Here is a 56,994-nt window from a genome sequence, read left to right as displayed (position 1 = left end):
CGCCGTCGACGACGGAGGGGGCGGGCCAGAAGGCCTTCGGGGCGACGATCCGGATGTCCATGCCGAGCAGCGCGCCGGTGATCAGATAGGAGTTGCCCATGTTGAAGCGGGCGTCGCCGAGATAGGCCAGGGTGATGTCGGTGAGCGGCTTGGCGGTGTGCTCGGTCATGGTGAGCACGTCGGCGAGCATCTGGGTGGGGTGCCAGTCGTCCGTCAGTCCGTTGAAGACGGGCACCCCGGCGAACGCGGCCAGCTCCTCGACCTTGGCCTGGCTGTCGCCGCGGTACTCGATGCCGTCGTACATCCGGCCCAGCACCCGCGCGGTGTCCCGCACCGACTCCTTGTGCCCCATCTGCGAGCCCGACGGGTCGAGATACGTCGTCGAGGCGCCCTGGTCGGCGGCGGCGACCTCGAACGCGCAGCGGGTGCGCGTCGAGGTCTTCTCGAAGATCAGCGCGATGTTCTTGCCGGTCAGATACCGCGTCTCGGTCCCGGCCTTCTTGGCCGCCTTCAGCTCGGCGGCCAGGGCGAGCAGCGCGCGCAGCTCGGCGCCGGTGAAGTCCAGCTCCTTGAGGAAGTGGCGCCCGGCGAGGGCGGTGGGGACGGTCGCCATGGGGGCGCTCCAGAGATGCGGTGACAAGGACGGACTGGAAGTCTATACGATGCCCAGAATTCTTATACGTCACTGTGTTCGACGGCACGCCCTTCCTCACCTGCCGCTTCCCGGGCCGCCCTACACCGGTCCGCGTTCGACCGGGCAGCTCATGCAGCGCGGTCCGCCGCGGCCCCGGCCCAGTTCGCTGCCGGGGATCTCGACCACCTCGATGCCCTGTTTGCGCAGGTAGGTGTTGGTGGTCGCGTTGCGTTCGTAGGCGACGACGACGCCGGGTTCGACGGCGAGGACGTTGCAGCCGTCGTCCCACTGCTCGCGTTCGGCCGCGTGCACGTCCTGGGTCGCGGTGAGCACGCGGATCTCGCTGAGGCCGAGGGCGGCGGCGATCGCGCGGTGCATGTGCTCGGGCGGGTGGTCGGTGACCTTGAGTTCTTTCTCTCCGACGCCGGGTTCGATGGTGTAGGAGCGGAGCATGCCGAGCCCGGCGTACTGGGTGAAGGTGTCGCCGTCGACCATCGTCATCACGGTGTCGAGGTGCATGAAGGCACGCCGCTTCGGCATGTCCAGGGCGACGATGGTCCGCGCCGAGCCCGCCGCGAACAGCTTGTGCGCGAGCATCTCGACGGCCTGGGGGGTGGTGCGCTCGCTCATGCCGATGAGGACGGCGCCGTTGCCGATGACCAGGACGTCGCCGCCCTCGATGGTGGACGGGTAGTCGGCCTGGCCCTCGGACCAGAGGTGGAAGGTCTCGTCGCGGAAGAGCGGGTGGTGCCGGTAGATCGCCTCGAAGTGCACGGTCTCGCGCTGCCGGGCGGGCCAGCGCATCGCGTTGATGGAGACGCCGTCGTAGATCCAGGCGGAGGTGTCGCGGGTGAAGAGGTGGTTGGGCAGCGGGCCGAGGAGGAAGTCGTCGAGGTCCATGACATGGAAGCGCACGGAGGTGGGTTCCGGGTGGGCGTCCAGGAACTCGCGCTTGGTCATGCCGCCGATGAGGAGTTCGGCGAGGTCGGGGGCGGGGAGGTTCTCGAAGGCGGCGCGGAGGTGGTCGGTGGCGAGGACGCCGTACTCCTTCTCGTCGAAGACCCGGTCCAGGACGAGGGTGCGGGCCGCCGGGATCGCCAGGGCCTCGACGAGCAGGTCACCGAAGAGGTGGACGGCGACGCCGCGGTCGCGCAGGACGTCCGCGAAGCCGTCGTGCTCGGCGCGCGCCCGGCGCACCCAGAGGACGTCGTCGAAGAGGAGCGCGTCCTTGTTGCTGGGGGTGAGCCTTTTCAGCTCCAGATCGGGCCGGTGGAGGATGACGCGGCTGAGCCGCCCGGCCTCGGAGTCGACGTGGAATCCCATACCCCCATCCTGGCGAACGTCGACCGTATTCACCCGTCGCTTGACCGTTCAGGCCGTTTCTTGATCGCTTTTTGGGCCCCCGGTCACACATGACCCTCTCCCCCTCACCCCCACCCCCCACTTCTCGTCCCCTTGACGATTAACACGTGCGCCGCTTATCGTCTCCATGACGAGAAAGACGGAGGAGGTCGTACCCACATGGCCGACATCACCCGGCGCCTGGGCTGGCGCCATCTGCGGGGCGCGCCGACGGCGCACATCCGGCACCACCGCGCGGGCCGACTGGTGCACGACGGACCGGGGCTGAGCTTCTGGTACCGGTCGCTGACCGCCGCCCTGTCCGAGGTGCCGGTCGACGACCGGGAGTTGGCGATGACCTTCCACGCCCGCACCTCCGACTTCCAGGACGTGGCGGTGCAGGCCACGGTCACCTACCGGATCAGCGACCCGGCGCTCGCCGCCGACCGCCTCGACTTCTCCGTCGACCCAGACACCGGGGTGTGGCGGAGCGCGCCGCTGGAGCAGCTGGGCACCCTGCTGACGGAGACGGCCCAGCAGCACGCGCTGGACGTCCTCAGCCGGACGGCGCTGTCGGCGGCGCTGACCGACGGGGTGACGGCGGTGCGCGAGCGGGTCGCGGCGGGGCTGGCCGCCGAGCCCCGGCTGCCGGCCACCGGCATCGAGGTGGTCGCCGTGCGGGTGGTGGCGCTGCGCCCGGAGCCGGAGGTGGAGCGGGCGCTGCGCACCCCGGCGCGGGAACAGATCCAGCAGGAGGCCGACCGGGCGACCTACGAACGGCGTGCGGTGGCCGTCGAACGGGAGCGCACGATCGCCGAGAACGAACTCGCCAGCCGGATCGAACTCGCCCGCCGCGAGGAGCAGTTGGTCGACCAGCGCGGCACCAACGCGCGCCGGGAGGCCGAGGAGTCGGCGGCCGCGGACGCGGTGCGGGCCGGTGCGGAGGCGGCCCGGACGGTGAAGCTCGCCGAGGCCGAGGCGGGGGCGGCCCGGATGACCGGCGAGGCACGGGCGCAGGCACAGGCCGCCTGGCTGCGGGTGCACGCGGACGTCGACGTGGCGACGCTGCACGCCCTCACCGGGACGCGGCTCGCGGAGAACCTGCCGCACATCGAGAACCTCACGGTCTCTCCCGACGTGCTGACCGGGCTGCTCTCCAGGCTGGGCACCGGGGACCGGGGGTGAGCCTCACGCCGAGGGCGGTGCTCGTCCACCGGACCACGGAGTACGAGGAGTTGGTGGCCCACCACGGCACGCACGGGCAGGCCGCCTTCTTCCTCTCCCGCCGGGGCCGGGACATCGCGGAGGTCGCCGAGCGCCACCACCGCACCCGGCGCGCACTGGCCGAGGTGACCTCGGCGATACCCATGACGTGGCGTCAAACACGCGTCGAGCGGGCCGACTTGGACCGTTTCCTGTTCGCGCCGGAGGACGTGGTGGTGGTCGTCGGGCAGGACGGTCTGGTGGCGAACGTCGCCAAGTACCTCGCCGGGCAGCCGGTGTTGGGCGTCGACGCGGACCCCGGGCGCAATCCCGGCGTCCTGGTGCGGCACCGTCCGTCGGAGGCGGCGCGCCGGTTGCCGAGCGCGTTCACGGGCGCGGCGGACGAACTCACCATGGTGGAGGCGGTGGCCGACGACACCCAGCGGCTGCTCGCCCTCAACGAGATCTACCTGGGCTCGGCCGGTCACCAGACCGCCCGGTACCGCCTGGGCCTGGAGGGCGACGGGGGTGTCGTCGAGGCCCAGGCTTCGTCCGGGGTGCTGGTGGGAACGGGCACCGGCGCCTCCGGGTGGATCGGCTCGGTCCGGCGGGAGCACGGCGTCGCCCTGCCCCTGCCGGACCGGGCCGAGGCCAGGTTGCTCTGGTTCGTCCGCGAGGCCTGGCCGTCCCCGGCGACCGGCACGTCTCTCGTCGCCGGGGAACTGGCCGCGGGCGCCCGCCTGTCGATCACCGTCGAGTCCGAACGCCTCATCGCCTTCGGAGACGGCATGGAGAGCGACGCGCTGGAACTGACGTGGGGCCAGACGGTCCGGCTGGGCGTCAGCGGGCAACGGCTACGCCTCCTGGACTGACCCCGAGCCCGGCGCCCGGCGCCCCGCACCCGGCACCAGCGGGCCGAGCGGCTTGCCGCCCCCCCCTGCCCTCGCCGGGTGCGCGAAAGCCCCCAGGAATTCACCGGGTGATCCTGGGGGCTGGGGACTGGGGACTGGGGGACGACTCGGTGGTCGGCGGCGTCCGTCCTGGTGAGGGGTCAGGCCAGTTGGGACTGCACCTCGCTGGAGATCAGCTCCAGGTGGTCCAGGTCGTCGAGGTCGAGGATCTGGAAATAGATCCGGCTGGCGCCCGCCTCGGCGTAGCGGCCGATCTTGTCGACGACCTCGGCAGGGGAGCCCGCGAGGCCGTTGGCGCGCAGTTCGTCGACCTCGCGGCCGATGGCGGCGGCGCGGCGGGCGATCTCCGCCTCGTCCCGGCCGACGGCGGCGACCAGAACGGCGGAGTAGACGAGGTCGTCGGCGCCGCGCCCGGCCTCCTCGGCGGCGGCCCGCACCCGGCCGAACTGGCTCGCCGTGTCCTCGACGGAGGCGAACGGGATGTTGAACTCGTCGGCGTACCGGGCCGCGATCCTCGGGGTGCGGGTGGTGCCGAGGCCGCCGACCAGGACCGGGATCTTCGTCTGCGCGGGCTTGGGCAGCGCGGGCGAGTCGGTGAGGTCGTAGAACTTTCCGTGGAAGTCGAAGGTCTCGCCGGCCTTCGTCGCCCACAGCCCGGTGACGATGTCGAGCTGCTCCTCCAGACGGGCGAGCTTCTCCTTCGGGAAGGGGATGCCGTACGCGGTGTGCTCGGCCTCGTACCAGCCGGCGCCCAGACCGAGTTCGACGCGCCCGCCGGACATCTGGTCGACCTGCGCGACCTGGATGGCGAGCACGCCGGGCAGCCGGAAGGTCCCGGCGGTCATCAAGGTGCCGAGCCGAATCCGCCGCGTCTCCCGCGCCAGCCCGGCCAACGTGATCCACGCGTCCGTGGGTCCCGGCAGCCCGTCCCCACCCATATGGAGGTAATGGTCCGACCGGAAGAACGCGTCGAACCCGAGTTCCTCGGTCGCCTTGGCCACGCTCAGCAGCGTGTCATAGGAAGCCCCCTGCTGAGGCTCAGTAAAAATACGAAGATCCATCCCCCCATCCTGCCCGCTACACCCCCCTAGGCCCACCCGACCACGCAACCCACGGCCGGACAACGCCGCAAAAGGCCCGCGGGCCTGCATCAATATGCGGCTCCACCACGCAGGCGCGACCAACTGGCCCGAGCCCACGTCCAACGGCCCGGCAACGCCGCAAAAGGGGCGCGGGGCTGTATCAATATGCGGCTCCGCCGCGCGGGCGCGACCAACTGGCCCGAGCGTGTCAGGCACGCCGCCAGCAACGCCGCAAAAGGGGCGCGGGGAACTGCGCGACAAGCCACGACGGCGCCGCACCCGACCACGAACCGGTCTCCCCAGGGCCACGGGCCTGCATCAATATGCGGCTCCGACGCCCAGGCGCGACCAACTGACCCGAGCGTGTCAGGCACGCCCCCGGCAACGCCGCTAAGGGGCGCGGGGAACTGCGCGACAAGCCACGACGGCGCCGCACCCGCCCAACGACCTAAAAAAGGGGCGCGGGGAACTGCGCACACCCCGACGGACACCTCACCCCGCCTCGCGTTCCGGCAACAACGCCTCCCGATCCGCCAGCTTGCGCAGCATCTCCCGCACACGATCCCGAGACTCATCCGCAGCGTCGATGACCTCCATACACTGCCAATAAACCCCCTCCTCACTCGCCGAACAGGCAAGCCCGACCAGCGCGATACTCACCTCGCCCAATAACCCGCCGAGATGCCGCAGCGTCAGCGCCACCTCCCCCAGCTCGGTCAGCTCGACCGCCCGCGGCTCCTCCGCACAGAGCCGCGGAACATCGAGAACCGCCCGCCCCCGCCCCGCCAGCTCCGTCAACCCCAGCGCCTCGCCCCGCAGTTCGGCCGGACCCGTCACCGCGAGGCGGCTGCCTATCGCCTGCGCCAGGGCCTGCGCCTGCCACACCTCCCTCAGCATGTCCGGCGTGCCGCCGGTCCCCGCGAGGGCACGTCTGCTCGTCACGATGAGCCGCACCGCGTCCATGGGCCGTCCCTGCCTGTCCCTCTCGACGTGCTTGCGCACGCCCGCCCGCACTCACTAGTTCACTACCCAGAGTGAGGGCAGGTAAAGAAAAGCGCCAGAGTAAGACCGAAATCTACGGGTAACTTATCGATTTCAGGCGGGATTTCGACTACGAAGAGTGAAAGTGGAGTGGGTAACTCTTCGCAACTCCCTTCACCGGCCGCCGATTTCAGGGCGCCGGGAACCGCTTCTCGTTCCGGTCGATCTTCGCGTCCAGGGCCGTGAGCGGGTCGACGCCGAGCACCTCGCAGAGCTGGAGCAGATAGGCGAGGACGTCGGCGACCTCGTCCCGCACCCGGTGGGCGGTGTCCGGGTCGTCCATCACCCGCGCCGACTGCTCGGGCGTCAACCACTGGAAGATCTCGACGAGTTCGGACGCCTCGACGCTGAGCGCGGCCACCAGGTTCTTGGGGGTGTGGAACGGCTGCCAGTCGCGGGCGGCGGCGAAATCGGCCAACCGGCGCTGGAGGGACGACACATCGAGTGGGGCGCGCGGGGTGCTCGGTGCGTGCGGGGCGGGCGATGCGGGCGGGGTTTCGGGGCGTGGTTCGGTCACGGCACCAGGTCTACCACCGGGTCGAGGTGGACCACGCTCACCCCCTCCACCCCGGCCGCCCAGGTCGCGTCGTGCACCGTGCCGACGACCCGGACATGTCCGCGACAGCTCATCCGGGCGGCCAGCAGCAGGAGTTCGCGGCGTTGGCGCGGGTCGAGGCAGCGGTCGAGGCCGTCGGCCAGGACGGTGAGCGTCTGCATCGCGTCGGGCACCTCGCCTGCCGCGTCGACCTCCAGCACGCCGGGCCCGGTGAGCAGGACCAACGCGAGGGCGAGGTACCGGAGTTCGCCGGAGCCGAGGCGGGCGAGGTCGGTGCGGTGGCCGTCGCCCCGGTCGAGAACGGCGCGGACGGTGCCGTCGGTGAGGGCGCGCGCGTAGAGGTCGGCGACGGGACCGGCGCACCCGGCGCGCAGGGCGGCGACGAGTTGTCCGTGCCGTTGGGCGCACTCGGCGCGGGTGCGCCACAGGACGTCGGCGAGGTTGTCGCAGCCGCCGAGCAGCCGCCCCGAGCCGGTGGGGACGGGCTCCCGCATCCGGCCGGGGCGCGGATCGCAGGCGAACACCGACCGCAGGGCGACGACGAGTTGCTCGGCGGCGGCGAGCACGCGCCGTTCGGCATCGGTGCGTCCCGCCATCCGCAACGGCAGCAGGGTGGCGGCCAGCCGGTCGCCGGGGAACGGGACCCGCGTCACCGGTGAGGCGCCGCCGGTGTACCAGGTGGCCCGCACGGTCGGGCGGGACGGATCGAGCAGGGCGGTCTCCAGCAGGACCACCCCGCCGGACGTCAACCGCTCGCCGACGATGCGGAGTTCGGGTTCGGCCTGAACGGCGACGTCGAGCCGGACGGGGCCCTCGGGGCCGTCGGCCGTGCAGCCGATGCGGAAGCCGCGGCGGCGCTGGGCGTCGGGCCGGGCGCGCTGCGGGACGCAGCCGAGGGGGTCGGGGAAGACCTGCCCGATCTCGGTGCCGTGGCCGAGCCGGGCCAGGGCCGCGTAGGCGCGCAGGGCGCGGGTCTTGCCGCTGCCGCTGGCCCCGGCGAGCACGGTGACCGCCCCGAGGGGCACGCTCACCTGCCGCAGTCCGGCGAACGCGGCGAGCCGCAGCTCGGTGACGCAGGGCCGGGCCGCGCCCGCAACGTCCGCCTCGATCCCCGGCGAGCCCCCCTGCGACGGCACCCGCGCGCTCTGCGGCTCGAACGTCGCGAACGGCCCCGTCGGCGCCGTCGGCGCGGCCGGAACCGTCGTCGAGGTCGGCGCGGTCTCCTGCTCGGGCGGCACTGGTGACACGGTCATGTCCGGACCGTAGGACCCCGCCGGGCTGGTGAACCGTTCCGTCCGGGGCACCTTCCTACGATCGGGGGACCGGGAGGGGCCCCGGCGGCCGCGAGGGGCGCGGAGGTCAGTACTCCGCGGCCTCGGGGCCGTTGCCCAGGTCCTCCATCCGGTCCGTGACCTCGGTGCCGGACGGCGTCAGCAGGAAGACGTTCCGGTCGACCCGGTGCATCCCGCTGGCCAGGCCGAAGACGACGCCGGTGCTGAAGTCCAGGACCCGCTTGGCGATGTCGGTGTCCGCGCCGCTGAGGTCGAGCAGGACGGGCACCCCCGCCATCAGGGTCTCGGCGACCTCGCGCGCGTCCGCGAAGACGTTGATCCTCAGCACGACGAACCGACGGCGCACCTCCGTGTCGTCGTCCGGGAGGGACCGATGGCCCACCGCGGACGGCCAGGCGTCCCGGCCCCGCAACGGAACGACCTGGGCGAGCCCTTCCCACTGTTCATCGGTGACGTCGTGACTGTTCACCGGCTGCCCCCGACCTGACTCGCACTCATTTCCTGCACCAGGCAATTCTTACGCCAAATAACCCGTTCGGCCCAACAGCGACACGGTGCACCGCCCGACACCGCCCTTATCTCGCCACTTTGACCACAACTGACCATTTTTGAACCGATTCCGTTCGGAACGGGGCTTCTTACTGGGCTCACACCGGACTCTTCACGTCCGCCCGCGCCGCACTCACCGGGCCCCGCTACGGTCCCATGTCGTGCACTTGGCAGAAACTCAGCAGGTGACACCCGGGCGGCGGACGCAGTCGGCGGTGTCCGCCACACCGGAACCTCCCGCTCAGTGGCACCGGGTCCTCACCCTCCTCGCCACGATCAGTCTCTTCATCGGCACTCGTTCGGTGTGGACGCAGGCGGCCAGCCACCGGTTCCTCGTCGCGGCGGTCATCTCGATCTGTTACGCGTCGATCCTGGTGTGCGGGGCGCTCGCCCTGATCGTCCACCGCGCCCGTTCGCTGGCCCGCGTGGACCTGGTCGTCCTGGTCACCGCCGTCACCCTCACCCTGTGCGCCTGGGTGATGAACCACAACGGCTCCGACGAGGCCCTCCTCACCACCCAGGCCGCGCGTGAACTGGTCGCGGGCCACGCCGTGTACGGGAATCCCTGGCCCTGGCTCTTCGACCACGGCGCGGCCCTCACCCCGACGGTGACCGGCGGCTACGACTTCACCTACGGCTATCCGCCGCTGGCCCCGCTGCTGACCGCGCCGCTGCTGTGGCTGGGGCACGGCGGCGCCCCGGCGACGGCGTTGAGCACCGGCGCGCTGGTCGTCGGCACGGTGCTGCTGTGGCGGCTGCTGCCGACGCCGTGGCGGTCGGCGGCGACCATGGCCTGCCTCGGTTTCGGCTTCCTGCCGACGTACGGCCGGCTCGGTTACCCGGCGATCACCGCGCTGGCCCTGCTGATCCCGGTGGTGGTCGGCTGGCCCCGGATCGGGCGGGGCGGGCGGCTCGGCACGTCGGGGCTCGCGCGGGCGGCGTGCCTCGGTGCGGCGTGCGCGGCGCAGCAACTCCCGTGGTTCCTGGCGCCGTTCCTGCTCGCCGGGGTGTACGCGGTGCGCCGGGGTGAGCTGGGCGGGCGGGCCGCGGCGCAGGTGGTCCTGCGGATCACCGGGGTCGCCGTCACCGTCTGGCTGCTGATCAACACGTACTTCATCGTGAGCGAGCCCGGGCCCTGGCTGAAGGGTGTGGCGCTGCCGTTGACGCAGGGCGCGGTGCTGCACGGGCAGGGTCTGGTGGGCGTCTCGCTGTACTTCACCGACGGCAGCGACCGGCTCGACTGGTACGGGCACGCGAGTCTGCTGCTCGCGGCGGGGCTGCTGGCGTTGCTGGTGCTGTTCCCGCGTCGGCTCGGGCCCGCGGTGACGGTGCTGCCGTGGTGCGCGTTCTTCCTGGCGACGCGCTCGCAGGACGGCTACTACCTGATGATGACGCCGCTGTGGCTGGCCGCAGCGGTGACCGCGCCGCCCTCGGAGTTCGCCGGGGCGTGGCAGCCGCGTCCCCGTCCGCTCGCCGGGCGGCACGGGCGGGCGGTGCGGATCGCTGCCGCGGCGCTGGTGCTCGGGCCCGCGCTGGTGAGTGCGGGGATCGCGGTGACGGGGTCGGCTCCGTTGCGGGTGACGATCGTCGGGGTGCGGCATGTCGGGGTGCGGTCCGTGTCGCGGGTGACGGTGCGGGTCGTCAACACCGAGGCCGGTGCGCTCGCTCCGCACTACATGGTGACCACGGGGCAGGGGATGAACAAGTTCTGGACGGTGGTCCGGGGGCCGGCGGTGGTCCCCGCGCACGGCACGGCAACGGTGACCATTCGCCCCGCCGATGGCTGGTTCCGCCTGCCCACCAAACCCACCACCCGGGTCCGCCTGAGAATCTTCACCCCGTCCCCCCAAACCTTGACCAACACCTACGTACACCTCAACGCGCCTGCGTCCACGCCGAGTTGACGTCGGCCCGGGCCGGATCGCGCAGTTCCCCGCGCCCCTAAACGACACGCCCGAACCGTGAGCCACCAGACTCAGGCCAAGTGGTCGCACCCACGCAACAGCGCCGTACATCGACTGGCCCGTCAGGCGAGTGCAGCACCATCGTGGCTCGCCGCGCAGTTCCCCGCGCCCCTCACCGGCACGCCCGAACCGTGAGCCACCAGACTCAGGCCAACTGGTCGCACCCACGCAACAGCGCCGTACATCGACCGGCCCGTCAGGCGAGCGCGCCACCATCGTGGCTCGCCGCGCAGTTCCCCGCGCCCCTCACCGGCACGCCCGAACCGTCAACCACACACTCACCGCACAACCAGCAAGCCCAACCACACAACCGCCCCCCCCAGAAGCGCCCCGAAAGGGGCGCGGGGAACTGCGCGACCAGCCCCCACCGAACCCGCACCCGCCCCCGGCACCCCCAAGGCACCCGAGCCCGCCGCCAACGCCCAGCCAACGCCCTCAAGGGGCGCGGGGAACTGCGCGACCAGCCCCCACCGGGCCCGCACCCGCCCCCGGCACCCCCAAGGCACCCGAGCCCGCCGCCGACGGCCAGGCAACGCCCTTAAGGGGCGCGGGGAACTGCGCGACCGGGCACGACGGCGCCGCGCCCGACGAACAACCCCGCGCTCCCCACCCGGCCAGGGACACCGCAGCGCGTGCCGCTACCCGACCTCACCCCAGTTGCCCCACCAAAGCCTCTCTCGCTCGCGAGACGCGGGAGCGCACCGTGCCGATGGGCGAGCCGATGACCACGGCAGCCTCGTCATAGGGCAGACCGAGCAACTGGGTCAGCACAAAGGCCTGCCGGCGTTCATCAGGAAGCGCGGCCAGCAGATCCAGCAGCACGACACCATCGTCGAAGCCAGGCAGCCCGCGAGGCTGAGCCCTCTCCACCGCCGACTGCCAGTCAGGACTGTCACTGTGACGCGGCCGAGCCGCCGCGTGCCGGTAGCCGTCGACGACCGCACGCCGCGCGATGGACAGCAGCCAGGTCCGCGCCGAACACCGCCCCTCGAACCGATGCAGACTACCGAGCGCCCGCAGAAACGTGTCCTGCGCGAGATCGTCCACCGCCTGCGGATCGGCGCACAGATGGGCGACGTAACGCCGCACATCCCGGTGCAGGGCGCGGACGAAACTCTCCACGGCATCGGCGTCGCCGCCGCGCGCGGCCAGCGCCCAGGCCGTTATCGACGCGTCGATGTCGTCGTCGACGGCGGGTGGGCGGACAGGAGTGATCACCTAGGGGTCCTGTTCGACATCCGGGTCCGGGACCCGGAGGGGAAGGGGGAACGGCGGCCGGGTGGCCGTCGGCCGGGGCGGGCGCGTCGGGCGCGGCCCCGGGTGCCGGCTGTCGTCAGTGGACAGCGGTCGCCGCGGGCGGTCCCCTGGAGGTGATCGTGTGGACGAGGTGGAGCAGCCGGGGCGCCCGCTGCGAACGGCTCCGACGCCGCACGCGGGGCCGTGGCCGGGCGGCGAGGACGGGCGGCGCGAGCGGCAGCCGCAACGGCGCCGCCAGCCGCGCGGCGGCGGCCCGCAGCAGCCGGAACGCGGCCCGCTCCCCGTGCGCCAGCCACAGTCCGCACAGCAGCGCGGCCAGCAGGTGGGCGGAGATCATGCCGGGCGAGGCCGCCGCGGCGACGGTCGTTCCGGTGCCGCCGGACGCGTGGGCCATGTCCATGGGGACGCCGGGGGCCATGGCGGCCATGGGCTGGGGACCCGTAGGGGTCGGGGTCAGGGAGAACCCCGTGTGCAGGGCCGCCTGGGCGGCGACGGCGACGGTCACGACCAGGGGCAGGCCCCGTTCCCTGGCGGTCAGGAACCAGCTCGCCGTGCCGGTCGCGGCGAGCCCGGCGGCCAGCGCCCACGGGGGCACCTGGCTGCCGGACATCAGGACGTGGCCCAGTGCGGCGAGCAGCACGCAGACGGACGCGAACACCGCGGTCCGTGCCGTGCGCCCACCCCACCCTGCCGTCATGGCGCCACATCCTCGCATCCGGATTCCGCGCCTCGTCCGGAGGCCGGGGAATCCACAGGTGGACACGGCCGATTCACAGCCGACGCTCCGGCCCGCTACCGCAGCCGACGCCCCCGCAGCACGGCGAACGCGGCCGACGCCAGCCCCAGGGCGCCGACCACCAGACCGGCGACGCCGAGCCCTCGGGCGGTCGCGTCACGGGGCTCGGCGGCCGACGTGCTCTTCGCGGCGGGGGTCGAAGTGCCGCTCTGCGTAACGGACTTCGCCGTCAGCCGGAGCACGGGCGCCGGGTTCTCGGGGTCGTCGTCGCCGGACTGGGGTTCCTCGATCCAGCGGACGGTCGTGCCGTCGGAGTACGTCTGGAGCGTCTTGAACGTCAACTCGCTCGCGTTGTCCGGCAGTTGGCCGAAGGCGACGTCGAAGTCCTCGAACTGTCCGGCGCCGATCTTCCCGCCGGTCCAGGTGATCTCGGAGACCGCGTCGGTGATCGTGCCGTCGTCGGTCTTCACCGGCGTCTTCAGCTTGGCCGTGGTGACCTTGGCGGTCCAGCCGTCCCGGGGTGACACGAGCACGCCGAGGACGGGGTGGTCGGTCGGCAGGAAGACCTGGACCTTCGTGGTGCTCGCGGTGTCCTCCTCGTTGGGGACGCGGAAGGTCAGGACGCCGTCCGTGGCGCCCTCGGGGTAGCTCTCGGGGTGGACGGTGACATGCGCGAAGGCGACGCCGGACGCGGCGAGGACTCCGGCTGCGGCCAGGGCGACGACGGTGCCGACGCGGCGTGGGAGGAGACGGTGTGCGGACATGGGTGGGTGAATCTCCGTACGTTCAGGGGGTGTTCGGGTCAGGGCGGGTACGACAACCCCGCCGGTGGCCCGCGCCGCCGCACCGCATGCCGCAACAGCAGCCGCCGAAACGGCTCCGGATGGTCAACGGCCTTGTAGGCGACGGCCGTTGACTCGCGCCCGGCCCACTCCCCCGCCCGCCACCAGGCCACCAGACCCGGCACCAGCGCGACCGCCCGCCGCAGCAACGACCACACCGCCGCCTCGCCCCGCCGCAACCACCAGGTCAGCAGCACCGCCGCCAGCAGATGAGCGGCGGTGGCATGCGAGGCCGGCCCATGGACAGACCAGAGGTGAGGGTGGGAGGCGTGGTGCGCGAGTGGGTGACCCCCGTGCGCGCCCCGCATCGAACCCACCATGCTCCGCAACGACGCCCCCGACATGCCCCGCGACAACAGTCCCGTCGGCCCCGTCGGCCTCATCGACATGCCCGGCATGCGCATCCGCATCCCCGGCCCCGTCGCCGCGTCGGACGGCCCGCCCATGCTGCCCGGTGCCGCCCAACCGAAGAGGGCGTGCAGCGCGCCCTGCGCCGTGAGCGTGCCGATGCCGATGGCCGGCAGGGAACGTTCCCTCCCGCCCAGCGGGTACGCGGCCCCGAACACCGCCACGCTGCCCGCGGCCTGGGCCCAGAGGGGTGGGGCCGTCGCGGTGGCCAGCGCGTGTCCCCCGGCGGCGAGCAGCACGCACAGCACGGCGAACACCGCCGCGCGCAGCCCGCGTATCGAGGGAGAGGCCGTCATGTCGACCGATCCTGCCACGCGGCTGCCCGGCCCCGCCGTCGGTCGGGGTAAGAGCGGCCCGACCGGCGCGGATGCGTAGCATGGGCGCCGTGACAGCCCGCGCACAGCGAACCGACGCCGCGCCGCCCGCCCCGTGGCGGCGGGCGCTGCTGGTGCTCGCGCTGCTGGCCGGACTGTTCGCGATGCACGCGCTGGCGCCCGGCGGCACCACGACGCACCCGATGAACGCGATGAACGCCTCACCGTCGGCACACCTGACGAGGGTGACGACACCGGACGACTGTGTCGGCTCCGCGCACGGCAACGGTCATGTCCAGCACGCCGATCAGATGTGCGCGTCCGGCGCGGTGCCCGGCGGGCCCACGCTGCCCGCCCTCCTCCCCGGCCAGGTGACCTGCCTCGCGCCCGCCGACGCCGGACGCCCGTACGCGGTCACGGCGCCGGACGGTGCCCGCGCGCCCCCGTCCCTCGCGGAACTCCAACTCCTGCGGATCTAGACACCGCCTCACACCGCGCCCTCCCTGACGGGAGGCGTCGCGGGCCCTCGGCATGTCTCACCGTCCTTTCTCAGCACAGGAGTTCCTCATGCGCAGCATCACCCGACGGATCGCGGTGGCGGTCGTCGCCGGTTCCGCCCTGCTCACCCTCGCCGCCTGCGGGAACGACGGCGGCGGCCACGCCACCGGTCACGGCGCGCCGACGCCCACCGCGTCCCCGTCGAGCAGCGGCGGGCACAACGCGCAGGACGTGGCCTTCGCGCAGGGCATGATCCCGCACCACCGGCAGGCCCTGGAGATGGCCCGGCTGGCCGCAGGGCGGGCCTCGTCGGCGCAGGTCAAGAAGCTGGCCGTCCGGATCGAGAAGGCCCAGGACCCGGAGATCGCGACGATGTCCGGGTGGCTGAAGGCCTGGGGCGAGCAGGTTCCCGGCACCGGCACGGCCGCGCACCTGGGGCACACCGGGATGCCCGGCATGATGGGCGAGGCCGCCATGGACGCGCTGGAGAAGGCGTCCGGTACCGACTTCGACGAGCGGTTCCTGACCCTGATGGTCGAACACCACCGGGGCGCCGTCGAGATGGCGTCGGCCGAGCGCGCCAAGGGTGCCTACGGCCCGGCGACGGAGCTGGCCGATGCCATCGCCGACGCCCAGAGCGCCGAGATCAGCGAGATGAACGGGCTCCTCGGCACGGAGTGACGCACCTGCGCGAGCGGCGCCGGAGTTCTCAACCGGCCCCGCCCGCACCGCCGTTGGGCTCAGCCGTTGACGGAGTAGGAGTGCGCGCCCGTGCCGGCGAGGCGGCCGCCGTCGACGATCAGGTACTCGTCGCGGATCGGGCGGCCCGCGAAGAAGGACTCCAGGATCTCCCGGGTGCCGGCCGCGTAACGGGCCTGCGCGGACAGGGAGGAGCCGGAGATGTGCGGGGTCATGCCGTGGTGCGGCATCGTGCGCCACGGGTGATCCGCCGGGGCCGGCTGCGGATACCAGACGTCACCGGCGTAACCCGCCAACTGGCCGCTGCGCAGGGCCCGTTCGACGGCGTCCCGGTCGGCGATCTTCGCGCGGGCGGTGTTGATGAGGTAGGCGCCACGCTTCATGGTGTTGATCAGCTCGTCGCCGAACAGCCCCTCCGTCTCCGGGTGCAGCGGCGCGTTCACGGTGACGACGTCGCAGTGCGGGGCCATCGCGGCGGCGCTCTCGTGGAAGGTGAGGCCCAACTCCTCCTCCACCTCGCGCGGCAGCCGGTGCCGGTCGGTGTAGTGGAGCTTGACGTCGAACGGCGCGAGGCGGCGCAGCACCGCGAGGCCGATGCGTCCGGCGGCGACCGTGCCGACGTGCATGCCCTCCAGGTCGTACGAACGGGCCACGCAGTCCGCGATGTTCCAGCCGCCGTCCAGGACGACCTGGTGCGAGGGCAGGTAGTTGCGGACCAGGGAGAGGATCATCATGACGACGTGCTCGGCGACGCTGATGCTGTTGCAGTACGTCACCTCGGCGACCGTCACACCGTGCTCGATGGCCGCGTCGAGGTCGACGTGGTCGGAGCCGATGCCCGCGGTGACGGCGAGCTTGAGGTTGCGGGCGGCGGCGATGCGCTCGGGGGTGAGGTAGGCCGGCCAGAAGGGCTGCGAGATGACGATGTCCGCGTCGGCCAGTTCGCGGTCGAAGACGGAGTCGGCGCCGTCCTTGTCGGAGGTGACGACGAGGGTGTGGCCGGCCTTCTCCAGGTAGGCGCGCAGGCCGAGTTCACCGGAGACGCTGCCGAGGAGGTGGCCCGGGGTGAAGTCGATCGCCTCGGGGCTCGGGGTGGTCTGCCCGCCGGGGTAGTGGTCGATGGCGGGGAGGCCGTCGCGGGCGTACGCGGTGGGGAATCCGTCGGTCGGGTCGTCGTACAGGACGCAGAGCACCTTGGCCATGTCGCGGCTCCTCAACTGGTGTTGCGGGACAGTGCTGTTCACGATCCTCGGGCCGGTCGGCCGTGGCAAAGCGTTCTTCGTTATGCCGGGATAGCCCGCGGCTATCAGCGGACGTCGGCGGCGGAGAGGTAGGTGTGCAGGAGTTCGTCGAGGGCGTCGCGGACCCCGGCTTCGCGGCCGACGGTGAGGAAGGCGTCGGCGAGGACGGGGCGGGGTTCGCCGTTCGCGACGACGAGTCCGACGCGCGGGCCGTGCGCGGGACCCTCCAGCGGGACGACGCGCATGCCCTCGGGCACGCCGAACAGGTGCAGCCAGGCGTGCGAGATGACGCTCGACCAGCGTCCGCCGGGCAGATGCGCGTACAGTCCGGCGACGCTGTCGGTCTCGATGGCGGGCTCGGCGGTGGCGCCGTCGGCGGCGAAACACGCGTCCATGATGCGGCGGTTGCGCATCCGCGGGTTGAGCAGGCACAACGGCAGCGCGGCGGCCTGCGCCCAACGGGCCCTGGCCACCTGGGCGAGGGGCCCTTCGACGGGGGTGAGCAGCACGTACCGCTCCTCGTAGAGGGGGAAGCGGCGGACCTGGCGCAGGGTGTCGTCGTCGAGGTAGGTCATGGCGACGTCGAGTTCGAACGCGGTGAGCCCCTGGGTGATGTCGGCGGACGACAGGGACTCGACGCTGACCCGGACGTGCGGGTGGCGGTCGCAGAACGGGGTGGTGAGGAGGGTCGCGGCGGGCAGCGCGGTGGGCACGACGCCGAGCCGGAGGGTGCCGGTGAGGCCGTCGCGCAGGGTGGACAACTCCTGTCGCAGGGCGTCCCGTTCGGCGAGGATGCGGTGGGCCCAGGCGAGGACGACCTCGCCCTCGGGGGTGAGTCCCTCGTACCGCCGGCCGCGCCGGACGATCGGGACGTGCAGTTCGTGTTCGAGGCGGCGGACGGCGGCGGACAGGGAGGGCTGGGAGACGTGGCAGGCCGCGGCGGCCCGGGCGAAGTGCCGTTCCCTGGCGAGCGCGACGAGATACTCCAGCTGACGCAGCAGCATGCGCGGGCCTCCACGGCGAGGGGTCGGGTGCGGTACCGCTCCCATGATCCCGCCGAGGGGCGGTGCGCCGCAGCGGTCCGGCTCAAGTACCGGCCGGGGGCGCCCGGTTCAGTACACGTCCCGTACATACCGTCGGTCGGCGGCGAGTTGCTTCAGGTGGGCGGTCGCGGCCGGTTCGTCGAGGCCGCCGTGCCGCACGGCGAGGTCGCGCAGGGCCCGGTCGACGTCCTTGGCCATGCGGGCGGCGTCGCCGCAGACGTAGATGTGGGCGCCGTCGCGCAGCCAGGACCACAGGAGGGCGCCGTGTTCGCGCATCCGGTCCTGGACGTAGACCTTGGCGCGCTGGTCCCGGGAGAAGGCGGTGTCGAGGCGGGTCAGGGTCAAGTCGGCGAGGAACGAGGCGAGTTCGTCCCGGTAGAGGAAGTCGGTGGCCCGGTGCTGTGCGCCGAAGAAGAGCCAGGCGGGGCCCCGGTGGCCGAGGGCGCGGCGCTGTTCGAGGAAGCCGAGGAAGGGCGCGACGCCGGTGCCGGGGCCGATCATCACCAGCGGGGTGTCGGGGTCGGCGGGTGGGCGGAAGTGCGGGGAGCGCCGGACCTGGACCGGCACGGGGGTGCCGGGTGCCGCGTCGGCGAGGAAGGGTGAGCAAACCCCTTGCCGTGGGCGGCCGTTCGGGCTCTCGTAGCGGACGACGGAGACGGTGAGGGAGACCAGGTGGGGGTCGGTGAGCGGGCTGGACGATATGGAGTACTGGCGGGGCTGGAGGCGGCCGAGGAGGTCCGTCCACTCCTGCGCCCCGGCCCGCACCCGGTGTTCGGCGATGACGTCGACGGCCTGCCGTCCCCAGCCCCACTTGTCCAGCTCGACCTGGTTGCCGGGCCGCAGCAGCCTCTTCAACTCCCGTGGGTCACGCGCCCGTTCGGCGGTGAAGCGGAGCAGGTCGGGGGTGACACGGGTGATGTCGAGGTGGTGGCGCAGGGCTTCTGTGAACGGGATCTCGCCGGTGTCCTTCAACGTGACGGGCGCGTCCGCGTCGACGCCGCTGGCGGTGAGCCATTCCGCCACCAGGGAACGGGAGTTGAGGGGCCGCACGCCGAGCGCGTCACCGGCGTCGTAGGCCAGCGGGGTCGGGCTGTCGCGGGCGTCGAAGGTGAACCGGCGTATCTCCTTGCCCGCGCCGGGCAGCCCGAGCAGCCGGTTCCCGACGAGGCGGGCGGCGACGGGGTCGGGACGGCGGGGGCGGGGACGGGGACGTGAGCTGGGGCTAGGGCTGGTGCTGAGGTGGGGTGATATGAGGGCCGTTGCGGCGCCCAAGCCCCGTGCGGGAGCGGCGAGTTCGGAGGCACCGGTGAGGCCTGGCTCCGCAGCGCCGGAGAGGATCGCCTCGACGCTGTCGAGCCAGGCGTCGGCGGCTTCCTCGTGGTCGGGGTCGCCCGCCGCGCAGTCGACGCGGGGTGTGAGCCGGGATGCTCCCAGGTCACCGAGGCGACGGTCGAGGCGGCGCCCGTGTCCGCAGAAGTCGGCGTAGGAGGGGTCACCGAAGGCCAGCAGGGCGTACCGGTGTCCGTCCAGGCGCGGGGCGTCGGGGCTGGTCAGGGTCTCCCAGAGGCCGGTGCCGTTGTCGGGGGCGTCGCCGTCACCGAAGGTGCTGGTGACGACGATCAGATCGGCGCCCGAAGGCCACCGGGCGGGGTCGGCCTCGTCCATGGAGAGCAGGGCGGTGGTGTGCCCGGCGCCCTTGAGGCGCTCGGCGGCGACGGCGGCGAACTCCTCGGCGGTCCCGGTCTGCGAGGCCCACAGCACGACGACCTCACGCAGCCCCGGCGCGGCCGGAGTTGCCCCGGCCACTCGCGCCGGAGTGCGAACCGCCCTCTTTTGTACGGGAGTTGGCAGATCGGCCAGCGGTCCCCGGACGACCACCGGCGTCGCCACCTTCGCCAACGACACCGCGCACACCTTCAGTTCGGGCTGGAAGGAGAGCGGGTCGACCGCGTCGCTGGTGACGGCGTTGACGCTGAAATCCTCACCGAACAGGTCGTTCCAGTGGAACGGCGCGAAGCAACTCCCGCGCTGCACACGGTCGGTGACCACGGCGGGCAGCACGGCCCGGCCGCGCCGGGAGGTGATCTCGACCGAGTCGCCGTCGGTCAGGCCGAGGCGGCCGGCGTCCTCGGGGTGGACCTCCACGAACGGCCCGGGGGCCAGCTTGTCGAGCTGGGGCACCCGGCCGGTCTTGGTCAGGGTGTGCCAATGGTGCTGCACCCGGCCGGTGTTGAGGACGAACGGGTGGTCGTCGTCGGGCAGTTCGGCGGCCGGGAGGTGCGGGCGGGGGAAGAAGACGGCGCGGCCGCTCGCGGTGGGGAAGGTGAGGGAGCCGTCGTCGGCCAGATAGCGCACGGGGTTGCGGGCGGGCCCGTCCTCGGCGGCGGGCCACTGCACGGGCGTCGCGCGCAGCCGCTCGTAGGTCACGCCGCGCAGGTCCCAGCCGGTGGCGGGGTTCCAGAACCGTTTGATCTCCTCGAAGACCTCCTCCGCGCTCGCGTACGAGAACCCCTTCTCGTAGCCCATCTCCCGGGCGACGGCGGCGATGATCCGCCAGTCGGCCATGGCCTCGCCGGGCGGGTCGACGGCGGGGCGGGCCAGGGTGAGGGTGCGTTCGCTGTTGACGAGGACGCCCTCGGTCTCCGTCCACAGGGCGGCGGGCAGCACGATGTCGGCGTGGGCGTTGGTCTCGGTGTCGGCGAACACGTCCTGGGTGACGACGAGTTCGGCGGCGGCGAGGCCTTCGACGACGGTGCGGCGGTTGCCGACGGAGGCGACCGGGTTGGTGCAGATGATCCAGCAGGCCTTGATGGCGCCGTCGGCCATCCGCTGGAACATCTCGACGGTGCCCCGGCCGACGCCGTCCGCACGCAGGGTGCCCGGCGGCAGCTCCCACACCTCCTCGGTGAACGCCCGTTCCTCGGCGACCAGCACCGAACGCTGGCCGGGCAGCCCCGGACCCAGGTAGCCCATCTCCCGGCCGCCCATGGCGTTGGGCTGCCCGGTGAGGGAGAAGGGGCCGCTGCCGGGGCGGCAGATCGCGCCGGTCGCGAGGTGCAGGTTGATCAGCGCGTTGGTGTTCCAGGTGCCGTGCGTGGACTGGTTGAGGCCCATGGTCCAGCAGCTGGTCCACTCCCCCGCCTCACCGATCAGCCGGGCCGCCGCCCGGAGGTCGTCCTCGGTGACGCCGGTGATCCCGGCGACGACGGCGGGCGGATAGTCGGCGAGGTGGGCCTCCGTCGCCTCCCAGCCCTCGGTGTGGCGGGCGATGAAGTCGGCGTCGGTGTGCCCGTTCGCGTGCAGCAGGTGCAGCAGCCCGTTGAGAAGCGCGACGTCGGTACCCGGCTTGACCTGGAGGAACAGGTCGGCCTTGGCGGCGGTGGCGGTGCGCCGGGGGTCGACGACGATGAGCTTGGCGCCGGCCGTCCGCACCCGGTCCAGCAGGCGCAGGAAGAGGATGGGGTGGCAGTCGGCCATGTTGGAACCGATGACGAGGAAGACGTCGGCGCGGTCGAGGTCCTGGTAGGAGCCGGGCGGCCCGTCGGCGCCCAGCGACAGTTTGTAGCCGGTACCGGCCGACGCCATGCACAGCCGTGAGTTCGACTCGATGGTGTTGGTGCGGATGAACCCCTTGGCGAGCTTGTTCGCCAAGTACTGCGCCTCCAGGCTCATTTGACCGGAGACGTAGAAGGCGACCGCGTCCGGCCCGTGGGCGTCGACGATCGCCCGCAGCCGCCGTGCCGTCTCCTTGACCGCCGCGTCGACCGGCCCCGGCACCGGTGGCGCGCCCCGCTCGGGCCGGGTGAGCGCGGTGGTGAGGCGGCCGGGGGCGGCGAGCAGGTCGGCGGTGGTGGCGCCCTTGGTGCACAACCGGCCGGAATTCGCCGGATGCTCCCGGTCTCCGCTCACCTTGAGGACACGGCGCCGCCCATCGCCCCCCGCACCGACGTCCAGAACCAGGCCGCAGCCGACCCCACAGTACGAACAAACGGTACGAACCCTCACCGAACGACCGCCCCCCTCACCGACGTCACGCACACCCGGGCCGCCCACGGACACCCCCGCCTCTCCTGATCGCCGGCGAATGAAGCACCGGCGACCCTAGAAAGGCCCCGTTACAGAGGCATCCCCCGCAACAAACACCCCGGGTTAACCCACCCGCACAGAGGCAAGGCACCCCCTGTGAGCGGCCCCGCACCCAACAACGGCGGCGCACCCCGCAGATAAGGGGCGCGGGGCTGCATCGATATGCGGCTCCGCCGCGCAGGCGCAACGCACCCGCACACAACAACGGCGCCGCACCCACCGATAAGGGGCGCGGGGAACTGCGCGACCAGCCACAGCGGACCCGCACCTGCGCCGCAGGCATCCCCCGCCCCCGCGCCGCAGGCACATGCGCCGCAGGCACGCCCGCCCCCGCGCCGCAGGCACCCGCAGGCACCCGCAGGCAACCCCCTCAGACCGTCGCGGACAACCCGTACCCCAGACGCTCCAGCTCAGAACCGGCGATCTGCTCGAACTCCCGGATCTCAGCAGGAGTGAGGTCCTGGAGATAACGCCCGTTGCGCCCGGTGTACAACGGCTTCCCCGCAGCCTCCGCAGCAGGATGCCCCCACGGCTTGTCGAAGAGGCTGTGTTCCTGCTCGGCATGGTGCAGAACCGACTCGTCCCACGCGAGCCCCAGATGGTCGAGCATGCGTTCGGCGGTCTGCCGGGGCCGGGTGATGAGGTCCTCGTAGCGGACCTCAAGGTAGCGGCCCGCAGGGGCTTCGAGGCGAGGCCGGGAGACGACTTCCAGCCAGCCGTAGGCGGCCTCGGCGACCGTGCGGTACCCCCAGTCGGGGACGGTCTTGAGGTGGGAGGCGGCGAGGTCACGGCCGTCGCGGACGATGTGGATGAAGCGGGCGTGCGGCCAGATCCGGGCGTAGGTGCCGACGTCCTGGATCTTGCGCTGGAGCTTCATCCCCCAGTGCCGGACATCGTGGTCGGCCCGGCGGAACTCACCGATGGCGTCGATGAGTCGACAACGGTCCTCAAGGGTGGAGAGGTCGGTGCCGCGTTCGGCCATCAAGTCGGTGACGAGAGCGCGCACTTGCTCGCGGTTCACGCCGGAACGTTCGCACTGGGCGACGAAGTGCATGCTGTCGTACCACTCGGGGTCGATCGACTCCTTGTCGGTGAGGGCGCCGATCACCCGGGGGTCGTCCTGGTCCATCAGGTCGCAGACGGCGAGGATGTGCGGGCCCAGGTTGGGCGGTTCGGGGAAGTCGATCTCCGGTCCGACGACGAGGTCGGGGTGCGAGTCGAGCACGATGCTGAGCAGCGTGGTGCCGGAACGGTTCTCGCCGCCGAGCAGGACGGGGGCGGAGGTGAGCGGCCAGGAGCGCGGGGCGATGGTCATGGTTCTCCCAGAAGTCGCGGGCGTGGAGGGGGAGTTCAGGCGCGGTCGAAGCCGGGGAACCACCGGGTGACGGTTGCGGGCGTGGTCACGAACCGTTCATCGGCGAACCGGATGGCGGCGGTGAGGACATCGCCGTCGGCAGCCTTCCCGCGTTCCTCAAGCGCCACGCCGAGGGAGACGTCCGCCGCGGCGATGGCCGCCGCCACGTCCTCGTCCCGGGTCGCCGCCGACGGCATGAACCGGCCGCCGTACTGCATCAGGACGCCCCGGCTCCACATCTCCTGGAAGAAGACGCGCCCGAGGTCGCCGTCGACGAACAGGACGTCGAACATGGTCGGGTGGGAGAACGCCTCGGCGGTGACGGAGTGCCCGGCGAACGCCTCGTTGAGGCCCCGGATCAGTTCGGCGCCGACGTCGTGCATCCGGGTGAACGGGGTGCCGTCGGCGAACTCGTCGAGGGTGGCGAGAGCGGCGGCGAACGGGGTGGTCTCCCGCTGGTAGGTGTTGCCGAGGTAGGTGTGCTCGACGGCTTCCATGACCTCGGCGCGGCCACAGACGGCGGAGAGCGCGGTGCCGTTGGCGAGGCCCTTGCTGAGGGTGATGAGGTCGGGGGTGATGCCGGCGGCGGTGTGGTAGCCGCCGGGTGCGTAGCGCAGACCGGTCATGACCTCGTCGATGATGAGCAGCGCGCCGTGCCTGCGGACGGTCGCCTCCAGGGCGCGGGCGTACTCCTCGGGGAAGAAGTTGACCTCGGGGGTGACGATCACGGCGGCCAACGGGCCGTGGGCGGTGGCGAGTTCGTCGAGCAGGTCGAGGTCGTAGCGGAAGTCGTGGGTCTGCGGGTCGCGGCCGGGTATCCCCATCGGCGCCCGGTCCTGGAGGTGCCAGTCGTGCCAGCCGTGGTAGCCGCTGGTCAGGACGGTGGTGGCGCCGGTGTGCACGCGGGCGAGGCGGACGGCGGCGGTGGTCGCGCAGGAACCGGTGCGGAAGAACACCGAGCGTTCGGCGACCGGGAAGAGCGCGGCGAGCCGTTCCGCGAGTTCGACGCGGAGCGTGGAGAGGGGGCCGGGCAACACGCCGCCGCTGCGGGCGAGTTCGGCGACGATCCGGTCCAGTACGGGCTTGTGTCCGGCGCCCAGCGGCGCGGCCCCGCTGCACGCGGTGAAGTCGATGTAACGGCGTCCTGCCGCGTCCCATACGGCGGCGCCCTCGCCGCGGTCCAGGACCAGCGGGAAACGGCGGTCCAGGTCCCAGGTCTCCGACGCGGTGAACTGTCGTGCCCGGTCGAGGAATTCGGCGTGGGTGGCCTCGGGGGAGACAGGGGTGCTGGTGGGCATGGTGGAGCCCTTCTGCTGGGGGGGTGGGGACGGGGGCGTTACGGGAAGGCGGGTGCCGGGTGGCAACGCCCTTGAGGCAGGCCGGGGTTGAGGCGTCGACGCTCCCGGGGGTGGAGCGGGGGGTGCGGGCGGGGATGCCCTGGACGTGCGGGGGAACGGCGTCGGGGTGTGGGCGTCGCCCGGGGCGGGGCCGACGCCTCGGCGCCTGAACTCCCTTGGCAGGGGCCGGAGTTCAGGGCAGGGAGGCCTGGGCGGGGGACGGCGTCAGGGGGTTGGGACGGCCGCGGAGTGTGCGGAGCGGGTGGCGCCAAGGCCCGCCGCGATGCCGCCCGCGATGCGCAGGGCGTTCGCCTGGATGGTGAAGGTCGGGTTGACCCCGGCGGAGTAGGGGAAGTAACCGCCGTCCACGACATGGACGTTGTCGAGATCGTGGACCCGGCCCGCCGCGTCGACGACGGAGGTGGCGGGGTCGTTGCCCGCCCGGCAACCGCCGTGCAGATGCCGGTTGCCTATCTGGTAGTTGGACTCCTCGAAGCAGATGTCGTCGGCGCCCGCCTCGGTGAGCATCTCCCCGGCGCGCCGGGACAGATAGCCGAGCCGGCGTTTGTCCAGCGGGTGGGTGGAGTAGTCGACGACGATGCGCGGCAGGTCGAACGCGCCCCGGGTGCGCGCCAGGCGCACGACGTTGCGGTGCATCGGCTGGTCACCGGCGAGGAAGTGGATGCGCAGCCGCATCCGTCCGTTGCGGGGTGCCCAGTTGCCCTCGCGGGCGTCGTAGAACACCCCGCCGAGCCCGGAGGGGGCATCGGGGTCGAGGTAGTGGTCGCTGAAGGCGACGGTGGAGAAGGGGCCGCTCTCGGTCTCGCCCTCGATCTCCACGCCGTCGGCGTCGACGGTTCCGCCGACATAGCCGCTGACCTTGTAGGAGAGGCCGCGGCCGACCATTCCGGTGCTGTTGCCGAGGCCCTGGGGCGCGCCGGGCTGGGCCGAGCGCAGCAGGAGGGCGGCGGACTGGATGGCGTTGGCGGCGAGCACGATCGACCGGACGCGGGTGGTGCGGCGGGTGCGGGTGGCGAGATCGAGCCATTCGACGGCACCGGCCCGGTGCCGGTCGGCGAGGACGATCCGGAGCGCCTTGGCGCGGCGCTCGACGGTCAGGGCGCCGTCCGGGATGGACGCGTCGAGGAGGAACGAGGTGGCGCTCGCGCGGGCGCCGGTGGGGCAGACGTACTCGTTGCACGGGCCGCAGCTCACACAGGCCGGGCGGCCCGCGTAGGGCACGGTGTTGATGGCGAGCGGGGTCGGGAACGGCTTCATTCCCCTGCGCAGCCCGAGGTCGGCGATCTGCCGGCCGTGGGCGCTGAGCGGATAGGCGGGCATCACCGCAGGTATGCCAGGTGGTTCCAGGGGGTCCGCGCCGGTTTCCCTGGCCACCCCGATACATCGCTCCATCCGGTCGTAGTAGGGGCGCAGTTCGTCGTAGCTGATGGGCCAGGAGGGGTCGAGCGCGTCGGGTGCGACATGGGCGCGGGCGTCCATGTCGACCTCGCGGAGCCGGAAGGAGATGCCGGCGTACAGCGACATTCCGCCACCGAGCGCGGAGGCGCTCCAGGGGCGGGCGAACGGTTGCAGGGTGCCGCCCGCGGTGGGGACGAGCGCGTTCTCCCAGGCGTTCTCCAGTGCCGAGAGGTACTCGCCGGGGTTCAGCTGCCGGCCCTCCTCCAGGACCAGGACCCGCAGTCCCTGGGAGGCGATCTCCTGCGCCGCGACGGACCCGCTCGCGCCGCTTCCGATGACGCACACATCGAAATCGAAACTGTCGAATTTCATATAGCCGCCCGTACCAGAGGTTCCGTCGGTATCGGCCACCGAAGGTACACACGGGGTGTAAAAACGTTCAAGCATCTCGGGCAACCAACCCGTAAAAAGTGGCCTGAAAAAAGTGGCAATACCTCTGAAGAAACGGCGGATACAAAGGCGTTCGACATTTCGTACCCCTATTCACGCTGGCCAGACCCCCTACTCCAGGCGAAAGAACGCCTGACTCCAAGGTCAATCAGAGTATTCCGACGAGTTGACGTTGGCCGGATATCGTAAGGTCGCGCACATTTTCAACACAAAAGCTTGACCGTGATTTTCACTGCCGATCATGCATTTCTGGACATCTTACGGGGAACAATTCACCCCCACGTTCCGGATGCTGTCAGCCGGCCCAGCGTCCCGACATGAACGTCACCGCGAGGACCACCGTCAGCGGCGCCACCACCCGCCAGTTGCGGTTCTCGGCGCCGTGGGGGCTGGTCGCGCCCACGCGGCGGAGCCGCATATCCACAACAGCCCCGCGCCCCTTGGGTGGGTGCGGGCAGCCGGGGTTTCCAGTGCAGGTCGGCTTGCCTGTGTGTGCGGGCAGCCTCGGTCGGGCTCGCCCCCGCGTCCGGCCGACACCAGCCCAGCCCGGGCGGTGTTGGCTACGGGACTCCCAGTTCGAAGAGGGCGTAGCCCGCGTAGGAGGCGGAGGCGGTGGCGGCGAGGGTGAGGAGGGTGAGGCGTTGGGGTGGGGTGAGGCGGCTCAGGGGGAGAGCCAGCGGGATGAGGAGGGGGAAGGCCGGGAGGAGGTAGCGGGAGACGTTGCCGAAGATCTGTTGGCTGCCCAGGACCAGCAGGACCGTCAGGACCGTGTGGACGACCAGGACCGCCGGCAGCCGCAGCCGGATCAGCAGCGTGATCAGCGTCAGCGCGAGCAGCACGACGCCGACGCCGATGATGTCCGCGAAGGGCCACGCGTAGGGATAGTCGAAGTGGCCGACGGGCACGGACGTGAACACCCGCAGGGTGTAACGGCCGAAGTCGAACGTGTGCTGCCAGGCGCCCGATTGGAGCGCGAAGTAGCCCCCGTAGTCGCCCATCCGGTACCCCACCCAGCCGAGATAGCCGAGCATGCCGAGCGGCGCGACGGCGACGGCGGTCAAGGGGCGGGCGACACCGTCCCGTTCCCGGTCGCGCAGGACGGCGAGGAGCGCGGCGACGGTCAGACCGGCGATCAGCGTGACGGCGGTCGGCCGGTTCAGCCCCGCCGCGAAGGTGAGGAACCCGGCGGTGAGCCACCGCCTGGTCAGCACGGCGTGACAGGCCCAGGCGGCCAGGGCCACGTACAGGGAGTCGGAGTAGACGGCCCATTCCACGCCGGACCCGGGCCACACCGCCCACAGCCCGGCGGCGGCCAGCCCGGCCCGGTACCCGCACAGCCGGGCGGTGACGGCGTGGATGCCGAGCGCCGCGGCGAACGCGGCGACCACCGACACCAGCATCCCGGCGCCGTACAGCCCGAGTCCCGTGACCTCGGAGACCAGGCGCATCAGGGCCGGGTAGAGCGGGAAGAAGGCGGCCGAGTTGCCCTGGAGGGTGAGCGGTCCGGTGGCGTCCGGGATCGGGATCAGCGCGGGATGGTAGCCGTGCGCGGCGATCTGCTGGTACCACCAGCCGTCCCAGCTCGCGAGCACGTCCCAGGTGTGCGCGCCGCCCCCGAACCGGGGCGCCTTGCGGCGGAAGTCCCCGGCGGAGTCCAGCAGATACAGGAAGCCGAGGAAGCCGAGGAGCTTGAGGACGCCGTAGAGGGCGAGGACGGGGCCGAGACGCCGGGCGGCCCGTCGTATCCGGTCGGTCGGCGACTCGGTGCCGTGCCCTTCCGCGCCGGGCCCCGTCGTGCCGAACTCCCTTGTAGAGGTGGGGAGTTCGCCGAGGTCGGCCGATGGGGCGGCTCTGGTCCAGGTCGGGGTGTTCATCGGGGCGTACCTCCGCTCCGGTGGGCGCGGAACACCCAGGCCTGTAGGAGAAGGAACCGCAGCAGGGTCGCGACGAGGTTGGCGCCGACCAGCACGGCCAGTTCGGTGCGGTGGCCTGCGGCGGGCGACACGGCGTGCAGGCCCGCGAGGGCGCCGCTGGTCAGCGCGAGGCCGACCGCGAACACCGCGAGCCCCCGGGACTGGTGCCGGACCATCCCGTGCCGCCCCCGCACCCCGAAGGTGAGCCGCCGGTTGACGGCGGTGTTGGCGACGGCGCAGATCAACAGGGCGACGGCATTGGCGACTTGAGCACCGGCCAACGGGCGCAGCAGGCCGAAGAGAAAGAGGTGGGCGACGGTGCTCACGGCCCCGATGGCGGCGAAGCGCAGCAACCGGGAGAGGGTGCCGGGGACGGCAGGGGTCGATTCCTCTGCCTGCGGGGGCGGTTGAGGTGAGGAGGTCTGCAACGGTCTTTCCCCCACGTCTTGTTGAGGCGTGCCCGGCGTCAACTCCCCTCGCCCCAGGGCCCGTCCCACCCGGGCTATCCCGCGCAGGTCGGCCAGGGCCGTCGCGACGAGGTCGACGCTGCTGTCGGGGTCGTCGATCCAGTCGACCGGCACCTCGTGGATGCGCAGGCCCGCCCGTTCGGCGAGCACCAGGAGTTCGGTGTCGAAGAACCACCCCGAGTCCCGTACCGACGGCAGGAGTTGGCGGGCGGCGTCACGCCGGATCGCCTTGAATCCGCACTGCGCGTCGGAGAACCCCACGGCGAGCGTGGAGCGCAGCAGGACGTTGTAACAGCGGGAGATGGCCTCGCGCTTGGGCCCTCGCACCACCCGGGAACCGGGCGCGAGGCGGGTGCCGATGGCGAGGTCGGAGTGGCCGGAGATCAGCGGGGCGACCAGCGGCAGCAGCGCCGCCAGATCGGTGGACAGGTCGACGTCGACGTAGGCGAGGACCGGCGCCTGCGAGCGGGACCAGGCCGTGTGCAGCGCCCGCCCCCGCCCCTTCTCCGCGAGCCGCAGCGACCGCGCCTCGGGGAGTTCGGCGGCGAGCCGCGCGGCGATCTCGGGCGTGCCGTCGGTGCTCGCGTTGTCGGCGACGGTGATCCGGAACGGGTACGGGAACGTCTCCCGCAGATGCGCGTGCAGCCGCCGCACCCCGGCCTCCAGACCGGCCTGCTCGTTGAAGACGGGGACGACGACGTCCAGGACGACGGCGGTGGGACGGGCCGTCAGCGGGGCGGGCCTCGGCAACAGATCCCCGCGAGAGGGGACCGCCGTTCCGGGTTTTCTCATGGTCTGTCCTAGTTCGCGCTGCGAGTGAGGGCATGCCGAAGGCACGCGGGTGGCTGAGGAGGAGAACGGGAGGAGGAGGACGGGAGAGGAGGGGGCGGGTGCTAGCCGGTGCTCACCGTTTCCGAGGGCGGCGCCTCGACCCCGTAACTGGCCCCGCTGGTAGGCGAGTTGGAGGCAGTCGCGGTGGGGGTGGTCGCGGCCGTCGTGGGGTCCTCGGTGCCGTGCGAGGCGGTTCCGGTGGACGGGGGGTAGGTCGGGGTGGTGGGCGGGCCGGTCGTGGCGCTGTCCGAGGGGGTGGGGGACGTGGAGCGGGACGCGGACGAAGCAGGGCTGGGGCTGGTGGGCGGGCTCGGGGTCAGGGACGGGGAGGCCGCCGGGCTGGACGCGGGGCGTGGCAGGGGCGCGGTCGGCTCCACCCGGTCCGGGGCGCCCGGCAGCAGGAGCAGGCCGAGGCCGAGCCCGCCGACGGCGAGCACGGAGCCGACGCCGGCCTGTGCCGCGCGCATCCGTCGCCGGGCCCGTACGCCCGACCGGAGCCGGTCGCGGTGCGCGGGGTCGAAGGAGACGCGTTCCTCGGTGGTGCGCATGAGGTGCGCGAGCTGCCGTTCGAAGTGGTCCATGGCTTCTCCTTCACCCCACCGGCTCGATGACGTCGGCCAGAATCCGGCGCAGCCGTGCCACCCCGCGTGAGGCGTGCGAGCGGGCGGTGCCGACCGGGCAGGCGAGCGCCTGCGCGACCTGCGCCTCGGGCAGATCCTGGTAGTAGCGCAGCACGACGGCCGCCCGCTGCCGGGCCGGCAACTGCGCCAACGCGGCCTCCAGCCGCGACCGTTCGGCGACGGCCGTCGAGACATCGCCGAGGTCGGCCAGGTCGGGCAGCTGGTCGACGGGGCGTTCGCCCCACCAGCGCCGCCGGGCCGACCGGGCCGCCGCCCGCACCAGCACCTTGCGCACATACGCGTCGGGGGCCTCGTCGGCCACCTTCGGCCAGGCGAACCAGAGTTTGACCAGGGATTCCTGGACGAGGTCCTCCGCCCGGTGCGGATCGCCGCCGGTGAGCAGGCGGGCCAGGTGGATCAGACCGGACCAGCGGGCCGCCACGAACGCCTCGAACTCACCGGTTCGAGTCTGTCCCATCCCTACCGTCCCTGATCTCGCCGTCTCCTTACACCTGTGAAAAGGCCCTGAACCGCCCCGCACGCTGCACCGGAGTGCGGTGATGTGGGTCACAGCCGCAAAGGGGCTGCCGGATCAGGGCCTTGGGGCGGGTCGGGGTCAGAGGGTGAAGGCCTCCACGAGCGTCCAGACCGCGAGCCCGGCCATGCAGAGGGCGCCGATGCGCTGGACCGTCTTGAGCGGCACGCGCGTGGCGATGAACCGGCCGACGACCAGGGCGAGCGCGGACACCGACATGAGGGCCGCCGCCGAGCCGATGGCGGTGGAGAGCCAGCCGTTGGTGGCGGCGAGGTTGGCGGTGGTGATCTGCGTCAGGTCGCCCCATTCGCTGATGAAAACGGCGGTGAAGGCGGTCCCGTACACGGGCCAGAAGCCGGTGACGGTCTTGCCGCCGCCCTCCTCCTCGTCCTCGTCCCCGGACCGCAGGAGCACGAACGCGCCGAACGCGAACAGGGCCGCCGAGACCAGTTTCACCGCCAGCGCGGGCAGCAGCCCGAGCAGACTGCCGGCGCCGACCGCGATGACGACGTGCACGATGAACGCCGTCGACGTGCCGAACCACACATACAGCGGGCGCATCCGGGTGCCCATGGCGAGGGACGCGAACATCGTCTTGTCGGGGAGTTCGGCGAGGAAGATCAGCCCGAAGGCGGTCAGGATCGCCAGGGGGTCGAGAGTCATTCCAGGAGCTGCTTTCTTTCGGGGACCGGGCGGAGCGGGAGTGCACGGCCCGGACGCAGGGGTCTGTCAGGGGTCGTTCTCGGGGTTGCCCCAAGGGTGTGTTCTCGGGGTGGTGTGGGGGACGTCTCAGGGGGTGAGCGCTCCCGGGGGCGGGCACGTCATGGAGCAGGAGACGGGCCGTGGTCCCAGAGGCGGTGGCGCAGGCCGCTGGCGGTGACCGACAGCCAGTCGGCGAGCGTCAGCCCGTCCTCGCCGTGCCAGGCGGCGCGGGCGACGTCGTCGAGGAGTACGCAGGCCCAGCAGCCGGGGACGGGGACGAAGGCGTTGGCCGGCGGGTCCGCGCCGGTGTCCACCCGGGGAGTGTCGTCCCCGGTGCGGACACAGGGACGCGGCGCCGTGGAGAGGGGCGCGACGGACACGAGGGCCCGCAGCACGGCACCGACACGGAGGATCGGCGACAGCGAGAGAGGGGGATTCATGGTCCTGGACCGGCCTTCCCGCACGGGGCGGGGGCTTCGAGGACGACCGCGCGGGGAACGGCGGCAGCTTCGACCCCGCCGACGCGCATACGTCATCGACAAAAGGGCCGAAGGTCTCGCCCACCCGAGCACCGAGGCTGCGGGCCCGGCCACCGGGATTCCCGTGAGGGTTTCCAGTGTGTCGACGACCGGTATTGCGGGGCTACTCCCCTTCGCGACCGCCCAGCATACACATCGCCCCAGGTCACGCCGAGCCCGGTCCAGCCCCTGGACCCGGCTGCGCCGGCTACTCCTCGGTACGCGGCCAGCCGAGCAGCCGGGCGCCGATCACGGCGGTCTGGAGGGTGTAACGGTGCATGGGGTCGGCCGGATTGGTGCCGGTGAGCGTGTGGATGCGCTCCAGCCGGTAGGTCAGCGCCCGCACGCTCAGCTTGAGGCGCCGGGCGGCCTCCGCGGCCACACAGCCGGAGTCGAAGTACACGGTCAACGTGTCCACCAGCGGCTGCGCCCCGCCCCTGGCCCCCTTCAGTGGGCCCAGGGTGTTGCTCACCAGGTCGTCCATGGCCTGCCGGTCCCGGGTCAGCACGGGGTAGACCAGCAGGTCGACGGCGTACAGCACCGGCCCCTCAAGGGCGAGCGGCCCGGCCAGGTCCAGGGTGTGCAACGCCTCCTCGTACGAGTGAACGATGCCACCGGGCCCGGGGTGGGCCCGGCCGACGGCGACCGTGCCGCCCCCGGTGGCGTCGTGCGCCAGCTTGGCGAAGAAGGCCAGGATCTCGCCCTGGTCGCCGGGCGCGATGCAGATCAGCCGCCCGTCCTTGGTCGCGAGCAGCACCCGCCGTTCGCTGAACCGGGCCACCAGCGCGCTCTCGACCTGCCGGGTCGCCGCGTCGGCGTCGTCGAGCGCCACGTCCCCCTGGCAGACGGCGACCGCGTGGGCGCGGGTGAGGAGCAGTCCGAACCGCACGGCACGCTCGGCGAGCCGCCCCAGGTCGCTGCGCCCGTACAGCAGGTCGTCGATGAACTCACGCCGGGCGGCCTCCTCCCGCCGCACCGCGAGTTTCTGCGCCCGCTCATGTCCCTCGGCGAAGGCGTCGACGGCCTGTTCGACGGCGGCCAGCACCCGGTCGGCGTCGGCGGGGCGCAGGGTGGGCCATATCGCGCGGGTCGCCGACAGGTGCCGTCGCACCAGCGCCCGCAGCCCGATCCCGGTCTCGGCGGCCCGCTCCCCCAGCAGCCGCCGCGACTCCAACTCGTCCCGGGTCAGCCGCCGTCCGGTCGCGCAGACGTCGGTGAGGATCTGGTCGTACCCGCTCAGGTAGTCGTCGGCCGACTCCACCCCGTCCACACGCCCTCCCCGCACCCGGTGTCCCACGCCCTCGACGGCACCCCCGTGGCCGTCGACACGCGTCCATCCTGCCTGATGGCAGGGGGTGACCGGCTCGCGGACGGCTCCCCCTGCCGACCCACGGCACGACGGGCGGAACGGCCGCCCCCCAGCGACCGTCCCGCCTCCCCCGTTCCCCCCGTCGCCCCCGTTCCCTCGTGGCTCGCCCCCTCCCCCTTCCTCCTTCTTCCCCTGGTTCAGGCGGAGTTGGTGACCGGCTCAGGCGGTGATGTCGACCTTGCCGTTGTCGGACGTGCCGTTGAGAGCGGCGGGCGCCGGTGCCTCGGTCCGCGCCACCTTGCCGACGGCGCCCTGGAGGAGGGCGGTGAGGTCGAGGCCGGTGGTGGAGTTGAGGAGCTCGATGCCCTGGGCGACGTTGTCGGCGACCGCGCGCGGCAGCCGGCTCGCGCCGTCCGTGGAGATGACCGTCAACTTGTCGACGGCGCTGAGCGGTTCGGACGCCTTCGCGACGACCTGCGGCAGCACCTCGATCAGCATCTGGAGCACCGCCGCGTCGCCGTACTGCGCGAACGCCTCCGCCTTCTTGCGCATGGCCTCGGCCTCGGCCGCGCCCTTGGCCGCGATCGCCGCCGCCTCCGCGTCGCCCTCCAGCCGGACCGCCTCCGCGATCGCGGCACGCCGGGAGCGCTCGGACTCACCCTGCTTGAGCCCCTCGACGGCCTCGGCCTCGGCCAGCGCGCTGCGCCGCTGCTTCTCGCCCTCACCCGTCAGGCGCGCCCGCTCCGCCTCGGCCTGGGCGGCGGCGATGTCGGCGAGCCGTTCGGCCTCGGCCTGCTTGACGCGGGACACCCGGCGGGCCTCCGCCTCCTGCTCGGCGGCGTACCGCTTGGCGTCGGCGGGCTTACGGACCTGCGTGTCGAGCTGGCGGTCGGTCAGCGCGGCCTGTCCGACGGCGACCTTCTCCTGCTGGGCGAGGATCTCCTGCTGCCGGGCCGCCTCGGCGAGCGGCCCCGCGGCGGCGGCCCGTGCGTGCGCCTCGTCGGTCTCGGCCTTGATCTCCGACTGCTTCAGCGCGAACGTCCGCTGGGCGACGGCGATCTCCTCCTCCGCCCTGAGCCTCGCCTGCTCGGCGGCCCGCCGGGCCACGGCCTCCGCGATGTCGGCGTCCTGCTTGGCGCGGGCGGCCTCGGGGCGGCCGAGGTCCTCCAGGTAGGAGCCCTCGGTGGTGATGTCCTGGATCTGGAAAGCGTCCAGGACGAGGCCCTGTCCGGAGAGGCTGGCCTCGGCCTCCTCGGCGACCTGTCCGGCGAACGCGGCCCGGTCTCGGATGACGTCCTCGACGGACATCCGGCCGACGATGGCCCGCAGCGCGCCGGAGAGCACTTCCTGCGTGAAGCCGACGATGCCGTCCTGCTGCATCAAAAACCGCTGGGCGGCGGCCCGGATCGAGTCCTCGGTGCCGCCGACCTTGACGATGGCGACGCCGTCGAGGTTGGCCTTCACGCCCCGCAGGGTGACGGCACCGCGCACGGCGACCGGGATGTGCCGCGACGACAGGTCGAGCGTGAACTTCTGCTGCACGAACGGGACGACGAACACCCCGCCGCCGACGACGACCTTCTGGCCGCTGTTGTCCGTGAACACCCGCCCGGTCTCCGGGTCGGTGGACTTCTTGCCCCGCCTGCCGGTCACGATGAACGCCTCGCTCGGCCCGGCCACCTTGTACCGGCTGGCGACGACGAGCCCCATCAGCACGAGGAGCACGACGACTCCCACGACGGCGACAATGACTGCGTTCATTGAATGTCTCCCCTCGGCCCTCCCGTGAGGACGGCACATGAATACGTTCGAACGGGGGCACGCGGGACCGCGCTGGGGCGGTGCCGTGCGCGCCCGGTGAGCGGGCCTCGGCGGCCGGACCCGCCGATCGATCGGACAGCGACTGACAAGTCGGCCCCGACCCACCCCGGTGGCCCGGTGGCGCGGTGCTCTGGTGTCCCGGTGGTCTGGTGTCTGGCGTCCCGGTGGGTCTGGCGCCCCGGTGGCCTGGTGGGTCTTGCGCCCCGGTGGCGCGGTGGGTCTGACGCCCCGTACGTCCCAAGCGCCCCAGGTTTCCCAGGTGTCCCGGGTGTCCCGGGTGTCCCGGGTGTCCCGGGTGTCCCCGGTGTCCCCGGTGTTCCGGAGGTCGGGTCAGGGTTCGACGGGGCGTACCGACACGGCGGTGTGCGAGAGGGTGCGGTCGACCCAGACCTCGGTCCCGCGGGCGACCGGTACCTCGCTCCGGGCGGCGAGTTTGAGCGGTTGCCCGGCCAGCCGTACGAGGATCTCGCCGTATCCCTCGGCGGGGATGGCGGTGACGACGGACCCGGCCACGCCGACCAGATCGGCACCGCGCGGCGCGGCGCCGGAACGGTCGTCCATCAACGCCCGGCTGAGCCGATACGCGACCCAGCCGGCGCCGACCCCCGCGGGTATTTCGACGGCGACGGCGCCGACGCCCCCCATCCCCGTGGTGCCGAGCACGATCGCCCCCGAGAACCCGAACATCGAGACGAACCCGGCAACCACGGGAAGCGACAGCAACCCGTCGAACACCCCGTCCAACAAGCCGTCGAAGAGCCCTTCGAGCAGCCCGTCAAGAACGACCGACAGAGCAAGGAGGACGACCCCCGCGATGCCGAGACCCAGAAACCAGGCCATGTAGCACCCACCGCCCTTCCTTGCTCTTCCCCCGTCGGCAGGAGCATGTTCACATGCGTAAGGGGTCTGCCACATTGCCTGGTTCCGGCAATCTTTACGCGTTCTTAATGCCCACCAGAGACCGGGCGCCAGGAGGGGTCAGCCGCCGCTCAGGGGGTACTCGCAGGGGTGGAGGCCCAAGATGTTCGAAGCAGCAGACATTCGTGAATGGCGAGGCCACGACGTGGTCGACCGCGAGGGTCAGAAGATCGGCGCGCTCGAATCGATCTACGTCGACACGGCGACGGACACGCCCAGTTTCGCGACGGTGACGGTGGGCCTGCCCACCCGCCGGCGCCTGGTCTTCGTCCCGCTGTCCGGCGCGACGGTGGGCCCGGCCTATCTGAAGGTGGCCCACGACAAGAACCTGGTCCGCGAGTCCCCGTGGATCGACACTGACGGTGAGCTCCTGGCGACCGACGAGCCGAAGGTCTTCGCCCACTACGCCCTGGACTACACCACGGGCCAGGGCGGAGAACGCCGCCTGGGCCGCCGCTGAGCCGTAACCGCCGCGTGCGCCGACGCTGGAGGGAGACCCCGGGTGCCCCTGTTCCTCACCCTGCTCATCGCGGCCCTGCTCCTGGCCTTCATCGGCGTGACCGCAGCGGGCCTGTCCTACCTGGTGTTCATCGCGGGCGCGGTCCTGGCAGCGGACATCGCGTACGCGTCGGTACGCCTCCGCAAGGGCAAGGGGAGACACCGGACGAGGCGGTGAGGCCGGGCCTCGCGGCAGCCCCGGGTCATCTCCTGTACGTGCCTGACGCCTCGGGGCCCCACCGGAAGCCAATCCGGTTCGGCTTCCTGGTTGGTGAGTTGATACTCGACACGCGGCGGCACCCCGGGCTAGGCATGCCGAACCACGAGCCCGTGGGACCGCAGGCGCCGCAGCGTCCCGGTGAGGACTTTGGAGCTGATCACCCCGACCTGCTCGCGCAGTTCGACCGGGCGCCGAGGCCCGTCGCGCAGCGCCCAGAGCACGACGGCGTTCCAGGCGTGGGAGAGCAGGCCGACGGCGAGGCGAGCGCGGCAGTCGGCGAGAAAGACCTCGGTGCTCGGCCGACGGCTGGCTGTTCCGGTCGCGGACACGCCGAGACCGCCCTCACTCTCGTCACCCACGCAGAAGCCCCGCCAGGTGTGCTTGAGTTCTAGTGGTCGTCGCAACACCCCAGCTCAAGGGGTGCGATGGACTTCAAGATCCGGGAGAACCGGGGACCTGGGGGCGGTGGGCGTCTGCTGCGTGAGCGGGAGGTATATCTCCAGCTCATGCAGCAGGGCTACAGCAATCGAGAGGCCAGCCGGATCGTCGGCATCAATCCGCGGACCGGCAAGCGGTGGCGCAACGGCTGGCACTCTCCGCCGACGGGGAAGCCGAAGCCGCCCATCACCGTGGAAGCTCCGGCGTCCGAGCCGTCGCGGTACCTGCGCGAGGCTGACCGCATCCATATCGCCGACCGGCTCCGGGAGAACGCCTCCGTCCGGCAGATAGCTGCTGAGCTGGGACGCAGCCCGTCTACCATCAGCCGCGAGATACGGCGCAACGGAGCTTTGTGGCGGGGCAGGGACTGGACTTACCGGCCTCATGCCGCCCAGCGGCGTGCCGAGGAGCGTCGTCCGCGCCCCAAGCCCGGGAGGATCGGGCAGAACCCCGAGTTGCGGGACTTCGTCCAGCACCATCTCGCCCTTCGCTGGAGCCCCGAACAGATCTGCCAGGCTCTGCGGACCGCTTTCCCCGACCGGCCGGAGATGCACGTGGTCCACGAGACGATCTACCAGGCCCTCTACGTCCAGGGCCGGGGAGAACTGCGCCGTGAGCTGACCCGGGCCCTGCGGACCGGACGGGCCATGCGCCGGCCGCACCGACAGTCCTACAAGCGCCAGCCCCGCGCCATCCGGGACATGGTCCTGATCAGCGAGCGCCCGGCCGAGGCCGCGGACCGGGCCGTCCCCGGACACTGGGAAGGCGACCTCATCATCGGCAAGGACGGCAAGTCTGCGATCGCCACGCTCGTCGAACGCAGCACCCGCTACGTGATGCTGGCGCCACTGCCAGAGGACCACAGCGCGGCCGGCACACGGGACGCCCTCGTCGAGACCGTCACCGCGCTGCCGCCTCACCTCAAACGCTCCCTGGCCTGGGACCGGGGCTCGGAGATGGCCGCGCACAAGGCGTTCACCATCGCCACCGGCATCCCGGTCTACTTCTGCGACCCCGGCAGCCCCTGGCAGCGCGGCTCCAACGAGAACACGAACGGCCTGCTGCGGCAGTACTTCCCGAAGGGCACCGACCTGTCCCAGCACAGCCGCGAACACCTGGACGCTGTCGCCGCCGAACTCAACGGCCGCCCACGCAAAACGCTCGGCTGGGAAACCCCAGCCGAGCGTCTCGCCAAGCTCCTGGCCACAGCCAGTTGATCACCTGTGTTGCAACGACCCCTGGAATTCGCCCTCCTTGCCGACGGGGCTTCGGATTTGCATGCGCGATCACATCACGGGTCAGCACTGGCGCCGACGGGCTCTCTCGACCTCTGGACTGCGTTCCTACTCAGGAAGCCATTCGATCTCCCACTCGGAGGACTCGACGAACGATTCGAGCTCCGCCCTGTCCGCCACCCAGTAGTCACCCCCGTCCGTCGGTGTGGACAGATTATTGACCAGGTAGATGTAGTAGCCGCCAGTGACCTCGGAGTCGTCGTGGAGTTTCACGAAGTACCCTTCGTAGAATCCCGACAAAATGCGCCCGTTTCGTTCCAGTTCAACCTTCGTCATCACGGCCCCGCAAGGGGGACGCGGTTGTTGGCCAATGATTTCCCTGCCTCGTCGAAGATCTCGAAGTGAACGTGCGGCACATCAGGCCAGTGACCTCCCGCAAGGGAATCGGGGTCGATATGGAATCCACGGCGGTTGTCGGCGCTCCGGAAGATTCCTCGGCCCTTGGCCACGTCGCGCATTCCCTCACCGAGGAATTCACTTCCGGTAGCCATAGCGTCCTCCATTTCGACTCCAGCGCGACGCTAGACCTCCTCGGCAACGCCCTCGCAACCCCGCACAGCCTGGCGCTGGGCGCGAAGAAGCCGACGAACCACCCACCTCTGCGACAGCCGTCCGCTGACGTTGCCGTCAACTACTGCCGTCAGACACCCCAGAGGCCCCGCCGGGAGACCATTTCGGCGGGGCCTCACATCATTTACCCAGCACATACTTGAATGGCCAGCATCAGGAAATAATGAGATCAGATCCAAGGGCCAAGCCATGCGATTAATGCACTCTAGATCATTGCCATTAAAGCTCGTCGAGAATTTCTTTATCTCTACCCAGAACCGTGTAATTACCTGGATATGGATTCACCCAGACGGCAATACTGTCCGACCAGTGAACAATTTCCAACCCAGCCAGATCGGCGGACTCCAGGCGAAGATATATGGATTCTCCGGGGTCAAGGTTGAACGTAGTAGAAATCGGCTCGAAGCAAACCTCGATCGGCTCATCCAATGAAGCCGACAGCTTGATGTCCACCATCAAAGCCCCAGGTGAAGCTGATGTTACTCGCGCCATGCGTCGATCACCTCCTGAAGCAGTTTAACTCTGACAGGCGCAGCGCCACTTCCCTTACCCGTATTTACTGCACCTTGATAGAAGTCTTGCAGCTTCTCGGCGTCGGACCTGCTTGCAATCCCTCGAAGAACAGAAGAGGAGCGGGTACCCAGTAGGCTCTCAGCTTTTGCAGTTCCATTCTTCCAAATAGGGGCACCCACCTCATTCAAGCTCCCGCCATCAAGCTCTGACGGAGAAACATATCCCCCCTCTCCGACAATGGATTTTGCACGTCGATTGCAGTCCCGTCGGAACCAACTTCAAAGCGCGCACCACCACAGTTATGCACCAGAATCGGTGTGGTCCCAGCCACCACATAGTACGTTTGCTGAGCGCCCCTCCCCACCTGCGTTACCGCAGGTCATCCATGGTTTTATGCTCCGCTGTCGTGCGTGGCTGTTCCCTGACGTCCGTGCTTGTTGCCATCAGCGTTGCCGTCAGAGATGCGAGCCGCTGGTCGGGCTATGGCAGGAGTGTCAGCGCGGGGACGTCGGCGGCCTTGACGACGCTGAAGTGCCGCCGGTCGAGGGTGGCTACCCGGTCCACGCCGAAACGCTCGGCCACCGCGATGGCCGAGGCGTCGACACCGCCGAGCGGGAAGTCGGCGTACTGGAGAACTCGAGCACCTCACCGACCTCCCGACCGCAAAACAGCAAACCCGACCCAAGCAACTGACCCGAACCCAACGCTCGGACCACTCCGGTGACCGCACCGGTCACCCGGTCGGTCACTCCGCTCAGCGGCCGACCCGTGCTGTCCGGGTGGAGGCCGTCGCGTGACCGCCACCACAGAACTCCTCACCGTCCCCCAGGTCATGGCCCGCCTCCAACTCGGCCGCTCCGCCGTCTACGACCTGCTCCGCACCCGCCAGCTCGCCTCCATCACCCTCGGCCGCGCGCCCGCGGCCTCCGCGCACCCTCCGCGCACCCTCCGCGCAGGGCAGCCTGGCCGTGTACCTGACGTACTGGCCAGAGAACATCGCCGTCCACCACCTCCGCGAGAAACCCCACACCCGCTACACCGCCGTCACCTGGCTCTCTCATCCCCAGCCTCGGCCGGAAGACGCTCTCCAAGCTCACCGCCAAGGACGTCCGCACCTGGCTCGACCAACTCCGCATCACCTGCCAATGCTGCACACACGGCCTCGACACCGCCCGCGACCAGCCGAAGTGCACGCGGTCGGGACATGCTGCCGCAGGCGGCTGTCCGCGCTGACGCTGTCCTACGTGCACTCCGTGCTCGAGTCCGCCCTGGAGCACGCCGTACGCGAGGAGGAGATTCCGCGCAACGTCGCCCGCAACGTCCGCACCGGCACACCCCGACCCCGCCGCTTCGAACCCCTCACCGCAGACGAAGCACGCGAGTTCCTGACCGCCGCGCAAGGCCACCGGCTGCACGCCCTGTTCGAACTCGCCCTCCACACCGGACTCCGCAAGGGCGAACTCCTCGGCCTCCGCTGGGAAGACCTCGACCTCGACGCGGGCACCGCCGCCATCCGCCGCACCCTTCAGCGAACCGCCGTAGGCGGGCTCACCACACTGCCCACTAAGACGCGGGCCTCCGAACGCCGCATCGCCCTCCCCACCCGCTGCCGCCAGTCACTGAAGCTCCACCACGAACAGCAGCAGCGCGAGCGCGAGGCCGCAGACACGACGTGGCTGCACGACGGGCACGTATTCACCACGGTGCAGGGCAGACCGATCGACCCGACCAACCTCACCCGCACCTTCACCACGATCCTCCGCAGGGCCGGCCTCCGCCGCATCCGCTTCCACGACCTCCGGCACTCCACCGCCACACTGCTCCTGGAGCAAGGCGTCGAACTCGTCGTCATCAAGAAACTACTCGGCCACGCCCACATCGGTGTCACCGCCACCGTCTACGCCCACGTGAGGCTCCGCCTCCAGCGAGACGCCATCGACTCCCTCGGACGCGCCCTCGACCACCCCTGACATACGTACGGCAACGGCGGCGGACACCTGGGTGTTCGCCGCCGTTGCCGTCACCTACTGCCGCCAGGTGGCGACATACCGATTGATATCGGACGCGCGGCGACTCCGAATATTCGCCATCGCGAACACTCGGAGTCGCCACTGGGGCAGCTCAGGTCACTTCATCAGCGGCCCCACCGAGTCCAAACGATGGCTTCGCCAATTCGACCATCAAGCCCAGAATGCTACGCCTTCGAGATCATCGAAATCCCGCCCGACGCGAGAGAAAACATCCGCGCGAGAGCTCTGCGAACGACAGGATCTCGATCGATGCGCTCCAGGGATTCCAGCCTTTCCGGGGCGATGTCGATCGTGGCAACTCCACCGGCATTCTGGTCTCCAGCCACCGCGAACAGCAGCAGGCATCGATAGGCCTGCACAACCCCACCACGCTCCTCCCGCATCAACGGCCGAACAACTACGACACCCTCCCTGACCTGGCTTCGGAGTGCGCCGGCCGACGACCAGCGAGTTGCCCAACCTCGGGCCTCCGCTTCCGTCTGGATCACCAGCAGCGTATCGAAACTGATCTCACACACGCGGAAGTCAGGGTCCGTCAAACGGATCAGCGACATCAGGAATCAATCCCCGTCGTAGACGTCGATACGGATTTGCGTATTCGGATCGATGCGCCCATCCCTGATCCTGGTCAAGAGCTCGTCCTTGCGGTGATGACCCCCAAGGATCGTGCCGTCGCGCGATACGAGAATTCCATCTCCTTCACCAGCCTTGTTGATGCTGTCCAGCAGCTCGTCATTGCTCAGTTCCTCGTGATACCACTGCGAAGCCAGATCCCGGGTGCCCTAACCATCGGTGTAGTTGCCGATATCTCCAGCATCTTTGTTCCGTGCCGAGATCCCCGACCCGCCGACCCCACAGCCCTTGCCGTTGCTATTGTGAACGAGCACTGGAGTCTCGCCCGCCACCACATAGTACGTATGCAGTGCACTGACAGTCAGGTTGAGTACCGTTGCCTTCGGTACCGTCCAGCGTTGGACCATGACGATCTGGGTCTGCGTTCCTGCGGCGGTGTGCAGCAAGGTTCCTGGGGTCAGGTCCGTTGCCTTGAGCCACTCTTCCAGTTCCGGAACCCAGAAGGTTGACCGTCCGCCACCGCGACCGACGCCGTCCCCTCGCCCTTCTTCCAGGCCGCCGGTGAGCCGTAATCGCCGCGTGAACCAACGCTGGAGGGAGACCCCGGGTGTCCCTGTTCCTCACCCTGCCCATCACGGCCCTGCCTCTGTTGGTACGAGATGCCGGCTGCAAGCCCATGGCACGTAGCGGCCTCGAACGAACCGGCCTCGTGGAAGCAACCGCCGCTCTTCATCGGACTATGGGCCGGCGAGAGAGCCGACGCCCGGGTAATCGCACCCCAATTGGCGTACGCCGCTGGACCGTCCCGCAAGCAACAGGAGAGAACTTAGAGTGATTTCCGGTGAAAATTCTTATCCGCCACGGCTTCATCCCTCACCACGAAGTAAGTTGCCCGTCACCCTTATCCATTGGCGCTGTCATGAACTGCCGCCCACTCACGCAGAAGCCTCGCCGGGAAACACCTGACGGGGCTTCGCCTTCATCAACACTGCATTGTCACTCGCACGCCACCTCACGAATCCAAGAAACGATGAACGTCACAGAGCCCAGGATGTAGCCCCGCAATGGATCTAGCATCCCGCTCCGTAAGAAACCCGGTCACGAGGGATTCCACTAGATCAGCTTCAGGTCGTTCGACCACGGGAGGAGTCACCAGTCATCTACTCTTCTGAATCCGAACACCGATTCCTCGACCAAGCCGATCAAGGACGTCAAGGCCGGCGACCAGGTCCTCGCGACCGACCCGGAAACAGCCGAGACCCGCGTGGACCCTTGCGCACAGTTGAGACATTTCAAGGTTGGTGCGTGGGTGTCGAGCTATGTAGCAGCAGCAAAGCAGAAGCCCCGCCAGAACACCTGGCGGGGCTTCCTCTTCGCTAACAATATGGAAACTCCTTGGATCTCAAAAGCGCCCGGGGTTTCGGCTATCCCAGCATTTGATCTTCGTCAAACCCGAGCTCGTCCTCGACACCGAGTTCGACAGCCGCATGCCATCGGACAACGTCGGGCCACGACTGGGGCGTCATTCGGCGAAGGCGCTCGAGGGCCTCCGGCGTGCCGATCTCCCCCAGAGAGGAGATGACCTTCTGACACAGCCAGTACGCCGGAGCATCCTCGCCCACCGAACTTTCCGCCACCCTGAACAGGAAAGCGACCGCGCCCCCTTCCCGGATTTCCCCGAGGATCTCCAAGAAATCCTCTTTGTTGAACCCCACGGCATCCGAATCAAGGATCTCCTGAAGGGCCCCACCCAGGCCCGGCGCCCGCAAGGGGGCAGCCAGGTTGGCGAATTTGTCGACCCTTGTCCAGTTTCCCGCGTGAGCGGCTTCCCGAATCCAGGATGCGATGAGCTGAGTGACCTCGGGATGCCCAGCCGCGATGGACCTGGCATCCCGCCCCGTGCCGTCGGCGAGTGCTTCAACCAGATCAGCCAGAGACCTTTCCTCTCCGTAAAACGTCACCAGTCCTCCACTCTTCCGAATCTGGCGATTCTCGAATTGAACACTCCGACCGATCCGGGTCTGAGGCCGTACGTGTCGAAGCCACGCTCCGACTTCAGGTGCACGGCATTTACATCCTGGCCAATTTCGCCCGGACTTTTACCGGCCGCGATCAACGCGTCGCGAGTACCCGGGAACATCTCGAAGCGGACCAGAACCGTGTACTTCTCGGCATTTCTTCCTCCTCGGCGGTGGGTCTGATGCCGCAGACCTTCGAGATATTCACGGTCCTGCGTATCGGCAACGCCCTCAACCCGACGGACAGCGACCCCGACGACCCACCCGCCGCAGCCGTCGTCCGCTGACGTTGCCGTCAGCGTTGCCTTCAAACGAGCATGAGGCCCCACCAGAATCACCCGGTGGGGCCTCATGCATTACTTGCTCATTTGGGGCATCCGCTTGCAGCGTTAACCTTGACCACGGCCTATCAGCTGATCAGCAGGATCGTTCTTGCCATTCATCGCGAACCATCCTTCGTTTACCTCTTCAAGAGCCCCGGAGGAAACCATGAGACGGCACTCTCTGATCAATTCCTCGGCAGTACACCCTGGCGTAACCCCTCGACTCGAAGAGAACCTCTCGATCCTCCACGCATCAAATACGGGAGTTCCATTGATGAGGAAATCGACATCAATTTCCTGACCGTCAGCCGAAACAAACAGGCAGCCGTTCCCGTGTACTGAGTATTCGATCCCGCTCTCGATTGCCCCATCCTTCGGCAACTGGCCTGCGCGTGCACGCCTCACGATCGAATCCAGGCTTGTCCCCAGGTCAGGAAGGCTTCGCAGGACCTCCGATTGAACACGGGATAGGGCCTCAACGTACTCCACCACCTCGACGGACGCATTGCTCATCACCTGTACCCCGGCCTCCTGTGACGGTTCACGAGCTTATCGGGCCCCACTTCAGCCCACGCGGTAGTCACATCGTCAATACCGCCCGGGTAACGCGCCAACAGGTCTTCTTCCGGGACCACCTGATACGGGACATCGATCCCCGCCCGCTTCGCCGCTGCGACACGATGATGTCCGTCCAGGATGTACAGCTCATCGTTATGCTGCGCCACCTTGATCGGATCTCCCTGCCACCCTCCATCCTTCATGGAAGCCGTCAGGTTATCCACGTTCCGCTTGGACGCATTCCCAGAGAGCGCCTCGGTCCGCTTGAGACTGAAGGATCGGCCGTTCCACAATTGTGAACCAGAATCGGCGTGGCCCCAGCCACCACATAGTACGTGTGCTGAGCGTCCCTCCCCGCCTGCGTTATCGCAGGTCATCCGTGGTTTTGTGCTCCGCTGGCGTGCGTGGCTGTGCCCTGGCGTCCGTGCTTGTTGCCATCAGCGTTGCCGTCAGAGATGCGAGCCGCTGGTCGGGCTATGGCAGAAGTGTCAGCGCGGGGACGTCGGCGGCCTTGACGACGCTGAAGTGCCGCCGGTCGAGGGTGGCTACCCGGTCCACGCCGGAGCGCTCGGCCACCGCGATGACCGAGGCGTCGACCCCGCCGAGCGGGAAGTCGGCGTACTGGAGAACTCGAACACCTCGCCGACCTCCCGCTCAGCGGCCGGCCCGTGCTGTCCGGGTGGAGGCCGTCGCGTGACCGCCACCACGGAACTCCTCACCGTCCCCCAACTCATGGCCCGCCTCCAGCTCGGCCGCTCCGCCGTCTACGACCTGCTCCGTACCAGCCAGCTCGCCTCCATCACCCTCGGCCGCGCCCGCCGCATCCCCACCCACGCGCTCACCGACTTCATCCGCACCCGACTCGAACAGGACGCCGCCTGATGACCACACCCCGCGACACCCCCGCCTCCCGCCGCAGCCGCGCCAACGGAGACGGCACCGTCTACCAGCGCAAGGACGGCCGCTGGGAAGCCGCCGGCTACGTCCTCGCCCCTGGCAACACCCGCAAACGCGTCCGCGTGTACGGCACCACCCGCAAGGAAGCCCTCGCCAAGCTCACCGAAAAGATCGCCACCAGCAACCGTGGGGTCCCCGTGGTCTCCGCACAGGGCAGCGTCGCCGCGTACCTGACGTACTGGCTGGAGAACGTCGCCATCCACCAGCTCCGCGAGACCACCCACACCCGCTACACAGCCTGTGTCAACCACTACCTCATCCCCGGCCTTGGCAAGAAGAAGCTCGCCAAGCTCGCCGCGAAGGACGTGCGCACCTAGCTGAACGGGCTGCGGACCGTCTGCCAGTGCTGCGCTCGCGGCATCGACGCCCGGCGCAAGCCCGATGCTCAGGCCGACCGTCAGCCCCGCTGCTGCGCCATTGGGAAGTGCTGCCGTAAGTACCTCTCACCGCTGACGCTCGCCTACATCCACTCCGTACTCAAGTCGGCCCTGGAGCACGCCGTCCGAGAGGAGGAAATCCCGCGCAACGTCGCCCGCAATGTCCGCACCGGCACTCCCCGCCCACGCCGCTTCAACCCCCTCACCGCCCACGAGGCCCGCACCTTCCTCGCCTCCGCACAGGGCCACCGCCTGCACGCGCTGTTCGAACTCGCTCTCCGCACCGGACTCCGCAAGGGGGAACTCCTCGGCCTGCGCTGGGAAGACCTCAACCTCGACGCCGGCACCGCCAGCATCCGCCGCACCCTCCAGCGCACCCGCACGGGCGGCGTCACCACCCTGCCCACCAAGACCATCAGCTCAGAACGCCGCATCGTCCTCCCAGCCGCTTGTGTCGCCTTGCTGCGAGAACACCGCGACCGGCAGACCCAGGAGAAGCAACAGGCCGGTGCGGAGTGGGTGGACGCCGGTCTCGTCTTCACCCGCCTGGACGGGCACCCCATCGAACCCGCCACCCTCAGCCGCCACTTCAACGCCCTGCTCCGTCAATCCCGTCTGAGGGCGATCCGGTTCCACGACCTGAGGCACTCGACCGCCACCCTCCTCCTGGAACAGGGCGTGGAACTCGTCGTCATCAAGGAGCTGTTGGGTCACGCACACATCGGCGTCACCGCCACCGTGTACGCCCACGTCCGCCTCCGCCTCCAACGCGACGCCATCGACCTCCTCGGCCGCACCCTCGGCAAGTCCTCCGTGGCCGCCACCAACCCCGACGACGGCGACGGCCCGCCGCTTTGTGCGGCACCCGTCCGCTGACGTTGCCGTCAACTACTGCCGTCAAGACGCCATGTAGCCCTCCCCGGAACAGCTCCGGGAAGGGCTACATGGGTTTTCAGATACTTACCTTATGACGCGGACTCTTGAGTTAAGATCGCCTCTCAAATTTCCCAGTTGTTTAGTTCGGCAAACGCCTCGATAGAAGGAGTCAGTTGCACGGAAAATGCGCTTGCTGATACCTGCGCCTGGGTTGCCACCGAGCGTCCAATCACACCTTGAGCGGAATCTTCTGACCCCTGAGAAAGAAGCGCAAGGACCTCACGCTCGGCGTCAATCTCCATTTGCACTAGCAGCCCTGGAGGAGGAGGCTCTTCTCCGTACCTTACAATTACGGGATTTTCTCCTGACAGCTTGAAATCGAGCATGGAGAGCAGTGACCTGAGGGCATTGATAGACATCTCCGCCTTCGGGGCTGAAGGCCTCAAGGAGACGGCAAGAGCATTTCCCACGAGCCCCACCGCCTGAGCCACATAGAACTCTGGGCGAGAAGAATCATCCTCGCCGTCCTGAGGTTCCATCTCCAGCCCATCCAACGCCTCGGCGCATTCGTCCTGGACAGACTCGCCAGCAGCTGCCGCCCAAGCAAGCTCAAGCGAGGCATCGACCCACGTCAAGTACTCCGAAGGGCCTAGGGCTCGACAGAAAGTCACCCCCCGTTCCGCGGCTGCAGCACAGATCAGCATCAGCTCAGAGTCCGAAGCGTTCGAAATTGCCTGAATTTCTGACGGAATCTCCATGTCCCTCTAGCCTCCAGCGGCCCAGAAGATTGTGAATGGGGAATTTTGTGCAGCATGACCGCGGATTCCTGCGCCACCCAACGTCACCCCGCGAACGTTCAGCATGGGCGAACAGATGGCAACGCAGAAGTTTCGCGATGCCGCACCGAACACTGCATGCTCATTTGGCCCCAAGCTGTTAAGGATCCCTTCCTCTGCATGTCCAGCCGCCTGCACGAATTCCTCTCCCGGTCGAAGTGTCCACCCGGAAGGCATTGCGCCGCCCCCATTGATTCCGATCCGAGTGGTGAACGTCTTCGTCTGAGAGTTGAAGACACCAATTATCGCCGTGGTGCCCTTCACGTCCGCCATGAAGTAATCATTGCGGGACGCCTGCAACTCTTCCGCACGGTTGAGAGCAAGCATCGCATCGTCTTCAGTTGCAACCCCAGGACCACAGTTGTGAACCAGGACCGGCGTGGCCCCAGCCACCACATAGTACGTATGCAGTGCACTGACAGTCAGGTTGAGTACCGTTGCCTTCGGTACCGTCCAGCGTTGGACCTTGACGATCTGGGTCTGCGTTCCTGCGGCGGTGTGCAGCAAGGTTCCTGGGGTCAGGTCCGTTGCCTTGAGCCACTCTTCCAGTTCCGGAACCCAGAAGGGGTGGCCGTCCGTTGCTGTGACTGAGGCTGTTTTCTTGCCCTTCTTGCCGTCCACGTCGATCGTCACCTTGACCAGGTGCTTGACGCCCGTGCCGGTGATCTCCGCGGTGACCGTCTCCACGCGGGTCTCGCCCGTTTCCGGGTCGGTCGCGAGGACCTGGTCGCCGGCCTTGACGTCCTTGATCGGCTTGGTCGAGCCGTCGGCCATCAGGACCCGGGTGTCCGGGGTGAAGCTGTTGGCCGAGCAGGAGCTGCCCTCGCCGCCACCACCGGAGTCGCCGCCTCCGCCGCCCGAGTTCTCCTTGCCCGAACTGCTGCGTGAGCCGCCGGACTTGGACTCTGCCTTGCCGCCGCCGGTCGAGCCCTTGTGCTGGGCCTGGGTTCTGGCCTTCACCTGGACCGGGTTGCCTCGGGCGCCCTTGGAGCCGGTGTGGGCTTTCTTGCGGGCCGCGGCTGCCGCCGCCTTCGCCGCTTCGCGCGCCTTGCGTTTCGCTTCGGCCGCTGCCGCTTCCGCCGCCTTCTTCGCCTTGATCAGCGCCGCCTTCGCCGCGCGGGCCGCCTTGATGCCGGCCTCCGCCGCCCGCTTGGCCGCGCGGAACGCCTTCACCGCACCGAGCGTCGCCTCGAAGGCGCGCCACATCTTCTTGCCCTTGGAGAAGATGCTGGTCCACGGAATCGCGTCCATCAGCAGGCTGCCGCAGGCCCACAGGTCGCCCTGGGAGAAGCAGCCGACGATGTCGTTCCAGCCGATGAACTCCTTGAAGACGGCCCAGCCGGTCGCCAGGATGACGTCGCCGATCGAACGGTCCAGCGTCTTCTGGTAGTCGGCGATCTTCGCGTCCAGCGCGGCGATCGACGCGTCGAAGCTCGACGCCGACGAGGTCAGACCGGACGGGTCGGCGTGCGTGACGGGGTTGTTGTTGGCGTACGCGTACCCGTTGGCCTGGAGCGGGTCGCTGTCGTCCAGGACCGGGTCCGCCGAGAGGAACCGGCCGGTCCCCGGGTCGTACTCACGGGCGCCGAGGTGGGTGAGCCCGGTCCCGGTGTCGTCGTCGCCAGTGTGGAAGCCGGTGTGTGAGCGCGGCGCGAGATTGGCCGCGCGGTCCTCGCCCCACGGGTCCTTCTTGGCGACCCGCACACTCATGGTGGCGTCGAGGCGGACCTCGGCCAGCGGGGTGCCGTTGAGGTCGGTCGCCTGGGCGAAGACCTGCTCGGTGACGCCCGTGGTGGCGGTGGTGCCCTCCAGGTAGCGCGTCACCGACGGGCCGCCGATGCCCGCGTAGGAGCGCTCGACGTAGCGGACCTTGCCCGCGGTGGTGAGCGAGATCTTCGTGTCGGGCAGGGACAGGACCGCGCCCGCGTCGGTGCGTTCCAGCAGGCGGTTGCCCATCGCGTCGTAGACGTAGCTCGTCTTCGCCGCCGGCTTCCAGAGCTGGGTCGCGACCGTCGCGCTGCATGTCGCCAGGGTGAGGTCGGCGCCCGCGGTGGCGGTGGGAGCGGACAGGCACAGGTTCGTGTCGGTGTGCTTCAGCTGGCCGGTGGGCAGCGTCTGCCAGCGCTGGGCCTTCGTCGCCTTGGCGCAGGGCTGGATCGTCACCGCCGAGCCGATCGCGGTGCCGCTGGGCTGGGCGCACTGCCCGGCGACGACGAGGGAGCCGATCGTCGCGTCCTCGACCGTGCCGTCGTTGTCCGTGTCGGCGGCCTGGACGCGGAAGTTCTGCGCCTTGCTGCCGTTGCAGACGTAGAGCTGGAGGGCGTTGCCCGCGTCGGTGGTGCCGCCCGCGAGGTCGAGGCAGAGGGCGCCGGCGCCCACCCAGGCTCCGGAGCCGTCGGTGCCGAAGCCGGTGACGGACTCGGTCTTGCCGTCCCAGGTCCAGGCGATGGTCTGGGCCGTGTCGCCGCCGGTGGAGCGGGTCCGGACGGCGCCGGCCGCGTCGTAGGTCTGCGTCGAGCGGGTCTTGACGGTCGGGCCGCCCGGGGCCGTGGCGGTCGTGGTGTACGACGTCAACGTGTGCGGCTGGTCGTTCTTCGCCGTGTCGCTGGTGCCGTAGGCGTAGTCGGTGACGACGTCGTTCGTGGTGTCGACCTTGCCGTCGGTGACGGTCGGGTCGGCGGCGTGGTCGGTCTTGGCGGTGCGGTTGCCGAGGGCGTCGTACTCGTAGGACTGCCAGTAACCGGAGTTGTTGGACGAGACGTTGGTCTTGCCGTCGGTGTAGACGGGGGCGGCCGTGGTCCGGCCGGTGGCCGTGCAGGCGCCGCCGCCCGGTGTCGTCCAGGCCTGCTTGAGCTGGCCGATGACGTCGTAGCTGAAGCACTGCTGGTCGGTGGTGGTGCCCATGCGGTCGGCTATGGACAGGACGTTGCCGGACGGGTCGTAGGCGTAGGAGCGCTTGCTGACCTCGCTGCCGGGGACGACGGTCTTGTCGGGGGTGGCGCTCTCGCGGACGAGTCGGCTGGTGCCGAGTTCGCCGGTGGACTCGTCGAACGTGTTCTCCTGCCACAGCCGCCTGCCCATCTCGCCGACGGTGGCGGTGAGGACCTGGCCGTAGGGCGAGTAGGAGGTCTCGGCGGCGTACCAGTCCTGCCCGGAGACGGAGGTCGGCAGGCCGGCCTCGTTGTAGCGGGTGATGACGTCCTCGGCGCTGAGGCCGCCGGCCGCCGGGGCGGTGTACTTCTCCAGCTGGCCGTCGTCGTTGTAGGCGTACTGGTAGCGGTACTGGGTCTCGAAGCCCTCGGCGGTCCTGCCCGGGGTGGAGCCCGGCGGCAGCGCCAACGTCATCTCGGTGGGCTGGTAGTCGGCCGTGTACCCGGTGATGGCGGTGGTGTAGGGCTTGCCTTCGGTGTACCGGGTGGCCGAGGCGAGCTGCCCCTTGCCGCCGGTCGCGGCGTCGTAGGCGTAGGACTGGACGGGGGTCGCGGTGCTGGAGCCGGGCGGGGTGGACTTGACCTGTTCGACGCGGTTGAGGCGCTCGTAGGTGTAGGACACGGTCTGGCCGCGGGCGTCGCGGGCGGAGCCCACCCGGCCGTAGGCGTCGTACTCGGTGTGGGTGGCGCCGGCGTCCGGGTCGGTGGTGTCGGTGACCCGGCCGAGCGCGTCGTAGGTCCAGGTGCGGGTGTTGCCGACGTCGTCGGTGCTGGTGACGAGGTCGCCGCGGACGTCGTAGGCGTAGCTGGTGGAAACGGCCTTGTCGTCGCTGAGTGCCGCGTCGGTGAAGGTGTCCTGACGGACCGTACGGCCCAGCGCGTCCGTCCACACCCGGGAGGCGGGCGTGCCCTGCGGCTGGCGGATCACCGTGTAGTCGAGGCCGTACTGGTAGCGGGTGCGGCGGTCGGTGGTCGCCACCGTCTCGTCGCCGTTCTTGGCGGGCTCGCCGGTCTGCGGGTAGGAGTGGTGGACCGGGGTGACGGTGAGGACGCGGCCGAGGCCGTCGTAGGTGTAGGTGGTGGCGTTGGGGACCAGGGAGTCGGAGGCCGGGACGACGAGGTCGATGCCCGGGGCGTCCTCCATGTAGTAGGCGTTGCGGGTGTAGCGGACCTGGCCGGAGCTGTTGTGGAGGGTGTCGGTGACCAGGCGGCCGCCGCCGACCGCCGGGGTCTGGGTCTGGCGTTCGCGGCCGAGGCCGTCGTAGATCGAGGTGGACGCCTGGTAGGTGCCGTCGCCCGCGGCGCGGGTCGGGTTGTCCTTGAGGGACTCGGTGACCACGGAGACCGGCTTGTCCGGGTCGAGGTGGTAGGCGTAGCGGACCGTGGGGTCGTCGGTGGCGCTCTGGGTGGCGTCCCAGGCGGCGACGGTGCGGCCGAGCGGGTCGTACTCGTAGGAGGTGACGCGGTCGTTGGCGTCGGTCGACTTCAGGGTGGCGCCACGGCCGGGCTCGACGAGGGTGACCTCGCGGAAGCCAGTCTCCTTGCCGTCGACGACCTTGTGTCCGTCGATCGTCTCGATCCCGTAGACCTGGCCGTCGGCGGGGGTGTAGGCCGTGGTGCTCTCGACGCCGGTCGGGTCGATGGCCTTCACGACGCGGCCGGTGCCGTCGTACTCGGTGCGGGACTCGGGGTTGGTGGTCTGCCAGCCGGTGCCCGCGCCGGTCGGGGCGACGGTCCTGGTGACGAGACCCTTGCTCGGCGTCGCGGTGTGCGAGGTGGCGCCGTCGTAGAACATGCGCGAGCCGCTGACCATGGTCTTGGCGGTGGCGCTGGAGAGGTCGGTGGAACAGGCGCTGGTGCCGGTGGTGGTGACGGTCTGGGCGACCAGGCCGATGAGGTAATTGGTCCCGGAGGTGTTGTGCACGTACGAGGTGGCCGTGCAGGAGTTGTCCTTGGGGTCCGCCTCGTCGCCGAACTCCCTTACCAGGGTGGGCAGTCCGTAGGTCGCGTCGAACTCGGTCCTGGTGGTGACCGTGCGCAGGGTGGAGCCGTCGGCGCCCTTGCCGGAGGCCTTGGTGATCGTGCGGCTCTCGCCGAGGGTGACGCGTTCGGCGGTGACGTCGGGGCCGTCGGTGCGGTTGCGGGTGGCCAGCCGGACCGGGGCGTCGGGGACGTTGACGGACCGGGAGGTCCAGCCGGTGGCGGTGGCGGCGCCGGCGTCCGGGTAGGTCAGCGACTCGGCGACCATGCCGGCGTAGGCCTTGCGGTCGGTGGCGAGGACCTCGCCGGTGACGTCGGTCATGGCGGAGCCGCGTCTGACGTCGTCGGAGGACTTCTCGGGGGTGTCGTCGGCGAGGACGTCGTCGCTCATGCCGCGGAAGTAGCGGGTGACGGACTTGGCGGCGACGGTGCCCTCGGCGGCGTCGGTGGTGCCGGTGACCGTGGTGACGATCGGGTAGCCGCGCCAGTCGTCCCAGGTGCGCTTCTTGGGGCGGGTGAACTCGCCCTGGTTCTTGGCCCACAGGGCGCCGTCGACGGCGTCGGGGTAGGTGGCGTACGTGTAGGTCGTGGTGACCGGTTTGGTCTCCTCGGGGGCCGCGAGGCGCGGGTGTTCGGTGGTCTTCTCGACGACGTACTTATGGAACCAGGAGGTCCGCTTGTCCTCCAGCTCGCCGTCGGCGTGCCAGTAGGCGGGGAAGCAGAGCTGGTCGTTCCTGTCCTTGACGGGCCGCCCTGAGCCGGTGAGGCACTGGCCGGTGGGTGCCTTGTAGGTGACCTCGGTGCGGCCGCCGTACTCGGAGACGACGTCCTGGATGCGCAGCCGGGCGAAGAGCGGGTCGGTGTCCAAGGAGCCGTTTTTGACCCGGTTGGGCAGCGGGTTGGAGTTGTGGCCGAAGGTGACCGGGTTGAGGCGCTGGGTGGAGCCGTCGACGGCGTAGCCGGTGCGGGCGACGGACTCCAGCCACAGGGCGGTGTACTCGCCGGTCAGGCCCCAGGGGAAGGACTGCTTCAGGCCCCAGGAGTCGACCTTGGAGAGCAGGGTCGTGGTCGCGGAGTCGCCGGACAGGCCGCAGGCGTTGCGGCTGCCGGTCTCGTTGCCGTCGGCGTCGACGGCGTACTCGGTGAGGCGGACGCCCTGTTCGCGCTGGGCGCAGGCGTCGACGGAGGCGAGGCGCTTGCGGGACCAGTAGGTGGGGGCGTACGTGGTGCATTTCTTGCCGCTCACGCAGGCGAGGTCGGCCGGGGTGTCGAACCAGGGGCGGGTGCGGTCGGACTGCTTGGAGTCGAAGTTGGCCTCGGAGCACTCGACCTTGAGGGAGTTGTCCTCGAAGCAGCGTTCCTTGGCGGTGAAGTTCATCCGGCCGAGCGGTTCGGCGCTGTAGAGGGCGGCGGCGCGCTGGCCGTAGTCGATGTGGGAGAGGTAGCCGCCCCGGTCGTAGGAGACCGCCTTGGCCTCCTTCATGTCCCGCGCGTAGCCGTTCTTCTCCTTCTCCCACCACAGCGTCATGGCGTTGTCGGAGGTGTCGACGACGTAGTCGAGCTGGAAGCGCCAGCCCTGGTCGCAGAACGAGTCCTTGAACGCCGTCTGGTGGCAGGGGTCTTCGGAGTGGTTGCCCGCGACGGGCACGTTGAGCACGGAGTTGGTCTCGGGCTTGCCCGAACTCCAGCCCGGCAGGCGGTTCATGCCGAAGTAGTACTGGGTGCCGTCGCTGGTGGTGACCCGCCAGAACTCCCCGTTGTCGTCACCGTTGTGGGAGCTGTCGACGCCGGTGAGGGCCTGGTAGTCGGCGGCGTCGAGGAGTTCGACGCGGAGGTTGTCGCCGCGCGCGCTCTTCCACTGCTTGGTGGTGTCGTCGCGGACCAGCTCGGTGGTGGTGCCGTTGAGGGAGAGGACGGCGTTGTACGAGCCCCAGCACTGGTCGCCGGTGAAGTGGCCCTTGTTGTTGGCGTTCGCGGTGTCGGCGGCGCAGCCCACGAAGGTGCGGGTGATGGAGCCGGGGTTGTAGTCCCAGCCCTCACCGGCCCAGGAGACCTGGTTGTTGGTCGCGGACGTACGGCCGTCGGAGGTCTGGGAGTTGTAGCTGAGGGTGACGTTCGGGGAGGGGCCGGAGGGGACCTGCGGGGCGGCCATCGTGTAGGCGTAGGTGAACGCGCCGGAGGAGCCGCCGGCCGTCCAGGAGCCGGCCGAGACGATCGGGCTGGCGCCGAAGTCGCCGCCCGCGCCGGAGCCGAAGGAACCGCCCACCAGCAGGCCGCCGGTGGCGGAGTCGGCGATCTGCCGGACGGCGTCGGCGGCCTTGCCGCCGCGCCAGACGGCGGAGTCGACGGTGGAGCCGGAGCCGTCGCTCGCGGCGGTGTCGGTGCTGGACGTGCCCGTGGCGACGGTGCGCAGGTCGGTGGTGTCCAGGGTGACGTTGACGAGGGTCTCGGGGACCTCGGCGGTGGTGGCGGTGGGCTCGCCCTCCTCGTCGCCCGCGCCGTCCTCACCGGGGTCGGGCTCGGAGCCCGAGGAGTCGCCCGCCTCGCGCGGCACGGTGACGGTGGAGCCGGTGCGCTCGACGGCGGTGGTGACCGGGATGCCGGTGGAGCACTCCTCGGCCTCGGGCGTCGTGGTGTAGCAGGCCGGCATCAGCTGGAAGGAAAGCCGGTCGAGCCACTGCGCGCTGTAGGTCTCGGCGAGCTTGCTGGCGTCGATGGAGACGACGGCCTTGCCGGTGGCGGTGGCCGGGGCGTCGACGGCGAGCATGAAGCCCTGGGCGCCGCTCGCCACCGCGTCGTCCTCGGCGGCGGCGGCCACGCTCCAGGCGCCCTTGAGCGCCTCGGCGTCCGTGGCGGAGGCGTCCTTGGGGGCGCCGACGCCGATGGTCATGGTGCCGTCGGCCGAGGTGGCGATGTCGGTGGTGGTGCCGGGGGCCGGGGCGTCGAGGGTCCTGGTGCCGGACGCGGCGGGCACCTCGGCGACGGCGGCCGGGTCGTACGCGGTGGTCGCGTTGGTGGTCGAGCCGGTGAGGTCGGCGAGGTCCTCGGTCTTCTGCTCGTCGACGGGGACCGGGTCCGTCTCCTGCGGGTCGGCGAGGTCGACGGCGGTCCGGGGGTCGCCGGGGCCCGCCATCGAGACCCCGGGCAGGAGGGTGACGTTGAGGGCGAGGAACAGACCGGCGACCACACCGATCCGGGCCCTGCGCCGGATCAGGCGTTCGCGGGACGATCTCCTCAGCGAACCCCGACCGCACCAGGACAGCACCGTACGCACGGCAGAGCCGACCTTTCCCCCGTCACCACGATCAGAAGCGATCGGCCCATGGCAGATGGTGAGCAATGACTTACAGACTGAGCACGAAGATAAAGAGATCGTGAAGATCCCCGTCAAGCTGTGCTGATCCTGTGTTAGCTATGTCACGAACCAAAACCAGACAAAGAACGGCAAAGAAAGACGCTGGGGCGCTTTACGTGGACGTTGCCAAGCCGCTGTCTTCACAAGGGTGTTGATCTCGCCCGGAAGAGCTGTTCATACTCCAACCGCCCAATCCGGCACGTCGTGCGACCGTCACGAGCAGTCACCAAGCCCCAGGGCATCCCGAGAAGAGCCACGCCGCCGCGGTGTCCGCCGTGCGCGGCCCAGCCTGTTGGAGAAGGGCCCTTGAGCGACCTCGACAGCGCCACCGAAACGAGCGCCCCGGCGCCGTCGGCCGAGCCAAGTCCCCCTGTCCGTCGGCGCGTTCGGCGGGCCATGGCCGCCGCCGTCGCCCTCGCCGTGCTGGCCGGCGGCGGTGCCGTGCTGGCCCTGGTCGACACCGGCGACACCGGTTCCGCCGCCAAGTCCCCTGGTGCCGCACGGCCGGTGGACGAGGACGAGGCACAGCGCCGGGCGCGGGCGAGTGACCGGAAGGTCGAAGTCGCCACGCTGACCGACGAGTTCTCCACGACGTACGCCAACCCGGACGGGACGTTCACCTATCAGGTGTCGGCCGATCCGGTGCGGGCGCGGACCGCCGGGGGCGGGTGGGCGCCGGTCGACCTCGACCTCGAACGGGACCGTGACGGCAACTGGCACTCCGCCAACAGCCCGTATCCGGTGACGTTTTCGGGC

The 56,994-nt window shown here is 70.1% G+C and carries 48 protein-coding genes and 4 pseudogenes (2 of these 52 running past the window's edge); 14 read left to right on the top strand and 38 right to left on the bottom strand.

The window, feature by feature from the left end; genetic code table 11:
• Window positions 1–613 carry the 5' portion of an ornithine carbamoyltransferase gene (gene argF, locus ACIQOU_RS04550; RefSeq protein ID WP_401533822.1) on the bottom strand. It extends 395 nt beyond the left edge of the window, so 613 of the gene's 1,008 nt are visible here — the first part of the coding sequence; it begins with the start codon at window positions 611–613; its stop codon lies off the left edge, out of view.
• Between the two features lie 120 nt (window positions 614–733).
• Complete coding sequence (locus ACIQOU_RS04545) at window positions 734–1,957, bottom strand: arginine deiminase (RefSeq protein WP_401533820.1); 1,224 nt, start codon at window positions 1,955–1,957, stop codon at window positions 734–736.
• Between the two features lie 198 nt (window positions 1,958–2,155).
• Between ACIQOU_RS04545 and ACIQOU_RS04540 the strand changes: the two genes are divergently transcribed.
• Together ACIQOU_RS04540 and ACIQOU_RS04535 are read left to right on the top strand one after the other, a co-directional pair.
• Window positions 2,156–3,160, top strand: a complete 1,005-nt coding sequence (locus tag ACIQOU_RS04540) for an SPFH domain-containing protein (RefSeq protein ID WP_401533819.1) — start codon at window positions 2,156–2,158, stop codon at window positions 3,158–3,160.
• Window positions 3,157–4,050 carry a hypothetical protein gene (locus ACIQOU_RS04535; protein ID WP_401533817.1) on the top strand — a complete coding sequence of 298 codons (894 nt, stop codon included), beginning with the start codon at window positions 3,157–3,159 and terminating at the stop codon, window positions 4,048–4,050. The genes ACIQOU_RS04540 and ACIQOU_RS04535 overlap by 4 nt, the downstream gene beginning before the upstream one ends.
• Before the next feature lie 179 nt (window positions 4,051–4,229).
• On the opposite strand, the gene ACIQOU_RS04530 is transcribed toward ACIQOU_RS04535, so the two are convergent.
• The 5 genes from ACIQOU_RS04530 to ACIQOU_RS04510 form a co-directional block, all read right to left on the bottom strand.
• Window positions 4,230–5,150 (bottom strand): LLM class F420-dependent oxidoreductase, encoded by a 921-nt coding sequence (locus ACIQOU_RS04530; RefSeq protein ID WP_401533815.1) that lies wholly within the window; start codon window positions 5,148–5,150, stop codon window positions 4,230–4,232.
• 513 nt (window positions 5,151–5,663) lie between these two features.
• Window positions 5,664–6,134 (bottom strand): DUF6099 family protein, encoded by a 471-nt coding sequence (locus ACIQOU_RS04525; protein WP_401533814.1) that lies wholly within the window; start codon window positions 6,132–6,134, stop codon window positions 5,664–5,666.
• Between the two features lie 208 nt (window positions 6,135–6,342).
• The gene (locus tag ACIQOU_RS04520) at window positions 6,343–6,651 is read right to left on the bottom strand and encodes a nucleotide pyrophosphohydrolase (RefSeq protein WP_401534635.1); all 309 of its coding nucleotides are present in this window, start codon (window positions 6,649–6,651) and stop codon (window positions 6,343–6,345) included.
• 74 nt (window positions 6,652–6,725) lie between these two features.
• Window positions 6,726–8,021 (bottom strand): ATP-binding protein, encoded by a 1,296-nt coding sequence (locus tag ACIQOU_RS04515; RefSeq protein WP_401533813.1) that lies wholly within the window; start codon window positions 8,019–8,021, stop codon window positions 6,726–6,728.
• Between the two features lie 106 nt (window positions 8,022–8,127).
• The gene (locus ACIQOU_RS04510) at window positions 8,128–8,529 is read right to left on the bottom strand and encodes a cell division protein SepF (RefSeq protein ID WP_401533812.1); all 402 of its coding nucleotides are present in this window, start codon (window positions 8,527–8,529) and stop codon (window positions 8,128–8,130) included.
• A gap of 295 nt (window positions 8,530–8,824) precedes the next feature.
• On the opposite strand from ACIQOU_RS04510, the gene ACIQOU_RS04505 reads away from it, so the two are divergent.
• The gene (locus tag ACIQOU_RS04505) at window positions 8,825–10,513 is read left to right on the top strand and encodes a hypothetical protein (protein WP_401533810.1); all 1,689 of its coding nucleotides are present in this window, start codon (window positions 8,825–8,827) and stop codon (window positions 10,511–10,513) included.
• A 708-nt stretch (window positions 10,514–11,221) separates the two neighbouring features.
• On the opposite strand, the gene ACIQOU_RS04500 is transcribed toward ACIQOU_RS04505, so the two are convergent.
• The 4 genes from ACIQOU_RS04500 to ACIQOU_RS04485 form a co-directional block, all read right to left on the bottom strand.
• Entirely contained in the window at window positions 11,222–11,791 is a 570-nt protein-coding gene (locus ACIQOU_RS04500) for a sigma-70 family RNA polymerase sigma factor (protein WP_401533808.1), read from the bottom strand.
• A 115-nt stretch (window positions 11,792–11,906) separates the two neighbouring features.
• The gene (locus ACIQOU_RS04495; protein WP_401533806.1) at window positions 11,907–12,527 is read right to left on the bottom strand and encodes a hypothetical protein; all 621 of its coding nucleotides are present in this window, start codon (window positions 12,525–12,527) and stop codon (window positions 11,907–11,909) included.
• Window positions 12,528–12,622: 95 nt separating this feature from the next.
• On the bottom strand, window positions 12,623–13,330 hold the full coding sequence (locus tag ACIQOU_RS04490; RefSeq protein ID WP_401533805.1) for a YcnI family protein: 708 nt from the start codon (window positions 13,328–13,330) through the stop codon (window positions 12,623–12,625).
• Between the two features lie 38 nt (window positions 13,331–13,368).
• Window positions 13,369–14,112, bottom strand: coding sequence for a hypothetical protein (locus ACIQOU_RS04485; RefSeq protein ID WP_401533804.1), 744 nt, complete (start codon window positions 14,110–14,112; stop codon window positions 13,369–13,371).
• An 89-nt stretch (window positions 14,113–14,201) separates the two neighbouring features.
• Between ACIQOU_RS04485 and ACIQOU_RS04480 the strand changes: the two genes are divergently transcribed.
• Both ACIQOU_RS04480 and ACIQOU_RS04475 read left to right on the top strand, forming a co-directional pair.
• Window positions 14,202–14,609 carry a DUF6153 family protein gene (locus ACIQOU_RS04480; protein ID WP_401533803.1) on the top strand — a complete coding sequence of 136 codons (408 nt, stop codon included), beginning with the start codon at window positions 14,202–14,204 and terminating at the stop codon, window positions 14,607–14,609.
• Window positions 14,610–14,697: 88 nt separating this feature from the next.
• Complete coding sequence (locus ACIQOU_RS04475) at window positions 14,698–15,309, top strand: DUF305 domain-containing protein (RefSeq protein WP_401533801.1); 612 nt, start codon at window positions 14,698–14,700, stop codon at window positions 15,307–15,309.
• 59 nt (window positions 15,310–15,368) lie between these two features.
• On the opposite strand, the gene ACIQOU_RS04470 is transcribed toward ACIQOU_RS04475, so the two are convergent.
• From ACIQOU_RS04470 to ACIQOU_RS04395, 16 genes are all read right to left on the bottom strand, one after another.
• Window positions 15,369–16,529, bottom strand: a complete 1,161-nt coding sequence (locus ACIQOU_RS04470) for an NAD-dependent formate dehydrogenase (RefSeq protein ID WP_401533800.1) — start codon at window positions 16,527–16,529, stop codon at window positions 15,369–15,371.
• Window positions 16,530–16,633: 104 nt separating this feature from the next.
• Complete coding sequence (locus tag ACIQOU_RS04465; RefSeq protein ID WP_401533798.1) at window positions 16,634–17,572, bottom strand: LysR substrate-binding domain-containing protein; 939 nt, start codon at window positions 17,570–17,572, stop codon at window positions 16,634–16,636.
• Between the two features lie 108 nt (window positions 17,573–17,680).
• Window positions 17,681–21,616, bottom strand: a complete 3,936-nt coding sequence (locus tag ACIQOU_RS04460) for a molybdopterin-dependent oxidoreductase (RefSeq protein ID WP_401533796.1) — start codon at window positions 21,614–21,616, stop codon at window positions 17,681–17,683.
• A gap of 451 nt (window positions 21,617–22,067) precedes the next feature.
• Entirely contained in the window at window positions 22,068–23,012 is a 945-nt protein-coding gene (locus ACIQOU_RS04455) for a sulfotransferase family protein (RefSeq protein WP_401533794.1), read from the bottom strand.
• A gap of 35 nt (window positions 23,013–23,047) precedes the next feature.
• Window positions 23,048–24,349, bottom strand: a complete 1,302-nt coding sequence (locus ACIQOU_RS04450) for an aminotransferase class III-fold pyridoxal phosphate-dependent enzyme (RefSeq protein ID WP_401533793.1) — start codon at window positions 24,347–24,349, stop codon at window positions 23,048–23,050.
• Between the two features lie 264 nt (window positions 24,350–24,613).
• Entirely contained in the window at window positions 24,614–26,179 is a 1,566-nt protein-coding gene (locus ACIQOU_RS04445; RefSeq protein WP_401533791.1) for a GMC oxidoreductase, read from the bottom strand.
• A gap of 373 nt (window positions 26,180–26,552) precedes the next feature.
• Window positions 26,553–26,681 (bottom strand): hypothetical protein, encoded by a 129-nt coding sequence (locus ACIQOU_RS04440; RefSeq protein ID WP_401533790.1) that lies wholly within the window; start codon window positions 26,679–26,681, stop codon window positions 26,553–26,555.
• 136 nt (window positions 26,682–26,817) lie between these two features.
• Complete coding sequence (locus tag ACIQOU_RS04435) at window positions 26,818–28,131, bottom strand: hypothetical protein (protein WP_401533788.1); 1,314 nt, start codon at window positions 28,129–28,131, stop codon at window positions 26,818–26,820.
• A complete protein-coding gene (locus ACIQOU_RS04430; protein WP_401533787.1) occupies window positions 28,128–29,429 on the bottom strand; it encodes a glycosyltransferase in 1,302 nt (433 codons plus the stop codon). The genes ACIQOU_RS04435 and ACIQOU_RS04430 overlap by 4 nt, the downstream gene beginning before the upstream one ends.
• A 101-nt stretch (window positions 29,430–29,530) precedes the next feature.
• Window positions 29,531–30,049, bottom strand: a complete 519-nt coding sequence (locus tag ACIQOU_RS04425; RefSeq protein ID WP_401533786.1) for a hypothetical protein — start codon at window positions 30,047–30,049, stop codon at window positions 29,531–29,533.
• Window positions 30,050–30,059: 10 nt separating this feature from the next.
• Complete coding sequence (locus ACIQOU_RS04420) at window positions 30,060–30,566, bottom strand: SigE family RNA polymerase sigma factor (RefSeq protein WP_401533784.1); 507 nt, start codon at window positions 30,564–30,566, stop codon at window positions 30,060–30,062.
• A gap of 138 nt (window positions 30,567–30,704) precedes the next feature.
• Window positions 30,705–31,286, bottom strand: coding sequence for a TMEM165/GDT1 family protein (locus ACIQOU_RS04415; RefSeq protein WP_401533782.1), 582 nt, complete (start codon window positions 31,284–31,286; stop codon window positions 30,705–30,707).
• Window positions 31,287–31,444: 158 nt separating this feature from the next.
• Window positions 31,445–31,765: a hypothetical protein gene (locus ACIQOU_RS04410; RefSeq protein ID WP_401533780.1), complete on the bottom strand. Its 321-nt coding sequence runs from the start codon at window positions 31,763–31,765 to the stop codon at window positions 31,445–31,447.
• A gap of 286 nt (window positions 31,766–32,051) precedes the next feature.
• Window positions 32,052–33,113 carry a PucR family transcriptional regulator gene (locus ACIQOU_RS04405; protein WP_401533779.1) on the bottom strand — a complete coding sequence of 354 codons (1,062 nt, stop codon included), beginning with the start codon at window positions 33,111–33,113 and terminating at the stop codon, window positions 32,052–32,054.
• Window positions 33,114–33,371: 258 nt separating this feature from the next.
• Window positions 33,372–34,913, bottom strand: coding sequence for a flotillin family protein (locus ACIQOU_RS04400; RefSeq protein ID WP_401533777.1), 1,542 nt, complete (start codon window positions 34,911–34,913; stop codon window positions 33,372–33,374).
• A 390-nt stretch (window positions 34,914–35,303) separates the two neighbouring features.
• Window positions 35,304–35,813, bottom strand: coding sequence for a hypothetical protein (locus ACIQOU_RS04395; protein ID WP_401533776.1), 510 nt, complete (start codon window positions 35,811–35,813; stop codon window positions 35,304–35,306).
• A 181-nt stretch (window positions 35,814–35,994) separates the two neighbouring features.
• Here ACIQOU_RS04395 and ACIQOU_RS04390 point away from each other — a divergent pair, with 181 nt between their 5' ends.
• Both ACIQOU_RS04390 and ACIQOU_RS04385 read left to right on the top strand, forming a co-directional pair.
• A complete protein-coding gene (locus ACIQOU_RS04390) occupies window positions 35,995–36,351 on the top strand; it encodes a PRC-barrel domain-containing protein (protein WP_401533774.1) in 357 nt (118 codons plus the stop codon).
• Between the two features lie 42 nt (window positions 36,352–36,393).
• Window positions 36,394–36,567, top strand: coding sequence for a hypothetical protein (locus ACIQOU_RS04385; protein WP_401533773.1), 174 nt, complete (start codon window positions 36,394–36,396; stop codon window positions 36,565–36,567).
• A 131-nt stretch (window positions 36,568–36,698) separates the two neighbouring features.
• Here the strand turns inward: ACIQOU_RS04385 and ACIQOU_RS04380 are convergent.
• Window positions 36,699–36,938, bottom strand: a pseudogene (locus ACIQOU_RS04380) (winged helix-turn-helix transcriptional regulator); the annotation flags it as partial.
• 177 nt (window positions 36,939–37,115) lie between these two features.
• Between ACIQOU_RS04380 and ACIQOU_RS04375 the strand changes: the two are divergent.
• Window positions 37,116–38,264, top strand: coding sequence for an IS30 family transposase (locus tag ACIQOU_RS04375; RefSeq protein ID WP_401534633.1), 1,149 nt, complete (start codon window positions 37,116–37,118; stop codon window positions 38,262–38,264).
• Between the two features lie 126 nt (window positions 38,265–38,390).
• On the opposite strand, the gene ACIQOU_RS04370 is transcribed toward ACIQOU_RS04375, so the two are convergent.
• The 3 genes from ACIQOU_RS04370 to ACIQOU_RS04360 form a co-directional block, all read right to left on the bottom strand.
• A complete protein-coding gene (locus ACIQOU_RS04370; protein ID WP_401533771.1) occupies window positions 38,391–38,618 on the bottom strand; it encodes a hypothetical protein in 228 nt (75 codons plus the stop codon).
• Entirely contained in the window at window positions 38,618–38,833 is a 216-nt protein-coding gene (locus ACIQOU_RS04365) for a hypothetical protein (RefSeq protein WP_401533770.1), read from the bottom strand. Before ACIQOU_RS04365 ends, ACIQOU_RS04370 begins: the two co-directional genes overlap by 1 nt.
• 298 nt (window positions 38,834–39,131) lie before the next feature.
• Window positions 39,132–39,404 carry a hypothetical protein gene (locus ACIQOU_RS04360; RefSeq protein ID WP_401533768.1) on the bottom strand — a complete coding sequence of 91 codons (273 nt, stop codon included), beginning with the start codon at window positions 39,402–39,404 and terminating at the stop codon, window positions 39,132–39,134.
• 814 nt (window positions 39,405–40,218) lie between these two features.
• Here ACIQOU_RS04360 and ACIQOU_RS04355 point away from each other — a divergent pair.
• Window positions 40,219–40,359 (top strand): annotated as a pseudogene (locus ACIQOU_RS04355) (DNA-binding protein); the annotation flags it as partial.
• Window positions 40,355–41,395 (top strand): annotated as a pseudogene (locus tag ACIQOU_RS04350) (tyrosine-type recombinase/integrase); the annotation flags it as partial. The pseudogenes ACIQOU_RS04355 and ACIQOU_RS04350, both read left to right, overlap by 5 nt.
• Window positions 41,396–41,619: 224 nt before the next feature.
• Here ACIQOU_RS04350 and ACIQOU_RS04345 read toward each other — a convergent pair.
• The 3 genes from ACIQOU_RS04345 to ACIQOU_RS04335 all read right to left on the bottom strand — a co-directional run bounded on the left by ACIQOU_RS04345 (window position 41,620) and on the right by ACIQOU_RS04335 (window position 43,989).
• Entirely contained in the window at window positions 41,620–42,009 is a 390-nt protein-coding gene (locus ACIQOU_RS04345; RefSeq protein WP_401533766.1) for a hypothetical protein, read from the bottom strand.
• Between the two features lie 228 nt (window positions 42,010–42,237).
• Window positions 42,238–42,474: a hypothetical protein gene (locus tag ACIQOU_RS04340; protein ID WP_401533764.1), complete on the bottom strand. Its 237-nt coding sequence runs from the start codon at window positions 42,472–42,474 to the stop codon at window positions 42,238–42,240.
• Window positions 42,475–43,452: 978 nt separating this feature from the next.
• Complete coding sequence (locus ACIQOU_RS04335; protein WP_401533762.1) at window positions 43,453–43,989, bottom strand: HEAT repeat domain-containing protein; 537 nt, start codon at window positions 43,987–43,989, stop codon at window positions 43,453–43,455.
• 98 nt (window positions 43,990–44,087) lie between these two features.
• Between ACIQOU_RS04335 and ACIQOU_RS04330 the strand changes: the two genes are divergently transcribed.
• Window positions 44,088–44,333 (top strand): hypothetical protein, encoded by a 246-nt coding sequence (locus tag ACIQOU_RS04330; RefSeq protein WP_401533759.1) that lies wholly within the window; start codon window positions 44,088–44,090, stop codon window positions 44,331–44,333.
• 102 nt (window positions 44,334–44,435) lie between these two features.
• On the opposite strand, the gene ACIQOU_RS04325 is transcribed toward ACIQOU_RS04330, so the two are convergent.
• Window positions 44,436–44,882 (bottom strand): DUF6896 domain-containing protein, encoded by a 447-nt coding sequence (locus tag ACIQOU_RS04325; protein ID WP_401533758.1) that lies wholly within the window; start codon window positions 44,880–44,882, stop codon window positions 44,436–44,438.
• Window positions 44,882–45,304, bottom strand: coding sequence for a ParB/RepB/Spo0J family partition protein (locus ACIQOU_RS04320; RefSeq protein WP_401533757.1), 423 nt, complete (start codon window positions 45,302–45,304; stop codon window positions 44,882–44,884). The genes ACIQOU_RS04325 and ACIQOU_RS04320 overlap by 1 nt, the downstream gene beginning before the upstream one ends.
• A 316-nt stretch (window positions 45,305–45,620) precedes the next feature.
• Between ACIQOU_RS04320 and ACIQOU_RS04315 the strand changes: the two genes are divergently transcribed.
• Window positions 45,621–45,809: a helix-turn-helix domain-containing protein gene (locus ACIQOU_RS04315; protein ID WP_401533756.1), complete on the top strand. Its 189-nt coding sequence runs from the start codon at window positions 45,621–45,623 to the stop codon at window positions 45,807–45,809.
• Window positions 45,809–47,137, top strand: a pseudogene (locus ACIQOU_RS04310) (tyrosine-type recombinase/integrase). Before ACIQOU_RS04315 ends, ACIQOU_RS04310 begins: the two are co-directional and overlap by 1 nt.
• 122 nt (window positions 47,138–47,259) lie before the next feature.
• Here the strand turns inward: ACIQOU_RS04310 and ACIQOU_RS04305 are convergent.
• Both ACIQOU_RS04305 and ACIQOU_RS04300 read right to left on the bottom strand, forming a co-directional pair.
• Window positions 47,260–47,895 carry a hypothetical protein gene (locus ACIQOU_RS04305; protein ID WP_401533754.1) on the bottom strand — a complete coding sequence of 212 codons (636 nt, stop codon included), beginning with the start codon at window positions 47,893–47,895 and terminating at the stop codon, window positions 47,260–47,262.
• A gap of 6 nt (window positions 47,896–47,901) precedes the next feature.
• Entirely contained in the window at window positions 47,902–56,157 is an 8,256-nt protein-coding gene (locus ACIQOU_RS04300) for an RHS repeat-associated core domain-containing protein (RefSeq protein WP_401533753.1), read from the bottom strand.
• Window positions 56,158–56,544: 387 nt separating this feature from the next.
• Between ACIQOU_RS04300 and ACIQOU_RS04295 the strand changes: the two genes are divergently transcribed.
• Window positions 56,545–56,994, top strand: the start of a protein-coding gene (locus tag ACIQOU_RS04295; RefSeq protein WP_401533752.1) for an FG-GAP-like repeat-containing protein. Its footprint extends 3,138 nt past the window's final position; only the first 450 of its 3,588 coding nucleotides appear in the window; it begins with the start codon at window positions 56,545–56,547; its stop codon lies beyond the right edge, outside the window.

This window comes from Streptomyces sp. NPDC091279, from assembly GCF_044757465.1.
GTDB lineage: Bacteria > Actinomycetota > Actinomycetes > Streptomycetales > Streptomycetaceae > Streptomyces.
The sequence above is the reverse complement of the archived record's forward strand: the minus strand, read 5'-3'. Positions and strand labels throughout refer to the sequence as shown.

Bases quoted from the DNA above. Each gene is read 5' to 3' on its own strand.
- ACIQOU_RS04435 (WP_401533788.1), bottom strand. From the start codon at position 28,131: ATGAACACCCCGACCTGGACCAGAGCCGCCCCATCGGCCGACCTCGGC.
- ACIQOU_RS04455 (WP_401533794.1), bottom strand. From the start codon at position 23,012: ATGACCATCGCCCCGCGCTCCTGGCCGCTCACCTCCGCCCCCGTCCTG.
- ACIQOU_RS04485 (WP_401533804.1), bottom strand. From the start codon at position 14,112: ATGACGGCCTCTCCCTCGATACGCGGGCTGCGCGCGGCGGTGTTCGCC.
- ACIQOU_RS04400 (WP_401533777.1), bottom strand. From the start codon at position 34,913: ATGAACGCAGTCATTGTCGCCGTCGTGGGAGTCGTCGTGCTCCTCGTG.
- ACIQOU_RS04470 (WP_401533800.1), bottom strand. From the start codon at position 16,529: ATGGCCAAGGTGCTCTGCGTCCTGTACGACGACCCGACCGACGGATTC.
- ACIQOU_RS04370 (WP_401533771.1), bottom strand. From the start codon at position 38,618: ATGACGAAGGTTGAACTGGAACGAAACGGGCGCATTTTGTCGGGATTC.
- ACIQOU_RS04430 (WP_401533787.1), bottom strand. From the start codon at position 29,429: ATGAGAAAACCCGGAACGGCGGTCCCCTCTCGCGGGGATCTGTTGCCG.
- ACIQOU_RS04360 (WP_401533768.1), bottom strand. From the start codon at position 39,404: ATGGCGCGAGTAACATCAGCTTCACCTGGGGCTTTGATGGTGGACATC.
- ACIQOU_RS04545 (WP_401533820.1), bottom strand. From the start codon at position 1,957: ATGGGATTCCACGTCGACTCCGAGGCCGGGCGGCTCAGCCGCGTCATC.
- ACIQOU_RS04475 (WP_401533801.1), top strand. From the start codon at position 14,698: ATGCGCAGCATCACCCGACGGATCGCGGTGGCGGTCGTCGCCGGTTCC.
- ACIQOU_RS04445 (WP_401533791.1), bottom strand. From the start codon at position 26,179: ATGAAATTCGACAGTTTCGATTTCGATGTGTGCGTCATCGGAAGCGGC.
- ACIQOU_RS04325 (WP_401533758.1), bottom strand. From the start codon at position 44,882: ATGAGCAATGCGTCCGTCGAGGTGGTGGAGTACGTTGAGGCCCTATCC.
- ACIQOU_RS04515 (WP_401533813.1), bottom strand. From the start codon at position 8,021: ATGACCGTGTCACCAGTGCCGCCCGAGCAGGAGACCGCGCCGACCTCG.
- ACIQOU_RS04410 (WP_401533780.1), bottom strand. From the start codon at position 31,765: ATGAATCCCCCTCTCTCGCTGTCGCCGATCCTCCGTGTCGGTGCCGTG.
- ACIQOU_RS04395 (WP_401533776.1), bottom strand. From the start codon at position 35,813: ATGGCCTGGTTTCTGGGTCTCGGCATCGCGGGGGTCGTCCTCCTTGCT.
- ACIQOU_RS04390 (WP_401533774.1), top strand. From the start codon at position 35,995: ATGTTCGAAGCAGCAGACATTCGTGAATGGCGAGGCCACGACGTGGTC.
- ACIQOU_RS04345 (WP_401533766.1), bottom strand. From the start codon at position 42,009: ATGTCGCTGATCCGTTTGACGGACCCTGACTTCCGCGTGTGTGAGATC.
- ACIQOU_RS04540 (WP_401533819.1), top strand. From the start codon at position 2,156: ATGGCCGACATCACCCGGCGCCTGGGCTGGCGCCATCTGCGGGGCGCG.
- ACIQOU_RS04530 (WP_401533815.1), bottom strand. From the start codon at position 5,150: ATGGATCTTCGTATTTTTACTGAGCCTCAGCAGGGGGCTTCCTATGAC.
- ACIQOU_RS04305 (WP_401533754.1), bottom strand. From the start codon at position 47,895: ATGGAGATTCCGTCAGAAATTCAGGCAATTTCGAACGCTTCGGACTCT.
- ACIQOU_RS04450 (WP_401533793.1), bottom strand. From the start codon at position 24,349: ATGCCCACCAGCACCCCTGTCTCCCCCGAGGCCACCCACGCCGAATTC.
- ACIQOU_RS04465 (WP_401533798.1), bottom strand. From the start codon at position 17,572: ATGCTGCTGCGTCAGCTGGAGTATCTCGTCGCGCTCGCCAGGGAACGG.
- ACIQOU_RS04425 (WP_401533786.1), bottom strand. From the start codon at position 30,049: ATGGACCACTTCGAACGGCAGCTCGCGCACCTCATGCGCACCACCGAG.
- ACIQOU_RS04415 (WP_401533782.1), bottom strand. From the start codon at position 31,286: ATGACTCTCGACCCCCTGGCGATCCTGACCGCCTTCGGGCTGATCTTC.
- ACIQOU_RS04525 (WP_401533814.1), bottom strand. From the start codon at position 6,134: ATGGACGCGGTGCGGCTCATCGTGACGAGCAGACGTGCCCTCGCGGGG.
- ACIQOU_RS04495 (WP_401533806.1), bottom strand. From the start codon at position 12,527: ATGACGGCAGGGTGGGGTGGGCGCACGGCACGGACCGCGGTGTTCGCG.
- ACIQOU_RS04365 (WP_401533770.1), bottom strand. From the start codon at position 38,833: ATGGCTACCGGAAGTGAATTCCTCGGTGAGGGAATGCGCGACGTGGCC.
- ACIQOU_RS04490 (WP_401533805.1), bottom strand. From the start codon at position 13,330: ATGTCCGCACACCGTCTCCTCCCACGCCGCGTCGGCACCGTCGTCGCC.
- ACIQOU_RS04375 (WP_401534633.1), top strand. From the start codon at position 37,116: ATGCAGCAGGGCTACAGCAATCGAGAGGCCAGCCGGATCGTCGGCATC.
- ACIQOU_RS04320 (WP_401533757.1), bottom strand. From the start codon at position 45,304: ATGACCTGCGATAACGCAGGCGGGGAGGGACGCTCAGCACACGTACTA.
- ACIQOU_RS04420 (WP_401533784.1), bottom strand. From the start codon at position 30,566: ATGGGACAGACTCGAACCGGTGAGTTCGAGGCGTTCGTGGCGGCCCGC.